Annotated in this window: 51 protein-coding genes and 1 pseudogene (1 of these 52 running past the window's edge); 29 read left to right on the top strand and 23 right to left on the bottom strand. The window is 42.0% G+C overall.

Annotated features, from left to right (window positions below):
* The 3 genes from MiAbW_RS12020 to MiAbW_RS12000 form a co-directional block, all read right to left on the bottom strand.
* Window positions 1-899: the beginning of a BRCT domain-containing protein gene (locus MiAbW_RS12020; RefSeq protein ID WP_151696309.1), read on the bottom strand. The gene continues 922 nt to the left of window position 1, outside the view; only the first 899 of its 1,821 coding nucleotides appear in the window; its start codon is at window positions 897-899; its stop codon lies off the left edge, out of view.
* Window positions 900-1,540: 641 nt separating this feature from the next.
* Window positions 1,541-3,097: a radical SAM protein gene (locus tag MiAbW_RS12010; RefSeq protein ID WP_151696308.1), complete on the bottom strand. Its 1,557-nt coding sequence runs from the start codon at window positions 3,095-3,097 to the stop codon at window positions 1,541-1,543.
* Window positions 3,098-4,086: 989 nt separating this feature from the next.
* The gene (locus MiAbW_RS12000) at window positions 4,087-4,317 is read right to left on the bottom strand and encodes a type II toxin-antitoxin system CcdA family antitoxin (RefSeq protein WP_110579524.1); all 231 of its coding nucleotides are present in this window, start codon (window positions 4,315-4,317) and stop codon (window positions 4,087-4,089) included.
* 333 nt (window positions 4,318-4,650) lie between these two features.
* On the opposite strand from MiAbW_RS12000, the gene lepA reads away from it, so the two are divergent.
* From lepA to MiAbW_RS11980, 4 genes are all read left to right on the top strand, one after another.
* Window positions 4,651-6,462 carry a translation elongation factor 4 gene (lepA, locus tag MiAbW_RS11995; RefSeq protein ID WP_002762209.1) on the top strand — a complete coding sequence of 604 codons (1,812 nt, stop codon included), beginning with the start codon at window positions 4,651-4,653 and terminating at the stop codon, window positions 6,460-6,462.
* A 516-nt stretch (window positions 6,463-6,978) separates the two neighbouring features.
* Window positions 6,979-7,794 (top strand): FkbM family methyltransferase, encoded by an 816-nt coding sequence (locus MiAbW_RS11990; RefSeq protein ID WP_151696307.1) that lies wholly within the window; start codon window positions 6,979-6,981, stop codon window positions 7,792-7,794.
* A gap of 924 nt (window positions 7,795-8,718) precedes the next feature.
* Window positions 8,719-8,940, top strand: coding sequence for a hypothetical protein (locus tag MiAbW_RS11985; RefSeq protein ID WP_238707268.1), 222 nt, complete (start codon window positions 8,719-8,721; stop codon window positions 8,938-8,940).
* A 244-nt stretch (window positions 8,941-9,184) separates the two neighbouring features.
* Complete coding sequence (locus MiAbW_RS11980; RefSeq protein ID WP_151696306.1) at window positions 9,185-10,999, top strand: ABC transporter ATP-binding protein; 1,815 nt, start codon at window positions 9,185-9,187, stop codon at window positions 10,997-10,999.
* A gap of 100 nt (window positions 11,000-11,099) precedes the next feature.
* Here MiAbW_RS11980 and MiAbW_RS11975 read toward each other — a convergent pair whose 3' ends face one another.
* Window positions 11,100-13,523: a dynamin-like GTPase family protein gene (locus MiAbW_RS11975; RefSeq protein WP_151696305.1), complete on the bottom strand. Its 2,424-nt coding sequence runs from the start codon at window positions 13,521-13,523 to the stop codon at window positions 11,100-11,102.
* 221 nt (window positions 13,524-13,744) lie between these two features.
* On the opposite strand from MiAbW_RS11975, the gene MiAbW_RS11970 reads away from it, so the two are divergent.
* Entirely contained in the window at window positions 13,745-15,385 is a 1,641-nt protein-coding gene (locus MiAbW_RS11970) for a phospholipase D-like domain-containing protein (protein WP_151696304.1), read from the top strand.
* A gap of 40 nt (window positions 15,386-15,425) precedes the next feature.
* Here MiAbW_RS11970 and MiAbW_RS11965 read toward each other — a convergent pair whose 3' ends face one another.
* From MiAbW_RS11965 to MiAbW_RS11955, 3 genes are read right to left on the bottom strand one after another with little or no spacing between them, the layout of a single operon-like run.
* Entirely contained in the window at window positions 15,426-15,737 is a 312-nt protein-coding gene (locus MiAbW_RS11965) for an MgPME-cyclase complex family protein (RefSeq protein ID WP_151696321.1), read from the bottom strand.
* A gap of 60 nt (window positions 15,738-15,797) precedes the next feature.
* On the bottom strand, window positions 15,798-16,520 hold the full coding sequence (locus MiAbW_RS11960; RefSeq protein ID WP_202981352.1) for a pyridoxine 5'-phosphate synthase: 723 nt from the start codon (window positions 16,518-16,520) through the stop codon (window positions 15,798-15,800).
* A gap of 59 nt (window positions 16,521-16,579) precedes the next feature.
* A complete protein-coding gene (locus tag MiAbW_RS11955; protein ID WP_002771847.1) occupies window positions 16,580-16,924 on the bottom strand; it encodes a YbaB/EbfC family nucleoid-associated protein in 345 nt (114 codons plus the stop codon).
* Between the two features lie 264 nt (window positions 16,925-17,188).
* Between MiAbW_RS11955 and MiAbW_RS11950 the strand changes: the two genes are divergently transcribed.
* The gene (locus MiAbW_RS11950; protein ID WP_238707267.1) at window positions 17,189-18,385 is read left to right on the top strand and encodes a DUF4377 domain-containing protein; all 1,197 of its coding nucleotides are present in this window, start codon (window positions 17,189-17,191) and stop codon (window positions 18,383-18,385) included.
* 249 nt (window positions 18,386-18,634) lie between these two features.
* On the opposite strand, the gene MiAbW_RS11945 is transcribed toward MiAbW_RS11950, so the two are convergent.
* Complete coding sequence (locus MiAbW_RS11945) at window positions 18,635-19,411, bottom strand: hypothetical protein (protein WP_151696301.1); 777 nt, start codon at window positions 19,409-19,411, stop codon at window positions 18,635-18,637.
* 421 nt (window positions 19,412-19,832) lie between these two features.
* Between MiAbW_RS11945 and MiAbW_RS11940 the strand changes: the two genes are divergently transcribed.
* From MiAbW_RS11940 to MiAbW_RS11925, 4 genes are all read left to right on the top strand, one after another.
* Window positions 19,833-22,085, top strand: a complete 2,253-nt coding sequence (locus MiAbW_RS11940; protein ID WP_151696300.1) for a ribonuclease R family protein — start codon at window positions 19,833-19,835, stop codon at window positions 22,083-22,085.
* A gap of 2 nt (window positions 22,086-22,087) precedes the next feature.
* Window positions 22,088-22,870, top strand: a complete 783-nt coding sequence (locus MiAbW_RS11935) for a DUF3153 domain-containing protein (RefSeq protein WP_151696299.1) — start codon at window positions 22,088-22,090, stop codon at window positions 22,868-22,870.
* Between the two features lie 178 nt (window positions 22,871-23,048).
* On the top strand, window positions 23,049-24,095 hold the full coding sequence (fbp, locus tag MiAbW_RS11930) for a class 1 fructose-bisphosphatase (protein WP_151696298.1): 1,047 nt from the start codon (window positions 23,049-23,051) through the stop codon (window positions 24,093-24,095).
* Between the two features lie 27 nt (window positions 24,096-24,122).
* Window positions 24,123-24,587: a hypothetical protein gene (locus MiAbW_RS11925; protein ID WP_151696297.1), complete on the top strand. Its 465-nt coding sequence runs from the start codon at window positions 24,123-24,125 to the stop codon at window positions 24,585-24,587.
* A gap of 455 nt (window positions 24,588-25,042) precedes the next feature.
* Here MiAbW_RS11925 and MiAbW_RS11915 read toward each other — a convergent pair whose 3' ends face one another.
* From MiAbW_RS11915 to queD, 3 genes are all read right to left on the bottom strand, one after another.
* Complete coding sequence (locus MiAbW_RS11915) at window positions 25,043-25,183, bottom strand: type II toxin-antitoxin system HicB family antitoxin (protein WP_151696296.1); 141 nt, start codon at window positions 25,181-25,183, stop codon at window positions 25,043-25,045.
* Between the two features lie 48 nt (window positions 25,184-25,231).
* On the bottom strand, window positions 25,232-25,675 hold the full coding sequence (locus MiAbW_RS11910) for a DUF29 domain-containing protein (RefSeq protein WP_151696295.1): 444 nt from the start codon (window positions 25,673-25,675) through the stop codon (window positions 25,232-25,234).
* A gap of 77 nt (window positions 25,676-25,752) precedes the next feature.
* Entirely contained in the window at window positions 25,753-26,127 is a 375-nt protein-coding gene (gene queD / locus MiAbW_RS11905; RefSeq protein WP_151696294.1) for a 6-carboxytetrahydropterin synthase QueD, read from the bottom strand.
* Window positions 26,128-26,378: 251 nt separating this feature from the next.
* Here queD and MiAbW_RS11900 point away from each other — a divergent pair, with 251 nt between their 5' ends.
* The 4 genes and pseudogenes from MiAbW_RS11900 to MiAbW_RS20700 form a co-directional block, all read left to right on the top strand.
* Window positions 26,379-27,065 carry an ATP-dependent Clp protease proteolytic subunit gene (locus MiAbW_RS11900; protein ID WP_002746650.1) on the top strand — a complete coding sequence of 229 codons (687 nt, stop codon included), beginning with the start codon at window positions 26,379-26,381 and terminating at the stop codon, window positions 27,063-27,065.
* A 35-nt stretch (window positions 27,066-27,100) separates the two neighbouring features.
* Window positions 27,101-27,700 (top strand): ATP-dependent Clp protease proteolytic subunit, encoded by a 600-nt coding sequence (locus MiAbW_RS11895; RefSeq protein ID WP_002734165.1) that lies wholly within the window; start codon window positions 27,101-27,103, stop codon window positions 27,698-27,700.
* 167 nt (window positions 27,701-27,867) lie between these two features.
* Window positions 27,868-28,497, top strand: coding sequence for a PEP-CTERM sorting domain-containing protein (locus tag MiAbW_RS11890; protein ID WP_151696293.1), 630 nt, complete (start codon window positions 27,868-27,870; stop codon window positions 28,495-28,497).
* A gap of 75 nt (window positions 28,498-28,572) precedes the next feature.
* Window positions 28,573-28,680, top strand: a pseudogene (locus tag MiAbW_RS20700) (IS30 family transposase); the annotation flags it as partial.
* 129 nt (window positions 28,681-28,809) lie between these two features.
* Here MiAbW_RS20700 and chlP read toward each other — a convergent pair.
* The 5 genes from chlP to phaA form a co-directional block, all read right to left on the bottom strand.
* Complete coding sequence (gene chlP, locus MiAbW_RS11885; protein WP_002735532.1) at window positions 28,810-30,027, bottom strand: geranylgeranyl reductase; 1,218 nt, start codon at window positions 30,025-30,027, stop codon at window positions 28,810-28,812.
* 248 nt (window positions 30,028-30,275) lie between these two features.
* On the bottom strand, window positions 30,276-31,370 hold the full coding sequence (locus tag MiAbW_RS11880; RefSeq protein WP_151696292.1) for a class III poly(R)-hydroxyalkanoic acid synthase subunit PhaC: 1,095 nt from the start codon (window positions 31,368-31,370) through the stop codon (window positions 30,276-30,278).
* Between the two features lie 180 nt (window positions 31,371-31,550).
* Entirely contained in the window at window positions 31,551-32,546 is a 996-nt protein-coding gene (gene phaE, locus MiAbW_RS11870) for a class III poly(R)-hydroxyalkanoic acid synthase subunit PhaE (protein ID WP_151696290.1), read from the bottom strand.
* Window positions 32,547-33,049: 503 nt separating this feature from the next.
* The gene (gene phaB, locus MiAbW_RS11865; RefSeq protein WP_151696289.1) at window positions 33,050-33,766 is read right to left on the bottom strand and encodes an acetoacetyl-CoA reductase PhaB; all 717 of its coding nucleotides are present in this window, start codon (window positions 33,764-33,766) and stop codon (window positions 33,050-33,052) included.
* Window positions 33,767-33,778: 12 nt separating this feature from the next.
* On the bottom strand, window positions 33,779-34,969 hold the full coding sequence (phaA, locus tag MiAbW_RS11860) for an acetyl-CoA acetyltransferase PhaA (RefSeq protein ID WP_151696288.1): 1,191 nt from the start codon (window positions 34,967-34,969) through the stop codon (window positions 33,779-33,781).
* A gap of 219 nt (window positions 34,970-35,188) precedes the next feature.
* Between phaA and MiAbW_RS11855 the strand changes: the two genes are divergently transcribed.
* Both MiAbW_RS11855 and psbQ read left to right on the top strand, forming a co-directional pair.
* The gene (locus tag MiAbW_RS11855) at window positions 35,189-36,322 is read left to right on the top strand and encodes an FAD-dependent oxidoreductase (RefSeq protein ID WP_151696287.1); all 1,134 of its coding nucleotides are present in this window, start codon (window positions 35,189-35,191) and stop codon (window positions 36,320-36,322) included.
* 147 nt (window positions 36,323-36,469) lie between these two features.
* Complete coding sequence (gene psbQ, locus MiAbW_RS11850) at window positions 36,470-36,910, top strand: photosystem II protein PsbQ (protein WP_002737745.1); 441 nt, start codon at window positions 36,470-36,472, stop codon at window positions 36,908-36,910.
* 69 nt (window positions 36,911-36,979) lie between these two features.
* Here psbQ and MiAbW_RS11845 read toward each other — a convergent pair whose 3' ends face one another.
* Together MiAbW_RS11845 and MiAbW_RS11840 are read right to left on the bottom strand one after the other, a co-directional pair.
* A complete protein-coding gene (locus MiAbW_RS11845) occupies window positions 36,980-37,279 on the bottom strand; it encodes a 2Fe-2S iron-sulfur cluster-binding protein (RefSeq protein WP_002790976.1) in 300 nt (99 codons plus the stop codon).
* A 43-nt stretch (window positions 37,280-37,322) separates the two neighbouring features.
* Complete coding sequence (locus MiAbW_RS11840; RefSeq protein WP_151696286.1) at window positions 37,323-38,582, bottom strand: phosphopantothenoylcysteine decarboxylase domain-containing protein; 1,260 nt, start codon at window positions 38,580-38,582, stop codon at window positions 37,323-37,325.
* 166 nt (window positions 38,583-38,748) lie between these two features.
* On the opposite strand from MiAbW_RS11840, the gene MiAbW_RS11835 reads away from it, so the two are divergent.
* Window positions 38,749-39,690, top strand: a complete 942-nt coding sequence (locus MiAbW_RS11835) for a DUF1517 domain-containing protein (RefSeq protein WP_151696285.1) — start codon at window positions 38,749-38,751, stop codon at window positions 39,688-39,690.
* A gap of 82 nt (window positions 39,691-39,772) precedes the next feature.
* Here MiAbW_RS11835 and MiAbW_RS11830 read toward each other — a convergent pair whose 3' ends face one another.
* The 3 genes from MiAbW_RS11830 to MiAbW_RS11820 form a co-directional block, all read right to left on the bottom strand.
* Window positions 39,773-40,723, bottom strand: a complete 951-nt coding sequence (locus MiAbW_RS11830) for an NAD-dependent epimerase/dehydratase family protein (RefSeq protein ID WP_151696284.1) — start codon at window positions 40,721-40,723, stop codon at window positions 39,773-39,775.
* 283 nt (window positions 40,724-41,006) lie between these two features.
* A complete protein-coding gene (locus MiAbW_RS11825; RefSeq protein WP_151696283.1) occupies window positions 41,007-42,008 on the bottom strand; it encodes a hypothetical protein in 1,002 nt (333 codons plus the stop codon).
* Between the two features lie 2 nt (window positions 42,009-42,010).
* The gene (locus MiAbW_RS11820; RefSeq protein ID WP_151696282.1) at window positions 42,011-42,610 is read right to left on the bottom strand and encodes a J domain-containing protein; all 600 of its coding nucleotides are present in this window, start codon (window positions 42,608-42,610) and stop codon (window positions 42,011-42,013) included.
* Window positions 42,611-43,011: 401 nt separating this feature from the next.
* Between MiAbW_RS11820 and hoxU the strand changes: the two genes are divergently transcribed.
* From hoxU to MiAbW_RS11800, 4 genes are read left to right on the top strand one after another with little or no spacing between them, the layout of a single operon-like run.
* Entirely contained in the window at window positions 43,012-43,728 is a 717-nt protein-coding gene (gene hoxU / locus MiAbW_RS11815; protein WP_002760545.1) for a bidirectional hydrogenase complex protein HoxU, read from the top strand.
* 6 nt (window positions 43,729-43,734) lie between these two features.
* The gene (locus tag MiAbW_RS11810) at window positions 43,735-44,133 is read left to right on the top strand and encodes a hypothetical protein (protein WP_151696281.1); all 399 of its coding nucleotides are present in this window, start codon (window positions 43,735-43,737) and stop codon (window positions 44,131-44,133) included.
* Window positions 44,134-44,137: 4 nt separating this feature from the next.
* A complete protein-coding gene (locus MiAbW_RS11805) occupies window positions 44,138-44,602 on the top strand; it encodes a hypothetical protein (RefSeq protein ID WP_228009545.1) in 465 nt (154 codons plus the stop codon).
* A 46-nt stretch (window positions 44,603-44,648) separates the two neighbouring features.
* Window positions 44,649-45,197 carry an oxidoreductase gene (locus tag MiAbW_RS11800; protein WP_002740992.1) on the top strand — a complete coding sequence of 183 codons (549 nt, stop codon included), beginning with the start codon at window positions 44,649-44,651 and terminating at the stop codon, window positions 45,195-45,197.
* Between the two features lie 141 nt (window positions 45,198-45,338).
* Here the strand turns inward: MiAbW_RS11800 and recG are convergent, their stop codons facing one another.
* Complete coding sequence (gene recG / locus MiAbW_RS11795) at window positions 45,339-47,807, bottom strand: ATP-dependent DNA helicase RecG (RefSeq protein WP_151696279.1); 2,469 nt, start codon at window positions 47,805-47,807, stop codon at window positions 45,339-45,341.
* Window positions 47,808-47,874: 67 nt separating this feature from the next.
* Window positions 47,875-48,762: a hypothetical protein gene (locus MiAbW_RS11790; protein WP_151696278.1), complete on the bottom strand. Its 888-nt coding sequence runs from the start codon at window positions 48,760-48,762 to the stop codon at window positions 47,875-47,877.
* 256 nt (window positions 48,763-49,018) lie between these two features.
* Between MiAbW_RS11790 and hypE the strand changes: the two genes are divergently transcribed.
* The 8 genes from hypE (at window position 49,019) to MiAbW_RS11750 (ending at window position 57,002) form a co-directional block, all read left to right on the top strand.
* Window positions 49,019-50,089, top strand: a complete 1,071-nt coding sequence (hypE, locus tag MiAbW_RS11785) for a hydrogenase expression/formation protein HypE (protein WP_151696277.1) — start codon at window positions 49,019-49,021, stop codon at window positions 50,087-50,089.
* A 110-nt stretch (window positions 50,090-50,199) separates the two neighbouring features.
* The gene (locus MiAbW_RS11780) at window positions 50,200-50,544 is read left to right on the top strand and encodes a hydrogenase maturation nickel metallochaperone HypA/HybF (protein ID WP_151696276.1); all 345 of its coding nucleotides are present in this window, start codon (window positions 50,200-50,202) and stop codon (window positions 50,542-50,544) included.
* Window positions 50,535-51,347: a hydrogenase nickel incorporation protein HypB gene (hypB, locus tag MiAbW_RS11775; RefSeq protein ID WP_151696275.1), complete on the top strand. Its 813-nt coding sequence runs from the start codon at window positions 50,535-50,537 to the stop codon at window positions 51,345-51,347. The genes MiAbW_RS11780 and hypB overlap by 10 nt, the downstream gene beginning before the upstream one ends.
* Before the next feature lie 46 nt (window positions 51,348-51,393).
* Window positions 51,394-51,744 carry a helix-turn-helix domain-containing protein gene (locus tag MiAbW_RS11770; protein ID WP_151696274.1) on the top strand — a complete coding sequence of 117 codons (351 nt, stop codon included), beginning with the start codon at window positions 51,394-51,396 and terminating at the stop codon, window positions 51,742-51,744.
* 99 nt (window positions 51,745-51,843) lie between these two features.
* Window positions 51,844-52,113 (top strand): DNA adenine methylase, encoded by a 270-nt coding sequence (locus MiAbW_RS20570; protein ID WP_151696320.1) that lies wholly within the window; start codon window positions 51,844-51,846, stop codon window positions 52,111-52,113.
* Between the two features lie 66 nt (window positions 52,114-52,179).
* Window positions 52,180-53,868, top strand: a complete 1,689-nt coding sequence (locus tag MiAbW_RS11760; protein WP_151696273.1) for a serine protease — start codon at window positions 52,180-52,182, stop codon at window positions 53,866-53,868.
* A 160-nt stretch (window positions 53,869-54,028) separates the two neighbouring features.
* Window positions 54,029-55,135, top strand: coding sequence for a glycine cleavage system aminomethyltransferase GcvT (gene gcvT / locus MiAbW_RS11755; RefSeq protein WP_151696272.1), 1,107 nt, complete (start codon window positions 54,029-54,031; stop codon window positions 55,133-55,135).
* A gap of 136 nt (window positions 55,136-55,271) precedes the next feature.
* Window positions 55,272-57,002, top strand: coding sequence for an Rqc2 family fibronectin-binding protein (locus tag MiAbW_RS11750; RefSeq protein ID WP_151696271.1), 1,731 nt, complete (start codon window positions 55,272-55,274; stop codon window positions 57,000-57,002).
* The last annotated feature ends 669 nt before the right edge of the window (window positions 57,003-57,671 follow it).

Genomic DNA, 57,671 nt, shown 5'->3' with positions numbered 1-57,671 from the left:
CCGAGACTGTCCTTTTCGGCGGTTATAGCTGTCACTTGAGCGACGGTTTCTTGGAGTTTTATAGTTAAATTGTCGCATTCTTGGCCTAAAGAGAGCGATCGAGTTTGACTTGCGGCTAAATCTTCGCTGAGAGACTTTTTTTCCCGCTCTAACCCGTTAATTTGACCCTGTAAGCTGGCTATTTCCTGCTGTCCTCGCTCATACTGTTCTGTTTGCTGAGCCAGATTCTGTTCTAAGGTTTGAATTTGACCTTGCAAGCTGGGAATTTGGGCGGCTAAATCGCTTAATTGTTGGTTTCTATGCTCTAAATCGGCCACTTTCGCCCTTAATTCCTCGGCTTTTTCTATATCTTGCTGTAAGAGAGTTTTATCCTGTTCTAGGGTCTGAATTTGACTATAGAGAGAGGTGGTCTGTTTTTTGGTCAAATCAAATTGACGGTTAATTTCGCCTTTTTGCTGCTCTAAAGTTTGAATCTGTGCCTCTAGGCTAGTAATTAGGGCTTTTTCTCGCTCTAATTGTTCCATCAAACCAGCTTTCTCCGCTTCTATTTCCTTAGCGCTGGTTTTCAGGTGTTCGATTTCACCCTCACCTATCTGGACAGCTTGCTGGAGGGACTGAAGAGAATTTTCTAAATCAGTAGCTTTGTGCTGTAATTGGGCGGAATGTTGTTCTATGTGAATTATTTTGGCGTGCAGCTGCTGATTTTCGTCTTTTAACTCTGATTGCGCCACGTCTAAACCCTTGACTTGAGCCAACAGATCTGAGTTACTTTGCTGTAATTGCGCTTGTGCGGCTAAAAGGGCGGTATTTTTGCTGACGAGACCAGAGCGCGACCAGAGGAATAGTCCTCCGAAAACAGCACTTAAACCTAATCCTTCATAAATTAATTCGTTGAGCATATCTACCCTCCTAGACAAGCGAAAAACAGTCACCTAACCGAACTGATGCGACAATTTTGGTTATAGACCTACATCTCTACTTATATCAGTTAGGGGGTACATTCGGGGGAAGGGCGGGGAAAAAGTCACTTCTTTCATCCTGCTGTAAAAAGGTGATTTAGCTATTCACGTTATGCTAACTTGTATCTGATCCGATTCTTGGGTGATTTCCTGGTCAATTTCTTGCTGATGATCAAAATAGTAGCCCATGGCCGCAGGAGCTTCGGTTGGCTTTAAATTAAGGGTGCTGTCGGCCTAATAGTGAAGATTACCAAAAAGCGCCAGAAAAAACCACAAAGGCACAAAAAACACAAAGATTTTCTCACCCATAACTTTCTAGCAGGAAGTCCTATTATCAAATAATTATCAATGATTTTGCCCGCTTATCGGATGGGGTGTTGGGTAACAGTCGTCAACCCAACCTACCTTCTACTCTTTTACCCTGGTCGGTTTCGGCTAAGTCAATCGCGTTACAAATCACCTTTAGGTGTTTATTGGTGTCTTGTAAAATCGCGGGACGAGGATAGTCTCAAACGGATTCTTGGCAAGGTTGTGGAGGAATAGGATTTGGTTTCATGATTAATTAAAAGACCGTATTTAGTTTAAGAATTTAATAACACAATCTTTGAGTCATCGGAGGAAGCTGTACTCACCATTGCTGAATATTCGCCATTATAGTTAGTAAATTCAGCTGGTGATCTGCGAATATTCGATAAACGAATTTGCCAATCGGAAACCTGGCTATATGTTAGGTGATGAGTGTTGGAGGTTGTTGTCCATACTCCCCATAAACAGGAATCTTCAAATTGGAGCAATCCTGCTTTCCGTAAATTAAAGGCTTGAGGAGTTCCAGGTAAGGGAATAATACTGTAACAGGAAGTTTGAAATTCTAGTTGTGGGTTAATTTCTACCAGTTCATCTACTAGGTCGGTAATTGCTTCCTCAAGACGTAGTAAGTCATCATGGTCATCATCGGGTAAACCAATAATAATGCCATAAGTAACCACAGGTACACCAGTTCTGACTACAGATTTCATCAATGTACAATGCTCTTGCCAGGGTAGCAACTTCTTGTAGGCTTCCCGTCCGAAAACAGGACGTTCAGCAGGGATATAAGCTAAAGGACAACCGACTTGACCATCCCAACCAAATAAGGCTTGAATCAGTTCTTCATCCGGTCTAAGATCAGTGTTTTCATAGTTACGCCCACTTACCAAGGTGGTTTTCCTCAGTTCCAGACCATTCGGCCACATCAGAGATACTCCGATCTCCCGCGCACCATTGGTAATTTCTATAATCTCTTCTCTCCCTTCAGGAAACAGTCCACGGGCGAGAAATTGATCGGAACCGATATTAATCGCAACCGCCCCTGCTTCTTTCTGGATCGCCAACCATTTGAGGGCTGTTTCTGGGGACATTCTGCGATAGCCAGTACCGTAGGTAGGAGTCATGCAAAAATCACAGGTGCGATCGCAACCAATATCTGCGACCAGTGAACCGACAGGGACTTTTCCTTGAACATTGGGAAGTGTCCCTAGACATTCTTTTGCGACTTTCACCGAAGGCAGGGCCCATTCCTCTGGACTTTTGGCTTTAGTTTTTCTGGGATATTGTTTACCGTCAGCAAAAATCACTCCTGTCATTTCTTCCCGTGGCGTTCTTCCCAATACATAATCAAAAAGTGCCCAATTTGCTGCTCCAGATTTATCCTGAACAACTGCTGTTGCACCTGCTTTTAAGTAGTGCTGCGGTTCCGCCAAAGCATCTGAACCACCAACGACAATAGGGCGATTTCCTTTAGCCAGATGTTCAATTACCATACAGGTAACTTGGCGATCTTGAGAGAAATTTACTGTTACACCCCAAGCATCAAAGGCTTCAGGATTAAGGGCGGAAATGTTGCCCCCCACATAAGTTTTCCGCAAGTTCATCCCTTTCCAGGACACCTCACCAAATTCTTCACTGTAATTATCATCTCTGAGGTTTACTAATTGGGCATCAAATCCTCCCGCTTGCAAGTCAGGAATCAAAACTTGTTTACTGATTAAAGAACGATGCCTGTATAAAGAAGTCCAATTTTTTCCTTCTGCATCGTATAGTCCAGTGGCGGGAACTTCAATTAGTCCGATGGTCGGAGTTGTTTCAGATTTGGTGATCATAATCATCGCTCACAGGGAGTGAATTTTTGGCGTGCATTATTACCTGACTGATTCAAAAGTACCTGATAGTGCCTAAAAAGTCAAGGTTTTTTTGATATCCGTGAGAAAACGGGTTTCTTCAAGAAAACCGTTTTCTGTTACGAAACCAGTTGCGGTAATATTTTCAAGCTTCTATCTCATTGGTGATCCAACAACCTCCTAACATCATCTGATACTAAATCTGGTTATTGAAAACTGATTATTTATTCCCCTTTGCCTTTTGCCGTTCGGCAAAAGCTCACGGCCGAAGCCTCTTGCATGAGTGCCTCTCCTCATAACTAGCCTGTACTCAACGGATTTAATATGATGTTTATCATCCAAAAAGATGGCTGAATTGTCTCCATAGAGAAAACGAGGTTTATACCCAGTTAAAGGATTTAAATTATCATTTAACCACTCCCAAACATTACCACGCATTTAAATTATAATTTTCTACTTCTTTGACCAAGCTATCCCCGTAAAGTGCGACATTGTACTCAGCTTCACTCAGTAAGCGAGGGGGGTGTCTGACAATTTTTAACATCTACCTACTTAAAGGATAATTTATTTTGCATGGCTACTTATTTTAAAATGAGAATTGCTGGATTTTTACCAGAGGTCTATTTATTTGACAAAATTGAGACACACCCCGATAAATTCATTTTGCCGATGCGATGCTTCTTCGGGGGACTGGGTAGCTTGTGCTAATTCTTGGTATGATCTGGCATGAGCGATCGCCATTTGCACTTAATCGACTAATTCTGGCACTAATTCCATCTGGCCAATACCCCAATGACGACGATGATCCCCTTGTAGTAAATAGATTAAACCGTTGCGTTGCTGTTACAGGCAATAAATACTACTATTAACCAGCTTAGTTGGGGAAAAAATCTCAATTACCATCAATGGTTGACCTAAGAAAATATTTCAGTCTCTCCGTCGGGAAATAACCTATTAGAGACTGAAAAATCTTAGTCATTCCATTCCCCTTTGGGGGGTACGGGGGGATTGCGTCGAAGATGACGGGTTAAGTCCTCATCCGGTTGTCTCTCTCCTCTTAGCCACTGTTTAATCGCTGTTTCGATAATGCGACTAGGATCGTTAGTCAGGTGTTTAATCTGGTCTAAAACTTCCGAGTCAAGGTGAATAGCGATTTCAACTTTCTCCGCCGTGCGCTGAGTCGGTGTAGCATTGTCGTTCATAAGCTCTATCAATGATTGCTATCTATCATTCTACCCGTCAGTCGAGGATTCTCATCCAAGAGTTTATCTATAGTAATGGGATTGGGACAAATCATACATCTTTACCCTAGCCATTGCCCTTTCCCTGATTTTGTCCCTATACTCAAGCCTACCATAGTTTCCTGTGGATGGCGAGAGGGGAGGCCAAGGTCAAAACCCTGACTATAATTGCAGTTTAGCTTTTTTTACCTTTTACTTTTCACTTTTGCTCCAGCCTTAGAGACTTTACCTCTACAATGAATTAAGGAATCTAAAATTTTATAAACCTCTGACTTTTGCCAGCAGTGAACCACGATGACTGACGTTCCCGTTTCTCGCATTCGCAATTTTTCCATCATCGCTCATATCGATCATGGTAAATCAACTCTCGCCGATCGCCTCCTGCAAATTACGGGAACCGTAGCCCAACGGGAGATGAAAGAACAATTTCTTGATAATATGGACTTGGAACGGGAACGAGGTATCACCATCAAGTTACAAGCGGCACGCATGGATTACACCGCTAAGGATGGTCAAAAATACGTTCTCAATCTGATTGACACCCCGGGCCATGTGGATTTTTCCTATGAGGTTTCTCGGTCTCTAGCGGCGTGCGAGGGAGCTTTATTAGTTGTGGATGCGTCCCAAGGTGTGGAGGCGCAAACTTTAGCCAATGTTTACCTAGCACTGGAAAATAACCTCGAAATTATCCCAGTTTTAAATAAAATCGACCTACCCAGTGCCGAACCGGAACGAGTCGCGGCGGAAATCGAGGAAGTGGTGGGTTTAGACTGTAGTGAGGCGATTCGGGCTTCGGCTAAGGCTGGGATCGGTATTAATGATATTCTAGAGTCGATCGTCCAATTAGTTCCCCCTCCCCAAGATACCCTTGAAGAACCCTTCCGAGCTTTAATTTTTGATAGTTATTACGACGCTTATCGAGGGGTAATTGTCTATTTCCGTGTCATGGATGGTCGGGTGAAAAAGGGCGATAAAATTCGTTTTATGGCTTCTGGTAAAGAATTTGTTATCGATGAATTGGGAATTTTATCACCGCAACAGGTACAGGTAAATGAACTTCACGCGGGAGAAGTGGGTTATCTGGCAGCCGCGATTAAAACTGTCGCTGATGCCCGGGTGGGTGATACGATTACTCTAACCGCTAAACCGGCACAAGAGCCTTTACCCGGTTATACAGAAGCAAAACCGATGGTTTTCTGCGGATTATTTCCCACGGATGCCGATCAGTACGCCGATCTCAAAGATGCGCTGGAAAAGTTAAAATTAAACGATGCAGCCCTATCCTACGAACCGGAAACTTCTAGCGCCATGGGTTTTGGTTTCCGTTGCGGTTTCTTGGGACTCCTACACATGGAAATCGTCCAGGAAAGACTAGAAAGGGAATATAACTTAGATTTAATTACCACTGCTCCCTCGGTAGTTTATCAGGTTACTACCACCGATGGGGAAATTGTCGAAGTGGATAATCCTAGTTTGTTACCTTCCCCACAAAAACGGGAAAAAATTGAGGAACCTTATATCCAAGTGGAAATGATTACTCCAGAAACCTATGTAGGCGCTTTGATGGAATTATGTCAAAGTCGTCGGGGAGTTTTCAAGGATATGCGTTATTTTACTAAAACTCGCACCGCTTTGATTTATGAGTTACCTTTAGCAGAAGTGGTGACGGACTTTTTTGATCAATTAAAATCTCGATCGCGCGGTTATGCTAGTATGGAATATCAATTAATTGGCTATCGGGAAAATGAGCTAGTTAAATTAGATATTATGGTCAATGGTGATCCCGTTGATGCTTTAGCGATGATCGTTCACCGGGATAAAGCTTATTATGTTGGTCGTGCGTTAACCGAAAAGTTAAAAGAATTGATTCCCCGGCATCAATTTAAGGTTCCCATTCAGGCCGCTATTGGTTCTAAAATTATCGCTAGTGAACATATTCCCGCTTTAAGAAAGGATGTCTTAGCTAAGTGTTATGGTGGTGATATTAGCCGCAAGAAAAAGCTGTTAGACAAGCAAGCAAAAGGGAAGAAACGGATGAAAGCGATCGGAACTGTTGATGTCCCGCAAGAGGCATTTATGGCAGTCCTAAAACTCGATCCTCAGTAAAATCTTGGGGTCAGAGAGACCCCAGCTTGGCTCTTCTCGACTTTGTGTGATAATTTTTGCTTATGAAATCGTGAAATGTTTACTGGGAAAGACTTTTAGGACTATTTTGTTAAATAAACTATCAGTATAGACCTCGTTTCCACACAGAAACCAGAAGAGCCCCAGCTTTTCAAGCTGGGGATTCCTCTCTTTCTCTACCTCATCGAGCCTAGCTTTTAGCTCTTGGTTTTCTTGATTCTGCTTTCGGTAAGCTTCCTACCAAAAACCCGCCCCCGTCTGATTCGAAGTCGGAGGCGTTGATTAAGGTGGGCAGTAGTTAGTCGTTAATTTCCATGCCATCTATAATACAGTCCCTGTCAGGGTTCTGTCCATTCTCAATTAACAGTTCTTATTGCACTGACTAATTACCCTTGACATTTTTGCTCTATTATTATAGAGTAACGTCAGTTCGGGGCAATGGGTGAAAGATTTAAATAGCACCCAGCAGCTAAATTATAGTACTGTTGGTATAAAACTATGGACTTATTGTTTAAGAGAAAAATTCAAAGTTATATTCAATTATATTTTCCTCCTATACTCAAAGAACTTATATATAACTTTTATGATTATAATTTAAAATCAAAGCCCTATCTAGAAACGGAAGTTTTAAAGTGTCTATGCCCCTACTCAAAAGTTGCATTAGACATCGGCTCTAACAATGGCCAGCTTATCCCTTTTATGATGAGAAGAGCTAGACAAATAATTGCATTTGAACCTTTACCCAACCTTGCTAAAAGGTTAAGAACTAATTTTCCGTCCCAGTCTGTTATCGTTCATCAATGTGCGTTATCTGACCGAGAAGTTATGGTGGATTTGCGGATACCATTATTAGACGGGAAAGAGCTAGTAGGACTCTCATCGATAGAAACCAGTAATACTCTTAGCGATCTTTCAACTAAAATTATAAAGGCTGAGTGTAAAACCCTTGATAGCTTTAATCTAGAGAACGTGGGGTTTATAAAAATAGATGTAGAAGGTCATGAATTAGGGGTTTTACAAGGTGCAGAAAAAACTATTGCATCATCTCAACCGAATTTCTTAATTGAAGTAGAAGAACGGCACAGAGAAGGAGCTATAGAATCTATAAAACAATTTTTCTATGTCAGAGATTATAAGGGCTTCTTTATTTGTGATAACAAGCTACTTCCTTTAGAAAGATTTAATCTTGTTGAGCATCAGAATCCTAAAAATATAGGTATAGACAAAAAATTGCCAGGAGCTATTTACATCAATGATCTCATTTTTATCCCGACTGATAAAATAGCTAAAATTTTTTCTAAGTACTTGTCATAAACATACCTATAGCAGTCCTAAATGAAATATAAACTCATCTGCTGCCTCCTGTCTATCCGCTACGAGTTAGTTCACAAAGTAGATAAGGATTGCTATAGTATCGTGGGCTTGATGGAGTAAACCTTAGAGTTTAGCAGTTGAATCGCAACATTAACAAAAAATTATGGTAAAAATAATAATAAGAGATTGTAGTGCTTAAAATAATCAGGCAGGGTTGGCATTTTTGCCGACTGGAAAAATTTATGCTAAGATTGTGGACTGAATGGGTGATATAGCAAGCTAAAGTCTAGACTGTCTAAGGGTTGCTGCTCGTATATCTCGGCGATAATTAGCACACTTATGGGGGCTTAAGTTCGTTAATGCCTGAGTTTCAACATAAAACATTTGCCAAGACTCTACCCAGGCGTTAGCTGGCACTAACATCGGATTTTAACAGGTCAAAAGCCTTATTTTAAAAGGGTTTTATCATTATTCAGCATTTAGTTAATCCTTTTTCCCACAAAATGGGGAAAGGTAATTTATTTGCTAACTCTTCTAGGTTGACCCATCGGTAGCTCTGCAGCAATTGTACTAGGATAGATAGAATTAGGTACTGCGCTTTATTGACTTGTGTGACTAGATGATTTTAGTAACTTTCTGGTGACATTTGGTTGATTTTCCTGAAGTTGCTATCATAGCAACTTCTTTTTTGGCTACATTTTGCTACACTTCTCTTATCATAAGGATTTCAGGCTTCTTTGTCATCTCGTCATACTAAATCTGGTTATTAAAGACTGATTATCTATTGCCCCTATTGCATGAGTGCCTATTGCCTGTCCTGATATGTAGCCTATACTTAACGGATTTAGTATCAGACAAACTTTACAGGGACTTTTAGCTGATTATGTTCAACCCTATGATGTTTACGAAAATGATCCCGAACTAATGGGTAGATTTAATTGCAGAAATCATGCCGATTTTCATTTTGCTTATCTAAAGTCTATTTTTGAAGCTAAAGGTTTGTCTTATTCTAAAAAATTCCCTGGGGAAGCTCAAGAACAATACTATCTTAATCAATTAAAAAAGCGTATCGATAAAACCGAACACTTAAAAACCTTTCAGAAATTTATTAATTTTTGTGATAATATTCGTCAAAATTTTAGATAAATTGATCTCTGGTGCTTCTGACGAGGATGAAATATAAGCTGATCTGGCATCGTCTCCTGACTAATAGCTGATTGAGAATACAAGACTATGACAAGGCTTTTGTCCTAGAAATTTCTAGGTCGGCAGATTTTTGTAGTATTGTAGTATAATGGTAACTCCAGAAAAACAATCCCAAAAGTGCCTTTAGTCTCTTCAGTTAGCAGTTACCAGATAGAAGTTAAAAATTGGCAATTTACTTGATGTTATGGCTTCCTTACGGGATATTATCAGTTACTATCGCAATTATCAAAAAGCCGCCTTTTTGAGCATTGCTGCCTCCAGTGTCTTTGAAATTATCGATCTGATGGTTCCCTACGCTGTCGGACAGATTCTTAATGTTCTTTCCGATCAACCTTTAGATGGATTCGTGCAATCTTTAGTTAATCGCACCATGATTTTAACTCCCTTTGCCTCGGAAAAGTGGGTTAGTTTGGCGGTATTATTAGGCTTAATTTTCCTAACCACGGTAATTAAAGCACCAATTCAGCCTTGGCTTGGTGTATGGTTTCACTGGGAAATATCCTTAAGAGCGCGACGAGATCATCTCAAACAAATTATTGCCAAAATTCTCACCTTACCCCTATCTTTTTACGATGAAAATAATCCAGGACGCATCGCTAACCGGATTGCCAAAGGGATGGAAAGTTATACTTGGACTTATCCCGAAGTGGCGGGAATGATGATCCCAAAATTGTTTAGAGTTTTTGGTATCTTTATTGTTATTTGGGTAATTCAATGGCAAATCGCCCTCGCTTTTGTTATTTCTTTTGTATTAATTCTAGTTTTTATTGTCAGAGATTTAAAAGATTTAATGCAAAAAGAAAGGATTCTTGATCGGCACATCGAAAATACCCAAAGTCGCAATTCTGAGATTATTACTAATATCAAAACCGTCAAAGCTTTTGCCACAGAAGGACAGGAATTATATCGTCAAAAACAGCGTTTAGAGAGAGAATTTACCTACGTTATCCATCGCATTCATAAGGGTTATGTGGACTTAATTACTTGGGAAAAAACTCTCGTCCAAGCTAGTTTATTTGGAGTATTTTTCTTTACTCTCCTAGCCACCGTTCAACAGAAAATCTCGATCGGGCATTTTATCACCACCTATACCCTCGCTAGTATGGCCTATGCGGAATTAGATCCCCTATCCCAAATGGCAGAAACTTTCGCTCGTCGTTATGCTTCTATGGCCCGTTTACAGGAATTTATCAACTTGCCTAGTGGCACTGATGCTGGTAGTCTTTTAGCCGATCATGCCCAAGATAATCTCTATCATTTTACAGGGAAAGTCGAATTAAGTAATCTCAGCTTTGGCTATAGTCCTGAAAGAACCATTCTCAAGGATATTAATTTGCTGATTGAACCCTATCAAACCGTGGCATTAGTGGGAAAATCGGGTTCGGGAAAATCCACTTTAGTTAAGTTACTTTTCCGCTATTTTGAACCGAATCAAGGGCAAATTCTGATGGATGGCGAGGATATTCGTCGCTTAGATGTCACTTGGTATCGGCGACGGTTAGCGATTGTTCATCAAGAAGTAGATGTGTTTAATGGTACGGTGTTAGAAAATCTCACCTATGGTAATCCTAATATTAGCTTTGAGAAGGTAGAAGAAGCCTGTCAAATTGCCCGAGTCGATGAATTTATTCAGGAATTACCTAATGGTTATTCCACTATTGTAGGGGAAAGGGGCGTGCGTCTTTCGGGGGGACAAAGACAGCGTTTAGGAATTGCTAGGGCGTTAATTGTTGATCCAGATGTGTTAGTTTTTGATGAGGCCACTTCTAGCTTAGATTATGAGTCAGAAAGAGCCATTCAACTAGCCATGAAATCCATTTTAGGCACTCGCACCACGATTATTATCGCCCACCGTCTCAGTACCGTTCGAGAAGCTGATCAAATTGTCGTCTTGGATAATGGTCGCATTGTCGAGATCGGTAGCCATGACCAATTATTAAATCAGCAGGGAATCTATCAACGTCTCCACTCTTTACAGGAAAGCGGTGAACTGGTTTAGTCTTAAAATGTACTTTGCACGGTTATAACTTGCATTGTTTACTCAAAGACAAGGCCAATTCAAGTCTGAATTGGCGCTTCATGCCGATAATTTCCCCATATTAATTGCTGGAGTGATTAACAACTTCAGGGACAATCTCTAATTCTTGTTCACCAATTACAGGTAAATGATTTTTCTGTAAACCCATAGCAGTTAAACAAGTATTGAGAGAGTTTATCGCTTGGTTATAATCCTCAATTTTTTGGTTAATTTCTTCCTGTTTGCGGGCATTATTAGCAATTTTTTCCGCCGCTTCCTGTTCTAAGGTTTGTTCTAGATAGGAACGAGCTTGATTGAACTGTTGTAGAATAGTATCGGCTTGTTTTTTCGCCATTGGTATCAATTGATTTTTTAAAGTATTATTAATGGTTTGACGGAAGTTTTTCTGAGTCGCTGATACTTTTGGCTCAAAATCTAACATAAGTAATTGACGGATAGCAGGTTCGGCAGCAAGAATACTTTCACAGTCATAACCTTGGGCAGTTTTTTGCACAGTTTGCCGAAATTGAAAGATAGAAAAAGTGCCTTCGTTGTAAAAATTATGATTTTCTCGTACATAGCGATCACACTCAGTTTTTGCTTCGGAAATCAAGGCATGAATTAACTGCAATTCTAGCTGTTTTAGCTGACTTTCTAGGTGGCCATCATTACCTAATAAGCGGTAGATTTGCCGATAATAATCACCTTGTCTTACCGCATCTAAAAGACGCTGACAAAAGCGACTAATTAAACTGGTTGACTCCTCAATTAACACATCTTCTAGCTGGTTAGACAGATAATAAAAAGCTTCCACTAATACTGCTAATAAAGGTGCTGTAGCATTGCGGGGATGGGTTAAAGTCGCTTGCGAGTAAGCATTTCTGACAGAAAAAGTATTTAATAACTCATACAATCTTGATACCATTCTCGCTTTCAGTTTCTTAAAGTCTTCCTCAAATTTTTCATCGCTATTAACCACGATAGCGTTGACATAACCATCGATATGTTTAGTTAATTTCTCTCCCACTTCCTTTAACTCTTGATTGAGGTGATTTAACTCCAGAGCTTTCATCGCCTCAATTTCTCGTGGTTGACTTTCTAAATCACTATAAATCCCTTGATAATAATTTTTGAGAGTGATGCAAAGAGATTGTAAATCATCAGCTAAAGTTGCAAACAATTGCGGACGTTTTTCCTCCGTGAGATAACGAGTAATTGCCCTGCGAAATTCTTCGATACCGCTATCAGCAATTAACTGCTCTAGTAAAGGAGTTCCCCACTCACTTAAAACTCGAAAATAATTTTTATTGGGAGTTTCATAACCGTGGATGGAAACTTTAAAGGGAGTTGCCAGTAATTTACCAGAGTTGGCACAATAGTTATTAAACTCGCTGACAAATTGCGGTGTTTCTTCTTGTCCTCCTAAATTTTTCACACTTTCGGCAAAAATAGAATCTAAACCATAACGCTGATTAATATTGGTTTGATTTTTCACCTGATACCCATAAAACCCTAAAAGTCCGCTGGTTTTGTAAATGCGGGAAGTATCACGAAATTGCGTTTGAATCAGGTTTTCTAAACGCTGTTTTAGTTGGGCTGAGTACCAGGTTTCATCAATGCGGTTAAAAACATAAAAAACTCGATCACGAATACCAGCATTAGAGCCAATTTTTTCGAGTAATTCCGTTTCTTCTGTGGCTAATTCTCCCGCAGAAGCAGCCTTTAAAACACAAACCACTGCCGAAGTATCAGGATGTTCTATTTTACGATAGGCTAAGTCGGCATCTTTTTTGACTGGGGCATCAATACCGGGCAAATCTACCAAAACGTTACCATCTTTAAGGAGAGGATGATGACAGTAATATTCTAGACGTTTTAAGACGGCACTATTACTACCACGACGGGCAAAACTGGCCGCTTCTGCTAAATTAGAAAAGTGAAATTGTTCCATGGAATAGGTGGCATTATGCAGCGTATGGATTCGCTCACGATTTTGAGTAAATCCTTCAATTAATAATTTTAAACCCTGAGCTTGTTTAGCTCGCTCGGATTTGCCTTCTCCCCCTTCCTGTTCGATAATTTTTTGACAGTATTGGTTTAATTGACTGCAGTATTCTTGGGAATTAATGTTACTAGGATTAGTTAATTGCAGATTTTGACAGACGGTATCGACTAAAGTACAAATTTCTGCTTCGCTGAGAAAGGTTAAAACCACTCTTTCCTCATCAGCTTCTGCGTACTCAATATAACATTCTGTACCTGTGGCGTGTCCTTCGGCACTATACAGCAATTCTCGCTCTAAAAGTGCATTGATTAACATCGATTTACCTGCACTAAAAGCACCGGCGAAAACGATTTCAAATTTGGGAGAAATGGCTTTTTGTAGGGCAATTTCTATCTTGCTGGTATCCTGTTGATTGCGGAGAGAGGATTCGCCTTTTAATAGTTCAATTATACTGTTAACATTACCAGCCAGATTACTGCATTGGGGTAAAAGTTCAGTCATGGTAAAACCCAGATCTAGAAGAACAGTGCTATTGTCCCCCAGATTATAACAAAATTCACTGACTAGATGTCACATCTTTGGTCAGCGATTTAAGCAATCAAGGACAAAGTTATCGTCTTCAATCTAGAATCAGGATTGATTATAATCAATTTAGTACATACCGATGTCCGAGAACCTCCTTAGGTAAAAACTCCCTCCTGAATCCTAGGATAATGATAATTATGTGGACAAAAATGGTAATAGATAAATTGAGATTAAAAAAAATTCGGACTATGGGACAGTTAGGATTTTTATTAGGAACAGTTTTTCTTTTGGGTGGCTGTCATTCTCTCAATGTTATCCAAAATCGTCCCCAACCCTTGCCCCAAGATCAATATATTCAAGTCTATTTTAATTATAATCAAGCACGGGGTTCAAATTATACCGATCCCTATCGTCAAATTAATCGTCCAGGTGATAATTTAGAACAGGTTATTATTGATAACATCAACTCGGCAAAAAGTTCGATCGATCTAGCGGTGCAAGAGTTACGTTTACCCGCCATCGCTCAAGCTTTAGTTGCTCGTCATCAGCAGGGAATTAAAGTTAGGGTTATCCTCGAAAATATTTACAATCAACCTATTAATAGTTTAGCCAAAAACCAAGAACAATTAAGCGAAGGAGAACAGGAACGTTATCAAAATCTTTTTGATTTAGTTGATCTAAATCGAGATGGTAAACTAAGTCCAGAGGAAATCGCTCAAAGAGATGCAATTACTATCCTCAAAAAAGCTGGTATTCCCCTAATTGATGATAGCTCTGATCGCTCAAAAGGTAGCGGTTTAATGCACCATAAATTCATGGTTATTGATAATTACACTACTTTAATCAGTTCAGCTAACTATACCTTAAGTGATATTCATGGAGATTTTTCTAATCCCAAAACTGTTGGGAATACCAATCACTTATTAGTGATTACTAATCCCCCACTAGCTAGAGTTTTTCAGAGAGAATTTAATCTGATGTGGGGAAGGGAAGATCGGCCTAGATTTGGGTTAGATAAACCCCACAGAAAACCGCAAACAATTACTATCGGTAATAGTAGTCTGACGGTCAAATTTTCCCCCGATTCTATCACTTATCCTTGGACAATTAGTAGCAATGGCCTGATCGGTGAAACTTTAAATAAAGCTAAAAAATCCGTGAATTTAGCCCTGTTTGTCTTTACGGAACAGCCCTTAGCTAATATTCTCGCCCAACGACATCAAAAAGGGATAGAAATTAAAGCTTTAATTGATCCTAGTTTTGCCTTCCGATACTATAGCGAAGGATTAGATTTATTAGGAGTTGCTCTCAGTAATAAATGTCGTTATGAACCAGATAATCAGCCTTGGCAAAACCCAATTAATACCCTAGGAGTTCCCCATCTAGCGGCGGGAGATAAATTACACCATAAATTCGGTTTAATCGATGATAAAATTGTGATTACTGGTTCTCATAATTGGTCAAAAGCTGCTAACCATCAAAATGATGAAGCTTTAGTTATTATCGATAATCCTACCGTTGCAGCTCATTTCGATCGAGAATTTCAATATCTTTACCGTACCGCTAAATTAGGACTGCCGGAAACTATTACAAATCGGATCGAACGGGATAGAAAGAACTGTCCCCAATCTGCAACAATTAAAAGCGATCGCTTAATTAATTTAAACACTGCCACAAAAGAGGAATTAGACACTTTACCCAGTATCAGTGGCAAATTAGCCGAAAAAATTATCGCAGCCCGGCAACAAAAACCCTTTACTTCCCTAGAAGATTTGGATCGAGTATCGGGAATCGGTCAGGGAAAAATTAACAAGCTGCAAGGCAAAGTCAGCTGGTGATGATTGCCTCGTCTGCATTTTTTGCCCCAGCCCAAAAGGGTTATTTTAACGGTTCGGGAATACTATCGGAAGGAGCCTCAAACTGTCCAGTAATAACGTATTCTAGGCGCAATTTTAGCCAAGTAATAAACTGTTGGTTGAGAGAAACAATTGCCGCTGCTGGTTGGGGAGTTTTCTTTTTGATATCGGCAAAAGCGGGGGTATCTAAAAAAGCCGGATTGGCAATTAACCAAAAATCAATTTCTTGACCTTTTTCTTGATAATTCCTGATTCTTTCCTTCAAAACTTCCTTTTCGAGTGCTTCTTCTTCTAAAAACTTTTGACTGGCTACCAAATAATAATAAGTTGTCATCATCTTTCCTTTAATTTTTCAGTGTAATTGTTCCTTGGTCGGGAGATTAGCTGATAGCCTTTACAATTGCCCACGCATAGCCAATTTCATTTCCCTAACAGCCCGTTCTAACCCGACCAAAACCGCGCGACTGATAATTGTGTGACCAATGTTCAATTCTTCCATATTGGGCAAACAGGCGACGGCATAAACATTCCAATAGGTCAAACCGTGACCAGCATTCACCCGCAAACCCAGAGAGGAAGCGTATTCACAACCTTCTTTAAGAATTGTTAATTCTGCTTGACAATCGCTCTCCTGTTGTGCTTCGGCGTATTGACCAGTATGGAGTTCGATCAATTTCGCCCCCGTATTAGCGGCCGCTTGAATTTGGGCAAAATCGGCATCAATAAACCAACTAACGGGGATATTAGCCGATTGTAGGCGATCTACAACCCGACAAAAACGGTCAAAATTGCCCAGCATATCGATCCCCCCTTCCGTGGTCACTTCCTGGCGCTTTTCGGGGACAAGGGTGACATAATCGGGTTTAATATCGAGAGCAATGGCGATCATTTCCTCCGTCGGGGCCATTTCCAGATTTAGATGAGTCCGCACCGTTTGCCGGAGAATCCGCACATCGCGATCTTGGATATGACGACGATCCTCGCGCAAGTGGACGGTAATGCCATCAGCACCGCCGATTTCCGCTAAAACTGCCGCCGCCACCGGATCTGGTTCCACGGTGCGGCGCGCTTGGCGAATTGTGGCCACATGGTCGATATTGACACCCAAAGTCAGCAAAGTTGAACCTCCTTGTTTGTTAGTCCAACTCTCTATCTTACCACTGCGGTTAAAAGCGATTACATACTGGAGATATTTAAACCCATGGTCAGTTCTTCCATTTTGCTGCGCATGGTTTCCGTGGAGGCATCATAGGCGGCTTTCATGGCTTCTAGAATAGACCCAGCCACAATCTCCAGATCTTGGGAGAGGAGAGCAGGGTCGATTTCAATACCCCGAGGTTCTTGGTTGCCACTGAGATAGACTGTCACCAAGCCATTTTCACTCTGGCCAGGAATTTCCATAGTTTCCAGTTCTTCTTGCAGAACTTTAGCCCCTTGTTGCACCTGTTGCGCTTTTTGGAAAGCGTCTTGTAATTCTTTAATCTTACCGAGACCGAATCCGAATCCTTGTCCTTGTGCCATGATGTTTTTTTTGTTTAAGGGGTCATTCAAGATTTTCATTGTACTGCTTAAGGTGAACTGGGGTCAACTTTTGGCCCTGTGAGGGCAAAAAAGTGATTAATGACAACGATGACTTTCTGACTGGGTTAAAGTTTGAGGGAACTTGTTCTCTCTTAATCCGTCACGGAATGGTCAGAAAGAGAAATCCGAAAAATTATCCTAACCACTCAGTCGATTACCTCACGCCATAATAGAATTGTTGCTTTGACGAGGAGAATAGCAATTTTGAACGCCAAAAAAACGGGAATTTTCTTGACAATTGCCCTAAGTTGTGCTTTAGCGGGAAAAACTGCGATCGCTAACACTTCCCCCTTGGAGGGAACTCGATGGAAACTAAGGGGTTGGACAGCCGGAAGTTTGGTGAAAGAAACGGAAATTACTGCCGGTTTCCAGAAAAATATCCTCAGTGGTTCGGCCGGATGCAACCAGTATAATACTGGCTATCAAGTCAATGATGGCACGCTCAAGGTTAACCAAGCGATCGCTACTACGAAAAAAGCTTGTCCGGAACCGCAGATGAAACAAGAAAATCAATATCTTGCTGCCTTGCAAGGAGTGGAACAATTCCAAGTGACAGCTAAAGGCGATTTACAATTATTTTATCGTACTCCCGAAGGTTTAGGAATCCTCACTTTTACTCCCGCACCGACCACCACGCGCACGGAAAAGACAATTTATATCAATTCGAGGAAACAACCCTGTAGCCAAGGCACAACCAAAGACTGTTTACAGATGCGAGAAAAACCAGAGGAAAACTGGAGATTGTTCCCTAATAGTATCGAGGGATTTGATTATAAACCAGGATTTTTCTATCAAATTAAAGTTAGCGTTGAAACCGTCTCCAATCCAGCTAATAATCAAAATTCCGAAACATGGAAACTATTAGAAGTTATTAGCCAAACCCCAGAAAAAGAGACTCCGCGAGCTTGGTTTGAGCGACCGTTAACTAATTGGAATAAAGCCAAGGCCCCTATACCCAAATCTCCCGTTAAAACCGTGATCGATAACCAGTGTCGTGAACAGGTTCGTCCAGCAATTACTGCCAATGATCAGGCGCTTAATAAAGCAGGATGGTTACTGTACGGGTCTGTGCAAACCTATGGGAAAACTAGCGTTATTTCGGCCATGAGTGGAGTGGATGGAATGTGCCGACCGATGGGTTATCAAGACTTTGTTTTTGTCGATGGTAAATTCGCTGGCACTCTTTCCCCGCGACCGATGGATTCCCGCACTGATGGTGCATCTCAGAGAATTGTTTTACAAAATAGCGATCGAATTATTGTGGTTTTTAATCGCTATAAAGATACGGATCCTCTCTGTTGTCCTTCCCAATTAAGTCGCGTTATTTATCAAATTGAAACAGTCAGCGGATTGCCAGTTGTTGTTCCCAAAGAAGCGGAAACAGAAGCAGTAAGAAACTAATTCAGTTATCAGTTATCAGTTATCAGTTATCAGTTATCAGTGAGATAGGGAAAAAAAGACTGGCAGCTAATATCTTCTTTATTATATCTCCCGCAAAAGTGAGTTTTTAATCGCATTTTCCGGAAAAAGATCGCTTTTCTACTGCCAGAAAATAATCTATTTCTTTCTGCTTCTCCTGACTCGGAGAATACTGGATCGGAGACTCCTCACTTAACGGAAGATTTTTAATTTATGCAGCAGGTTTAGTGATTAGGCACTGATACTAGATAAGTAGTTATAGAATTCTAATAACTCCTCATTAGTTAGTAGTAAACGGGACTTTTTGCCATAGGTAGAAATCAGGTATTCCCGACCTTTTTCTGTAGTCCAAGCTAATCGTTTCATCTCCACATCAATTTTAGTTTTAAGCACTGAATAATCGATTTCTTCGGGAATGACAACAACTGGTTCCGGTGCTGGGGGTTCTTCTGCAGTTAAACTCGCTTCTTCTGGCAATTCTGTTAATAAGGAGTAATTATCGGTTTCCATTTCTAATAATAAAGGCTCTGGTTCCGGTAAGGGAATATCCTTAACTTGGGGTAATTCTGGTTCAATTTTAGCTGGGGTAATATCCTTAACTTGGGGTAATTCTGGTTCAATTTTAGCTGGGGTAATATCCTTAACTTGGGGTAATTCCGGTTCAATTTTAGCTTCAGGACGGGGGATTTCGGTGACTTTAGCCGTTTTGGTCGATTTTTTGGCACTAGGGACGGGTTTAGGTAAATCTTCCGGTAGAGAAATATTATTGGGGCTGACTTTTTCCACAAGCTGGAGATCGGGAGTATTTTCAGTATCTAAAAGCAGTAAAGCTCGTTCTCTGGCTCGATCTTCGGCAATTTCCACTGTATCTGCTGCCGCTAAACCTGTAAAGACCGTTTTTCCCTCAATTTCCACGCTTGCTTTCACAATATACTTGCCGTGATCAATTTGAACTAACTCACTAATCAGGGCAACTTGGGGGTAACGTTGGCGTAACTTTTGTAACATGGTGACTTTTTCGAGTTCTTTTGTACTTATATGAGAATACTCTATCGTAATTATGGAAAAATTTGGCAAGTTCTTGCTAAGATTAAAGGTTAGATAAAATTTTCAGTCCTAGTACCAGCCTTGTCCACAATAACAAGATTCTACTAGGCTGAAACTTCTGCCAGAAAGACTAGCGATCGCTGAAAAGTTTGCAGGTGTTCGCTATTGGCTTATCCTAACGAAGGCTTCGATAATTCTCAGGGTAGGTTCGGGTGTTCGATGCTTGGTCAGTTTACCTTCACTGTCACCACCAGCGATCGCAATTAGCCCGATAGAGATAATCTCTGGAGTCAATGGTTTAAATCAATCTTCTCATTATTAAGTATTTAAACTTAATTATTCACGATTCCGTCAGTGTCTTGTAAGTAAGGATTATTGTTAGATGGACTTCTCGATCGCCACACTCCTCTCTCATCTTAGTGATGATAAATTAGCTACGGGTAAAATTCTCGAAAAAAAACTAGGCTGCGAAGACGATCCCGAAAGCTGCGAAAAATTGCAAGTGATTCTCGATGCTTTGGAACGTCTGGGAATGGTTGTCAAAGAACGCGGGCGTTATCGTCGTGTGATCGAGGAAAATATCGTAGAAGCAAAGCTGCGCTGTTCCAGTAAAGAATTTTGCTTTGCTATCCAAGATATCGAAGATGCTGATGACATCTACGTCTCGAAAAATCATCTCAGTAACGCTTGGAATGGCGATCGAGTTTTAGTCAAAATCATCCGTGAGGGAACCCGTCGTCGTTCCCCAGAAGGAGAGGTGAGATTAATTCTCGAACGAGCTAATCCTTCGCTTCTAGCGCAAGTAAAACAGGAAAATGAGCAGTTTGTGGCGGTTCCCCTGGATGATCGCCTGAAATTTACCCTTAATCTCCTCGAAAATGGTCAAAATCTCCAAGAAAATATCGATCACCTCGTTCATGTTTCCGTCCTCCGTTATCCCCTAGGGGAAATGCCTCCCATCGGCAAAGTTACTCGCATTCTCGGTTCCACGGCCGAGGCCGCTGCCGACACAGATATCGTCTCCTGTAAACACGATCTACCCCATAATTTTCCGCCAGAAGCCCTCGAAATTGCCGATAATTTAGCGTATTTCTTCGATAGTGGCGAAAAAGAACAACTGCGAGATTTAACCCAACTCTTCACCTTTACCATCGAAGATGACACCCCCCTGGATTATCCTCCGATCATTGAAAATGCCTTTTCTTTAGAGAAAATCAACCAAAATCGCTGGCGAGTAGCCATTCATATCAGTGATGTAGTTCGTTACATTGAACGGGGCGGATTATTGGATAAAGTTGCCAAAAAACGGGGAACAGCCGTCTATTTAGGCGAAAAAGTGCTGCCATTAGTCCCGGCTGCCGTTACCAGTCGTTGTTCCCTGTCACCGCAAGAACAGCGCCCCGCTATTTCTATCCTCGTCACCCTTGATGACAAGGGGGATTTAGTGGAGTACGAAATCACCCGCAGCCTCATCCAAGTGGATCAACATTTTACCTATCAACAGGTGCGCGATCTGCTCAGTGAAGAGGATAGCGCAGCTGCCCCCACCGATACCGTTGAAACCCTGAAAGATTTATTTTTCAGCGTTTGCCCCACCCTAAAATCCCAACGTCTGCAGCGGGGGAGTTTTGATATTCAATTAGACAAAATCTCTCCCTACAAAGACGAAGGACGGGGGGGGACTGTTCTCGCTTCTAATAATTTACCAGCCCGTTCTTTACTGACAGAAGTGGCAATTTTAGCCGGCAAAGTCGTCGCTGAACATTTACAGGCCTTAAAATTGCCCTGTATCTACTGTGGACAATCGGAACCGGATTGGGATGAATTAGAGGATTTACTCAAATTGGCCAATAATTTAGGGGCAGAATTAAATTTAACTGCCGAGGAGGAGATTAAACCCAATGACTATCAAAATCTCACCCGCACTTTTTCCGCTTCCTCATCGGTGAAAGTCCTCAATTATCTCCTGCAAGAAACTCTCAAATTAGTTAGATATAGCAGTCATCCTCTACCCCATTTCGGTTTGGCCTATCCTAGCAATTATACCCACTGTCTCTCACCCCTACAAAGATATGCCGATCTTTGGGTACAACGGGTGTTAAAACTCCTATTAACCGAGGGGAAAGATCGCCGCAGCAAAATCGTCAAAGTCGGGGTTAATTTGGGCAGTAATAGCTGTCATGGACAGATTCATTGGAATATTCTCCCAAGCCAAATTCAGGAGGAGTTAGAAGAAGAAAGCCATCTAATTGTTTCCCATCTCAATGATCGCTCAAAAATTGCTGAAGATGCGGAAAAAGACCTAGAAGGATTGAAAAAAGCCGAGAAAATGAAGGAAAGAATGGGTCAAGTTTTTCGCGGCTTAATTACCGGTGTACAATCCTATGGTTTCTTCGTGGAAATTTCCGATTTATTAGTGGAAGGGTTGGTCCATGTTTCTTCTCTCAAGGATGATTGGTATGAATATCGCGCCCGTCATAGCTGTTTGGTAGGACGGAAAAATCGCGTTGCCTATCGTCTCGGTGATGAGGTAGAAGTGGAGGTAAAAGATGTAGACTATTATCGTCAGCAAATTGATCTAGTTACGGTTAGCGGTGGCAGTTCAGCAAGTTATGACGACTTAGAAGAAGATTAATTATGAATCAACCAACCACCGAAAAAATCCAGAAAAACCGCTTTATTCTGCCCTTTTTATGCGGTATTTTTCTCTTTTTAACTGGCTGTGTCCGTTACGATGTGGGCATTAATTTTCCCCACCAACACCACGGGGAAATTATTCAACATATCACCCTCGGACAACGTTTAACCAGTCTCAGTCAAACCGAAGCCACTAAATGGTTAAATAGTATCGAACAGAGGGCAAAATTACTTAAGGGGAAAACCGATCATATTTCCGAACGAGAAATAATTGTCACTATTCCCTTTAGTAATAGTCAGGAATTGGAGGAAAAATTCAATCAATTTTTTGATCCTAGTTCTTCCTTTAAAATCAAAAATTCCCCTAATACCGATGATATAAAGTTACTGCAACTAGATTCAAAACTGGCAGTTACAGAACGAGATTGGTTCTTTTTGACCCAGAAAAACTTAAAATTAACTGTTGATTTGCGGGCTTTAGGTGTGCTTTCCGAACAGGGAAATATTATCGTTAGCCCTGGTTCTTTAGTCGATATCGACTTCGCTTTAAAGACTCCCTTCCCTGGTCAAAATATTGAAGATGACTCAGGATTAAATCCCCCGGTAGAAAAAGTTGACAATCAGTTAATTTGGCATTTAAAACCGGGAGAAATTAACACGATTGCGGCGGATTTTTGGGTTCCTAACTATCTAGGTATAGGCACAATAATTATTGTTTTTATAACAGTTTTTGCCTATTACTTGAAATATAAACGCTTGCCCGGTGTATCCCCATCGACTTAAATTGAGAGAACAACTATTGACCGAGATTTAATGATCAATGAGGGGAAAATTAGCCAACTCTAAAACTGATCTAAAAATTGGCCAGCAATAGGGAAAATTTTGGCTAGGATCAAATCATAGTCATAATTGAGACTAGACGAGTTTCCCTTTTTTTACTTTATTACGGGCAATTACAGTTATGGTTAGCAATATTCCCTTTTCTATCCCCGAATATAGCCTCGATCGAGATTGTACCACCCTCTCCCGTCACGTCCTGCAACAACTACAAAGTTTTTCCCCCGACGCGCAGGATTTAAGCGCAATTATGAGTCGGATTGCCCTAGCGGGGAAATTAATTGCCCGTCGTCTCAGTAAAGCGGGATTAATGGCGGATGTACTAGGTTTTACTGGAGAAACCAACGTCCAAGGGGAATCGGTCAAGAAAATGGACGTTTTTGCCAATGAGGTATTTATCTCGGTTTTTAAGCAAAGTGGTTTAGTTTGCCGTCTTGCTTCCGAGGAAATGGATAAACCCTATTATATTCCAGAAAACTGTCCCATCGGTCGCTATACCCTACTCTACGACCCGATCGATGGTTCTTCCAATGTGGATATTAACCTAAATGTGGGTTCGATTTTTGCCATCCGTCAACAGGAAGACAATGATTTAGACGGAGAGGCGCGGGATTTACTGCAAAATGGTCGTAAACAAATCGCCGCCGGCTATATTCTCTATGGACCATCGACTATTTTAGTTTACTCGATCGGTCGCGGTGTTCATGCCTTTGTTCTTGACCCCAGTTTAGGGGAATTTATCCTCGCCCAAGAGAATATTATTATCCCCGACCATGGCCCGATTTATAGTACCAATGAGGGCAATTTTTGGCAGTGGGATGAGGCAATTCGCGACTATACTCGTTATGTTCACCGTCATGATGGTTACACAGCCCGTTACAGTGGGGCATTAGTGGGAGATATCCATCGAATTTTAATGCAGGGCGGTGTTTTTCTCTATCCGGGTACTGTTAAAAATCCCCAGGGAAAATTGCGCTTAATTTATGAAACTGCCCCCCTTGCTTTTTTAATTGAACAGGCAGGAGGTAAAGCTAGTGATGGGGTGACAAATCTTTTAGATATCATTCCCGATAAATTACACACCCGCACACCTTTAGTGATCGGTAGTGTCGAAGATGTTAAATTGGTAGAGTCTTTTATCGCTGATCGCCGTCATCGCGATCGAGTTTAACTTATAGTTTTATTTAGAGATATTGACATGGATTTACAAGCTCTGAAGTGGACTAAAAATGTAAGGCGACACGATGGTACATGGGCATATCGGGAATATAAGGTTTCTGATTCCTTCAAACTGGCATGGAAAGACGATGAAGTCAATGCCAATAAACCCGAAAAAGGTAGTTTGATACTACTCAGGCAGCAAGGGTATGTTACCCATTTAGTAAAAGTTCTCGACTGCAAAGCCGAACGTGAAATTGGCAAGGATGATTATGACATCTATCGAATTGTTGAGGTGCTTTGGGCTATTGATTTTGATAATCCACCTGTATCAGCCAAAGCAGATGCGATGTTTGATTATCCAGAAGTTCTCGACTATCAAGGTGGTAAGGTGATGGAATTGGAGAAGTTACCAACTTTCAGACAGCGTTGGGATGACGATGGCGGTTTGGGGGGATTCCAAACTTACATTCGGAATTTATTGGGGCTGTCAAGGAATGACTAAGATCCTTGTTAAGCTTGTGTTATATAGCAAAGATCGGGGTGGTTAGGACAATCAATCGCTGAAACCCTTGACCGATAAGAGTTTGAAAATTGAAAGCGTCCTAAATAACCCATTTTTTGCTATATCATTGACAATTTTGAGGGAACTTACGGAACAACTGAGGTGGAAAGTTTTCCTGAACCAGCTTCTACATTAGGCATTCTTGCTCTGGGAGTTCTAGCGGCAGGTTCTTGTTCTAAGCAGAAACTATCTCAAGAAAAGAAGTCAAAACAGGACAATTGAGTTGAGAACTGCGCGATTTCTTTCAACAATTAATCCCCCCTTAATAAAGGGAGGATCTGACAGTTTTTAACACCTACCTACTTATAGAAAAATAGGGGTTGGGTTGAGCAATAGCAAAGCCTAACCTGCTATTTTATAATTGTCAAAGGTAGGTCTTTTTCCTTTCTAACTTCTCAAGATAAGTCAATCGCCTTTTTGATATTTTGTAGAGCTTCTTCTTGAGTCTCACCTTGACTCAGGCAGCCCAGAATAATGGGACATTCCACAATGTACCATCCTTCTTCATCTTGGTAGAGCGTGACGGGGAATTTCATACACTTTAACCAGTAGTTTTGATGTTAACCAGTGATTAAATATTAGTATTAATCTGGTAGATATTCAGGATTGAAAATATCAGTTTTGGCAAAAGGACAGATTTCAGGAAAAGTTTTTTTATCTAACCCTATTTCTCTAGCTGCAAGTAGGCAAGCATTTTGATAACACTGATCAAAAACTTCCTCAAAATATACCTTGAGACTGGGGCTATCTTCAAAAACGTCTAACAATCTCAAACAGGGTTCGGTGATAAAATACTGCCAACTATGAGAAGGTTTAGAGGGTTGATACTTCCATTTAAGGAGATGAAGCAATAGCTTTTCTAAATTACTTTTCAAAGCCTTTTTATCACTCCTACCCATTGCCTCAATTTCCTCAATCAGATTTTCTAAATCGAGGTACTCCCACTTACCTTCTTTAAGTAGGTTAGCAGTTTCTTCTACCCACAGATTAAAGTCTGTGTCATAAAGTTTCTTGGCAGTAGATAGCATATCAGATTTCTCCTACCTCCTTCATCTGATTCGTGGGATAGGTTTGCCATCCATCCTAGCTAATAATAGCTTGCCGATTAGGGATAATAGGTACATCCAGAGGTACAGGTTTCGCGGATTTCGACGGCATAAAGGTTGGGTAAACCAGCTTTTGCCAATTTTTCATAGATCCAGCGCGATAATTCTTCACTGGTGGGATTTTCTAAACCAGTGGTTTCATTGAGATAATGATGGTCGAGAAAATTATCGAGTAGCGGCTGTAAATATTGTTTAATTTCGCCAAAATCCATCACCATTCCCTGTTGTGAGCCTTGGGACTGTAAATAATAACTTTTCACATAGACGCGTCCTAGCCAACTATGACCGTGGAGACGGCGACATTTACCTTCGTAGTGGGGTAAACGATGGGCTGCTTCAAAGCGGAATTCTTTGTAAATAATCCATTCTGCCATGGTTAATCGGTCGATACTATCGGTTACATCTGGTTTATTTATTTTGCCACCGATAGTTATCCATTCTAGTCAAAAGCTTAGTATTCTTATACCATTTTTTCTGCCGCCACTTTTTAAACATGGTATGAGATGCGCGGGCATCCGACGAGGGATTCTTGGGGAAGAACCTAGCTAAAAATACCCCCAGGCAATCGGTCAACCCGATTACGTTAAAATCAAAAGCAGGATACTGTGTATGACGGAAAAACTCGATGAACTCAGTGATTAAAGCGGTACAAACTGCCTATTATGGGGATGCAGCCTATCGGACACCACCACCAGACTTAGAATCTCTCCTGCTCAAAGAGAGGATTGTCTATCTGGGGTTGCCTTTATTTTCCTCCGATGATGTCAAGCGCAATGTCGGGGTGGACGTGACGGAATTAATTATCGCTCAACTGCTCTACCTGCAATTTGACGATCCCGAAAAACCGATTTTCTTCTATATCAACTCTACCGGCACATCCTGGTACACCGGCGACGCGATCGGCTACGAAACCGAAGCTTTCGCCATCTGTGACACCCTCAACTACATTAAACCTCCCGTTCATACTATCTGTATCGGACAGGCCATGGGAACTGCAGCGATGATTCTTTCCGCAGGAACCAAGGGTTTTCGCGCCTCCTTACCCCACGCTACCATTGTTCTCAACCAAAATCGCACCGGGGCCCAAGGACAAGCCACCGATATCCAGATTCGCGCCAAGGAGGTAATCGCCAACAAACAGACGATGTTAGAGATTTTCTCGAAAAATACGGGTCAAACCACTGAAAAACTGGCGAAAGATATGGATCGCACCTTCTATCTCACCCCACAACAGGCGAAAGACTACGGATTAATCGATCGCGTTCTCGAAAGTCGCAAGGAACTACCGAAACCCCTCGCCCAAGTTAGTTAAGATTTATTACAAATTAGCAGGAGTTGTTACCAATTATGCCTATCGGTGTGCCAAAAGTTCCCTACCGTCTGCCTGGTAGCCAATACGAACAGTGGATTAGCATTTACAGCCGTCTTTCGGTGGAACGCATTCTTTTTCTGGGGCAGGAAGTCACCGACGGGTTAGCCAATGCCCTTGTGGCCCAAATGCTTTATCTCGACTCAGAAGATCCCACTAAACCCATCTATCTCTATATCAACTCGCCGGGGGGTTCCGTTACCGCCGGTATGGCCATCTACGACACCATGCAGTACATTAAAGCGGAAGTGGTGACTATCTGTGTGGGATTAGCGGCCTCTATGGGGGCATTTTTACTGGCTTCCGGTAGTCCGGGTAAGCGTCTCGCTCTTCCCCACGCGCGGATTATGATTCACCAACCCATGGGCGGAACCGGGCGCCGGCAAGCGACGGATATCGACATTGAAGCTAAGGAAATCCTGCGTATTCGCCAGCAATTAAACGAAATTATGGCTAATCGCACCGGACAAACCATCGAACGCATCGAAAAAGACACCGACCGCGATTATTTCCTCTCCGCCGAGGAAGCCGTCGCCTACGGTTTAATCGATAAGGTGGTCGAGGGAAGACCGGCTTAAGTCAGTCAGAGGTTAGAACAGGCGAGAAACCTGTTCTAACCTTTTTTTGTGATAATAAACCTGGCTTCTTTACCATAAAAAATGGGAAAAAACTGTATCAAAATTAGCAGAAATGGGCAAAAAAGAAAATAAACTTATTTCCGTTAATTATTGAAGGAAATTTGCCGATGAAACTCGCCATTAAGCCCCTTGTTTTATCCACTGCCAGTTTAGGGTTAATATTTGGGGTGGCACAAAACGCCCAAGCCGCTCTGATTACAGGAGTTACTGTTTCCACCGATATGGGTAGTAATGGTACTAATATAATCAATACCGTCAATGGGGTAGGGTTGCCCGGTAATACACCAAGTCTGACGGGGAATCATGCTCTGGCTGCTTTTAATGCTTGGGCGGGAAGCCAGTCCACCGGTAATATCACTTTTAATCTCAATGGCAGCTATAGCCTCGCTGGTTTTAGCTTCTGGAACTTGAACAATCCTGGTAATACTGCCGGAATTAAGGACGTGACTGTTCAATCCTCCACCGATGGTACGACTTGGACTACTATAACTGGCGCTCCTGTTCAGTTTGCTATCGCAGCTAACGCTCCTATACCTCCGGCTGTGTACAGCTTTTCTCCAGTTACTGCGTCCTTTGTCCGATTTGTTGTTGCTAGTAACTGGGGATGGACCGGTCCTAATACTGGCTTCTCTGAGGTTCAATTTAATGGAACTCCCACTCCCGTCCCTGAACCTTCTTCCTTGCTTGCTTTATTAACCTTTGGTTTAGCAGGTGTTGGTTTAAGAAAAAGAATGTAATCTTGAGATGGTAGGTTGGTTTATAGGATTCGTGGCAAGAGACCAACCTTGCATTATCCTTCTTATAGTACACAAAATGGACTATTAAGACAATTTTTGGACAAAAGAACGAATTTGAACATCCTTAAGCCAGAGGAGGTATTCTATGAGTGTAGATCAGACAGTGATGCAATTCAAACTTGAATTGGCCAGTCTTTAATAACTGGATTTAGTGTTATTTTTGTTTCAATTGGAGAAGACAGGAAGGGACAACCCAAAAGAAAACCCAACCACCGCCATGGGAAGATTGGGTTTTCTGGTTATCAATTGATTTTAAGGGGCTAAAGCGTTACCTCGCAGGAGAGAACCGATGGTTTTAGCAGTAATCTTCATCTGTACGAGAGGATTAGCGGGAACAACGGTTTTATAGAGATAACTGTCAAAAGTCATCTTCTGTACGTCCTTATCGGAACACATTTCCACAAAAGCTTCCCGGGTGGCATCGGTACGATAGAAAACCCGTTGCAGAATATCTAATACCAGATAGGTCATACCGTATTTCTTATCCCAACGCTTGAGGTAGAGTTTTAACTCGTCCTCTGTGGGAATACGTTGGCCGCCGTTGGTGACTTCGACAATGGTTTCGGCACACATCCGCGCTGATTTAGCGGCGAAATAGATGCCTTCTCCCGAAGACTTCGTAACTGTTCCCGCAGCATCGCCTACGAGGGCCACACGACCGACTACACGGCGAGGACGGGGATGTTCAGGGATGGGGTGAGCTTCCACGCGGATGATTTCGCCCCCTTCCAGACGACGGGCCGCGCGAGCGCGAATACCAGCCTGTAGGTCTTTAATCATAGCTTTATTGACCTTCATTGTGCCAGTACCGACGGCAACGTGATCGTATTTCGGGAATACCCAAGCGTAGAAGTCGGGGGATACGTCTTTTCCTACATACATTTCCGCCAGATCTTCGTAGTAGGCCATTTTATCTTGGGGGAGACGGATGCGTTCTTGGAAAGCGATCGCATAGTTGTAATCCCCAGCATCAATAGCTTTGGCAATGCGGGAATTAGCACCGTCCGCACCGATAACCACATCCACCTTCAGAGATTTCATTTCCCCTTGGGAATTGCCGTGGGAGTGATCGGCGTAGTGTAGGGTATAGGGATCGGTGCTATTCGTGGGAATGTCGAGACCGTAAACCGTTCCGTTGATTAAATGCGCTCCTAATTTATGGGCGCGCTCTCTCATAAAACCGTCGAGGACTTCCCGACGACACATACCGATATATTCGTCTTGATTATCGAGATTAATATCGACTTCGACGTTCGAGGGGGAGATCATTTTCATTTTTCTCACCCGGCGATCGATAATTTCAGGAGGTAGGTCAAATTCGCTCACCATACAGAGAGGAATCGCTCCACCACAGGGTTTAGCATTATCTAATTTGCGTTCAAATAAATAGGTTTCAATGCCTGCTTTAGCTAATGTTTCTGCCGCCGAAGAACCGGCCGGCCCTGAACCCACAACAGCGACTCTTAACACTCAGGTTTTCTCCTACATACTTACGAGCGAGTACGCTTTGCAGTTTACCACAGGGGTTTAGCCGAAAGGAACGAGATTCTCCGATTCTGCCCGATCTTGCAACAGTGCTTAACATCCTCTGTTACAAAAGTTTATTTTACTGCCTGTAGATGTTTTTTATCGATGTGTTGTATTGTGTTACACAGATAGAGAAGAAAAGTGCTAAACCCCTCTCCCAAACCGGGAAAAGGGGATAGGTGCGAGGATTGTTAACCTCTTGCTTTCAACCAATCGCTAATAGCGGGGGGTAAATCCCGTTGCACTTTGCCACTAACATACATTCCGATATGTCCCACGGGGAAAGCACAAGCGGTATAGTCAGAAGTACCGATATAATTCCCTAAAGCGAGGGAAGAAGCAGGAGGAACAAGGTGATCTTTGTCTGCATAAAGATTGAGAATTGGCATGGTCAGATTATGTAAATCTACCCGTTTATCTCCTAAGATCACTTCCCCTTTAATCAGTTTATTTTGCTGATAGAAATCCTTGAGAAACTGTCGATAGGATTCCCCCGCTTGGTCAGGACTATCAAAAATCCATCTTTCCATACGCAGAAAATTAACTAATTTTGATTCGTCTTCCATGATGTCAGGAAAATCGAGGTATTTCTGATAACCTAACTGTAAAGGTTTCAATTCTAGAAACTCTAAGTTGAGAAAATCTCCCGGGATATTACCCATAGCATCTACCATTAAATCGATGTCTAATGCTTCGGAACCCAAGGAACACCCCCCGCGCATATTTAAGAGGGTCTCGGTTTGATAAAAGTCCACTGGTGTCACCATTGTCACCAGATTTTTTACCTTATCGGGATAGAGGGAACTATAGCATAAACTAAAGGTTCCCCCCTGACAGATTCCTAACAGATTAATCTTGTCGAGATGGTGACTTTGACGAATAAAATCGACGCAATTATCCACATAACCATTGATATAATCATCAAGGGTTAACCAGCGATCGCTTCTGGTGGGATATCCCCAATCAATTAAGTAGATATCTAAGCCTAATTTCAGCAGATTGGCCACTAAAGAACGCCCTTCCTGTAAATCTACCATGTAGGGACGATTGACCAAAGCATAAACCATCAGCAAGGGTATCTCGAAGGGTTTTTCGACCACAGGTTTAAAGTGGTAGAGAATGATTTTATCTTCCCGATAAACTGCTTCTTTTTCCGATACTCCACACTGAATATCTTCTTCTTTAACTCGTTTGAGATTGTCCAAACCTTTGAGATTTTTCTGAGTTAATTCTAGATAATCTTGGGTAAAGTCTTCCAGTTTCACTTGCGTCAAAAATGGCCACATAATTTAATTCTCCTAGAAAAGTGGGGAAGTGGGGATTTTTCAGTGAGCAGTGAACAGTAAACAGTAATCAGTGAAAAGAAAGTTCCGAAGTTTTCACCTAACACTATATACTGAAAACTGCAATCCGATAACTGATAACTGATAACTGATAACTGATAACTGATTGTCAAGCACAATTAACTAATTGTTACTTTCTACTGCTGGTTTTTCTCCTAAAGCTTTTTTGAGACTTTTTACCTCTTTGCGTAATTCATAGATAGTCCGATGAATTTCATCGACTTCGCTGCGGGTAGGCAGATTCATTGAGCGCAGGTAAATTTCCATTAAATCCTGCTGTTTGAGGCGATAATCATTGAGGGAATTAATAAATTTCCCCCTTACTTTTAGGTTTTCTGGTTGACAAAAAGCCTTTTCAAAAATATCATCAGCGACGACACTCCACACATCTTGAAATTCTCGCCAATCCTTGACAGGTTGACCTTTTTCTGCTAGGAAAACTAATTTTTTAGTTAAAGCTTCAAAGGATTTAACTTGAATATCAGCCAGCACAATTTGATAGTTAATACTAGCTTGATAAAGAACGCGCCAAGTTTCAAAACTATCGAGTAATTTGCGGTTAAATTCTCGCGGCAATCCCAATAAAGGCATCTGTAACCATTGGCCAAAAGTCTCATCATAAAACTTCTGCCAATAGATATTATTGAGTTCGATCAAGGAAGAAGTATTACCTAACCAAGCTTTGGTTATTGTGTCATTTGACAGGACGAAAGGATCGAACCATAAATGATTAAGACTTTGCAATTGTTGCAGGTAAATTGTCCATAGTTGACTGACATCTTGACTACTTTGGGAAGTGGTAGTAGTAAAACTATTCAGTTGACCGCGCATCTGTTGAGCATAATTATCTAAAATTGTTTGCCAGTTTTCTCCTGTTTGCATTTTCGGAAAGATACTTTCCCAAGCTTCCACTGATAATTTTAGGAATTTGATCAATAAATCCCGATTATCGAAATAGCGCTGAGTTGCCTCTTGCAATTCTGGTTTAATATTGCCCATAGGAGTCGGTATCGCTCCCATCATATCAAACCAACTTGACCACATTTTTGCCCCAGTTTCTGTCCAAAGATTGACGTAATCTGCGGCCATCTCACTCCAAGCTTGTGTCGGTTTATCCATTATTTTTGCCCTTTTCCTTTAACTCTAATTTCGCTAGTTTACTAACCCACCCTACACCCGATAACGGATAACTGATAAGTCATATTTCTCCAGACTTGGCAATTTTTGCCAGTAATCTTAACGCTTCATTGACTGAGGCTGAATCTTGAAAATAAGCTTCATAATATTTGCCACGAATACCACTGGAAAAGTCATATTCAGACCTCATCTCGTCACTAACCGTTTCTTCAGACTCCTGATTTATAATTTTTTCTCTCCTGTTTACTAGCTAAACGGGCACTAAATAACGGAGGCAGGGGGCAGGCTTCGACGGTGAGCTCAGCCGAACCGCCGAACGGAGGCCGTTTTTGTAACGGGGATTTATGCCCTGCTCCGAAAAATTTTCGCATTAAAACGCGAGGTTTTAGACCCGATTTTTTCGATAACAAACACATTTTCCATCTTTGAATTAGATGACTGATAACTTACCCAGTGATAACTGATAACTGATAACTGATAACTGATTAAGTGTGATGGGCCCCATTAACTCTGAGGACTTCTCCAGAGACATAACTGCTGGCCACAGGAGAGAGTAAATAAGCAGTTGCCCAGGCGATATCTGCGGGTTCACCGAAGCGACGACAGGGAATTTCGGCGGTGATTTTATCGCGAACTTTATCGGGAATCGCTAAAGTCATTTCCGTGTTAATAAACCCTGGCGCGATCGCATTGGCGCGAATATTATAACGGGCAGCTTCTCGCGCTAAAGATTTGACTAAACCGATAACTGCCGCTTTTGTGGCCGCGTAATTAGTTTGGCCAGCATTACCACGATCACCAGAAATAGAACTAATACAAACGATCGATCCCGCTTGTCGTTCATACATTCCCTCAATAAACGGTTTAATCGTGTGATTAACCCCTTTTAAGTTGACATTAATCACTAAATCCCAATCTAGCGGCGTTAATTTAGGGAAAAAGTTATCTCTGGTAATCCCCGCGTTAGCGACGATACCGTAAACCGGTCCCAATTCCGCTTCAATTTGTTTAGCTGCCGCTTCCATCGATTCCAACTTAGTCACGTCGGCCACAATGCCTAAACCCTGGGGATTATCGGCGACTAAATCCGTGTAAGCCACCTTGGCCCCCAAATCTATCAAAAGAGAGACAATAGCCGCCCCAATGCCTCGATTTCCGCCGGTAACGACGATAACTTTCTCCTCTAGTCCCAGAGATACCATAGCTTTTTCCTCCTAAACTCTTTCAATTGCGATCGCTGTTCCGCCACCGGTCCCATGACAGATGGCCCCCATACCGAGGGTTTTATCCTGTACTTTCAACGCATTAATTAACGTCACCAGAATCCGCGCACCGGAAGCGCCGATGGGATGACCTAATGCGATCGCTCCCCCGTGAACGTTTTGTTTTTCCCTCGCTAACCCCAGATCCATCTCAAAAAGCAGATTATTTAAGGCAAAAGCTTCGTTATTTTCCACTAAATCGAAATCTTCGATCGTTTTATCTAGGGATGCCAGTAATTTTTTCACCGCTAGGACGGGGAATTCTGGGAAGCGATCGGTTTTGCCAGCACCCACAGCGCCGCCAAGGATTTTGGCAATTGGTTTTAAACCGTACTGATCCACAGCTTTTTGACTGGCTAAAAGGATAGCGGCGGCCCCATCGGAAATCTGACTACTATTGCCTGCGGTTAAAACTCCCGACGGATTAAAAGCCGGCCGCAGTTTTCCTAAACCTTCTGGGGTACTATCGGAACGAATACCCTCATCTTGAGCGATAATTGTAGAACCTTTCTTAGATTTAAGCTCAATTGGCACGATTTCGCCGTTAAACCAGCCTTTTTCTGTGGCTGTGGCCGCTCTTTGGTGGGATAAGGCGGCAATTTCGTCTAATGCTTGCCGAGAAACCCCGCGATCGAGACAGAGGCGATCCACTTGGGAACCCATGCCCTCAGTCGTGGTAGCATCGGTTAAGCCATCGTGGAGTAATAGGTCGGTTAATTGTTCTGGCGCCCCCATGAGGAATTTATAACCCCACCGGGCCCGATGGGAGAGAAAAAAGCCGGTTTGGGACATGGATTCGATGCCCCCGGCGAGGACGATATCTGCTTCGCCAGCGCGAATTGAGGTGGCAGCGTTACTAACGGCAATCATTCCCGAAGAACAAACCATATCCACCCGATATCCGTCCACGCTTACGGGAATTCCCGCTTTAATCGCCGCTTGCCGGGGAATTAACTGACCATGACCCGATCCCAAAACATTGCCGAAAATGTACAAATCTAGGGCTTCTGGTGGCAAATTAGCGATTTCTAGGGCGGATTTCATCACTGTTGCCCCTAAATCCGCCGGGGATAATCCCATTAATCCCCCACCAAAACGACCAATTGGAGTCCGGACAGCGGCCACGATATAAACTTCTTGCATAGACTTCTCTCTATTGGGAAGCGAAGATACTAGATAAAATTTACTTAAGAATATCGAGTCCGAAAAAAGCAAAATCCCAATTGACTGTCATTGGTTAAAAGTTCTTGGCCTCGATGTCTTGAGTTTTTGTCTATCTACTCTCGATCTTGCAACAGAATTTCTGTGCCAGAAGATATATTCATTAGAATTTAACTTTTCCGGCAGCAATCCCCTTTTTTTATGGATTTAGTCAAGCGCCTAGTTTTTATCGGTGGTGGTCACAGTCATGCGATCGCCCTTCGTCTTTGGGGGCAATCACCCCTAAAAAACGTTCAATTAACTTTAATTAGCGATGTCACCCATACCCCCTATTCGGGAATGTTACCCGGCCACATCGCCGGTTTTTATGATTTTGCTGAGACTCATATCGATTTACCTTCTCTAGCTAGGTATTCTCAAGCGCAATTCTGTTTGGCTAAAGCTAATTTCATAGATACGGAAAAATGTCAAGTAATTTGTGATAATTCTTTACAGATTCCCTTTGATTATCTCTCGATCGATATCGGCAGCATCCCAGAGGTAGATAATGTTATCGGTGCTAAAGAGTACGCTATTCCCGCCAAACCAGTGCCGATTTTTCGGGAAGGATGGCAAGAAATCCTCAAAAAAGCGGTTAAAAACCCTAATAATACTCTAAATATCGTCATTGTTGGTGGTGGTGCAGGCGGAGTTGAATTAGCTTTAAATATGCAGTCCCGTTTGGCCAAAACTCTCAACTCTAGCAGTAATTTGAATTTGTCTCTAATTCATCGAGGAAAAAAACTCCTACCGAACCATAATAATTGGGTCAGTCAACGTTTAGAGAATATTTTTAAACAAAGGGGAATTAGATTATATTTATCAACGGATGTGACGGCAGTGCAAGCAGATCGGATTATCTGTTCATCGGGGCTAGTTTTCCCCATGGATTATACAATTTGGGTAACGGCTGCCTCGGCCCCTAGTTGGATTAAAGCGTCAGGATTACTGACAGATGAAAAAGGGTTTATTTTAGTGAATAATTATCTGCAATCTCTTTCCCATCCCCATATTTTTGCCGTGGGAGATATTGCCACGATTCCAGATTATCCCCGTCCGAAAGCGGGAGTTTTTGCCGTCCGACAAGGAAAACCTCTGTTCGATAATTTAGGAAGAATTCTGCAAAATCAGCCACTAAAACCCTATTTTCCCCAGAAAAATTATCTGAGTTTAATCGGGACAGGAGACCAACAAGCGATCGCATCTTGGGGCGGTTTCGCATGGCAATCACCGTTACTATGGTTATGGAAAGATCGGATTGATCGAGCTTTTATGAAACAGTTTGATCACCTCTAGTCAATAACACCGAGTTACTGTCAAGGTCGTTGGGAGTGAAATCTGATTTGGGAATCCCACAACCTGATAAAGTAAAAATCGTCCCGATAGCTTGACTGGTTATCGGGAGAGAACGTCAATAGTTTGTTAAATAGTACATATAAACCAATGCCACGTCTTCGCTCGATTATTTCCCTAGTTTTAGTCCTAGTTACTACCCTGCTGGTTAGTTGCAGTGGTCCCCAAGCAACTATCCCCACCGTTTACAGTCCGCAAAAAATCGAACAGTTACAGGTTTATATCCAACCCATAGAAGGATTTCGCCAAAAAATGAGCGTTTTGCAAGACCTCATCGCTGACAAAAATTGGGTAGATACTCGCACCTATATCCACGGTCCGTTGGGGCAATTGCGTCAGGAAATGGTAGGATTATCCCGTAATTTACTGCCCAAAGACCAAGAAAAAGCCAAGCAGTTAGCGAAAAATCTTTTCGTTCACTTTGAACGTATCGATGCGGCAGCCAAAGAAAAAGATGCTAGTCTTGCTGCTAATCAGTTCCAAGAAGCATTAAAAGACTTCGATGCTTTCTTAAATATTGTTCCTAGTTAGTTTGTATCAGTGATCGGTGATCGCCAATCACTGATCACTGACCAGGCCGCAGCCAAAAACCGCTAAATGCTATTTTGGTTTAGTTTGGACGCTAATAGGGCCATTAACCATGGTTTGACAGGCTAAACGATAATTTTCGGGTTTTTTCTTCAGACAGCGCTGCTCAAAGTCGGTTTTAGCTGAGAGATTTTCCATCCCCTCGACAATTGCCACTATACAAGTACCACACTGCCCGTAACCGCCACAATTCATCAATTTACCGCCAAAAGTGTAGATATCAACGCCATTCTGGATTGCTTTCTCTCGTAAATTCGCTCCATCTGCCGCTACCACGATCTTATTCTCTTTGACGAAGTTGATGTTACCCATGACTGTCTTACCCTAAATTTTTGCAAATTAATATTAAAAAATATTAAATTTTTTCGATTGTAACATTTTTGGCTCGCTGTTCTAAATATTCGGCGATGCCAATAGCGATCGCTTTTTTCCCGATAAATTTTCCCAGTGCCGCTTTTGTGACCAAATAAGCCACCTGTTCCCCTTGACTGCCCTTTTCCTCACCCCGATTAGCAATGACGGCTTGATAGCCCTTTTCTAGGGGTTTGCGGGCGATTTCCAGTAACTCCTCCTGACTGACTCCCTCCTGATACTTGAAAGTCACCATCTCTAAATCGGGAAAATTTTCTCTCACCTTGTCAATCACCTTTTCCGTCGGCACAAAATTAAGATTTAACTGCCCTCCACTGGGAATCTTACCAGAAAAAGGGTTTTCTAAGCGATAATCTGCCACTGCCGCCGAGAAAATCCCAAATTGATAATCTTTACTCTCTAATTCTCCCATCACCTTCCCTAGATACTCGTCATAGGTTTCAATAATTTCGTGGGGTAAATAAGCGGGGGGTGTATAGCTGCCGCGTCCGTGGATTAACTGCACCTTTGCCCCGCGCAGGTATAATTCTTCTGCAATAGCGACTCCTAACTGTCCAGTAAAACGATTAGTTAAACGACGGATATTATCGATAATCACGGGTGTGGGTCCACCAGTGACTAAAATCGGCCTATTTTTCAGCACAGAATTACTGAGAATCCCACAGGCTGCCACGGTAATCTCTTTTTCTCCGGGGAGATTGTGCTTACCGTAATCATCCCGGGGTGGCATAATCTCGACTCCCCAGCGATCGAGAGTTTGCAAAGATTCGCTCAGAATAGCATTATGTAAACTGCCGTGCATGGTGGGGACAAGCAGAATTTTAGTTTTTCCCTTTTCCTGTCGTCCCAAGGCCGAGGCCAAGCATGAAGTGATCACTCCGTCAGCGATTCCGTAACGAAACTTATTAATCGTGTTATAGGTAGCGGGGGCGACTAAATAAAGATCAAAGGGAGATTGATCGCTTAAATGTTCTGCTTTTGCCGTTAATTGACTAACTACGGGATTAACCGTACTCCATTCCAAAGCTTCCCTAGTGACGTATCTTAAAGCTTCTTCCGAGACAAAAGCCACGACTGTAGCCCCGAATTTCCGCAAAGATCGGGCAATTAGCGGCGCTTTCATGGCCGCAATCCCTCCCGTTACCAGTAAAGCAATCCTTTTACCCCAGAGATGATGACTCTCTAAGGGGACTTCGCGATCGCCTAAAGGTGAATCCGTGGGAGGGGAGAAATTCCAAGTCATAAATTTTCAGTGATCAGTAAACAGTAAACAGTAATCAGTGAACCGAAAACTCAAATCTGATAACTGATAACTGATCACTGATAACTGATAACTGATTTCAAGATTTGTCTATCTCTGAGGGAGAAACTGGTTATCCTAGTAAATAAAGGGTTGCTTCGGTGTTCTTATGATTGACAAAATTTTAACTAAAGTTCGATCGCTTGCCAAGCCGCTATTAGTTCTAGGATTAGTGACAACGCTGATTTTCGGTTCTATTCCCAGTGCTTTAGCGGCATCGGGGGGTAGAATGGGGGGCGGTAGTTTTCGCGCCCCTAGTCGCAGTATTAGCCCTTCTAGAGGTGGTGGTTACAGTTCACCGGGTTACGGTGGAGGTATTGGTTTTCCCTTCCTTTTACCCTTCTTTTGGGGTGGTGGTGGCGGTGGCTTAATTTCTCTGTTAATCTTTTTTGCTATTGCCAATTTCCTCGTTAATGCTTTCCGCAGTGGTGGAGGCAGTGATGAGAATGGTATGGCTGTTGAACCGGGATATGAAACCGTCTCCGTGGCTAAAGTACAGGTGGGTTTGTTGGCTAATGCCCGTTATCTGCAACAAGAATTAAATCAAATCGCCCTAACAGTCGATACTAGCACCTCCGAGGGACGAGTCGAAGTCTTACAAGAATCGGCCCTCGCCCTGTTACGTCATCCGGAATACTGGGTTTATGGTAACGTCGATTCCCAACAAACCAGCCTGAGCAGTGCGGAAGCGAAGTTTAATCAGTGGTCTCTCAACGAACGCGGTAAACTAACGGCGGAAACCTTAACTAATTACAATAATCAACTGCGTCAAGGTTCTACAGACAATATTTTACCCCAATCGGCTGGGGAATTATCTAAAACCGCACCAGAAGGCTATATTTTGGTGACTATTTTAGCCGGCATTGTTGGTAGATTTTCCCTACCTAAAATTAATGATTCCCAAGACTTGAAACAAGCCCTGCAACAAATTGGTAGTATGGGAGGCGATCGACTTTTAGCCGTAGAAGTGATTTGGACTCCCCAAAGCGAGGGTGATATTCTCAGTCAAGATGACATTCTCGCCAATTATCCCGATCTGAAATTAGTGTAGTTTGTCGGGGGATAACCCTAGACATTGCCCAAAATCTCCCTGTAAAAGGGAGATTTTTTGATTATTAAGGATATTGCCCCCGTTAACAATATAATTCCTGAATCCACTGCCATTCTTGGGCTAATCCTTCGGCTAAAGAGACTTGGGGATTATAACCTAGAATAGTACGGGCTTTGGTGACATCGGCGGCGGTGTGACGGGCATCTCCTCGGGCCAAGCCTTGATGCGATCGCTCGATTGGTTTACCGATAACTTTTTCCATCGTATCCAAGACATCCAGCAAAACCACGCGACTACCCCCACCAATATTAAACACCTCCCCCACCGCTTCCGGGACTACGGCAGCGGCTAAATTAGCGGCCACAGCATCGCTAATAAAGGTAAAGTCGCGGGTTTGTTTGCCATCCCCGTAGATACCAATGGCTTTACCTGCGATAGCTGCTTGAAAAAACTTATGAAAAGCCATATCGGGACGTTGCCGCGGTCCATAAACGGTGAAATAACGCAGGGCAGTGACGGGAACGTTAAAATTCTGGTGATATAGCCAACAGAGTCTTTCTGCCGCTAATTTGGTGATACCGTAGGGTGAAACCGGTTGGGGACAAAGGGTTTCGGGAGTCGGCATCGTTTCCGCATTGCCATACACCGAGGAAGTGGAAGCAAAAACCATCCGTTGTAAAGAAGGGGTTTCCTTAGCGGCCTCAAGAATGATTTGAGTAGCATTTATATTCCTTTCGGTATATTGACGAAATCCATCACCCCAGCTTGCTCTGACTCCTGCTTGGGCTGCCTGATGGAATAATACTTCTACTCCTTGCAACAGTTGTCTCCAGTCAAGGGCTTGTATATCCGCTTCAATTAACTTAAATTCGGGATATTTTGCTAGTATATCAGCATTTTTGCGCTTTAAACTGGGGTCGTAATAATCGTTAAATTGATCGATGCCGATCACCTGATCTCCTTGTTCTAAAAGCTTTTCTGCCAAGTTAGAACCGATAAAACCCGCGACACCAGTAACAATATGAGTAGCCATTTAATCCTAGTCGTTGATATTTTGGATCGATTGTAATCATTTTTGCGCTTTTTGCTGCAATCAATCTCCGCCATCCGCCGTCAGCTTTTAGGGGTCAAAATCAAGAGATTTATTGAAAATAGGCGAATTTTACCGGTTTTATCCCGATCATGGCTCTCGATCGATTCCCTTTTCCCCTCCACCATCAGCCCTCTATTTCCCATCTGAGGGGCTATAATTGGCTAACAAAGCAAAGCATTAAGCGTTCATCGCTACTAGCGAATCACCCCCGCTAATTACCTGATTATTTAGCTAATTTTTCCAGTTTTTTCTTAGTTTTCTGAAGTTTTAAGGCTAAATTACCTTCATGTTCAGGATAGTAAATGTGCAAGAATTCGATAAAATCCTCGATGGTACAAGGTTGATGAAATCCCCCTAAATTACCGTGGAATTCTTGGTGAATTTCTTCTTTAATAGTCACCAAATTCAGATCTAATGTCGCTAGATGGGGATATTTCTGGACAGAGTAAAGATGATGGACAGCGAGATTAAATTTTACATCTTTATCAGGTTTCTGACCTGTCACCTGACAAGTGTTTTTATCTCTAGTTTTGGCTCGTTTTTTAGCCTTTTCAATCTCGATTTTTTGTTTGGTATCGTCATCTAGATGTTCCTGAATTTCTTTAAAGGCACGAGGAAACTCCATTGCAATCATTTTACACATTTCTTGGCGTGATTTATTCGTCAAAGTTTCACTCATGGATTTAGAAATCATCACTATTCCACTTTCAGAGAACCAAAACTCTCTTTTTTCATCTTCGTAAAAATCTACTCCTAATTCTAGAGGTTTATCAGTTCTTTGCTGAAGATGATTCACGGTTTTATTTAGCTTGCTGCCATTAGTTTCTAAAATTCGCCGTAAACTCTGTTTATGAATCATAGCCAGTCCTTGATAAACTTGAATTTCGCCAGCTTCAGTGAGTTCAGCAAAAATTAATTTTCGTGCCAAAGAGCGACGAATTTTTTGATCGTGCTTAGTAAAAAATTCTTTAAATTTGTAGAAAATTCCTCGCTTTTCATTCTTCTCGATATAGGAAGCAATTTTAAAAGCACCTTTAGGGGAAAAGTTACGGAGTTTCTTCTCCTTATTGACAAATTGATAATCGACACCTTCAACTAAATCCCAATCATCATTAGGATCGGCATCAAAAAAGCTAACGATTTCATCCAATCTCTTATGAGAAATGGAAAGCCATTGAATTAGTTCAGCTTCTCTGATAGTAAAAATTTCTTTTTTGCGAGGCATGATTATTTTATCTCCGTGGTGATAGACTTATACATCACAGTTAAACGATCAAAGATGTGAGAGTTTCCTGTTTCTTGGTTATCAGGGTGATAGATCTTAGAAAGACGATAATAGGCATTTTTAATGTCTTCCTTGCTGGCAGTGTTTGGATCAAGCTCGAAAACACGATAGGGACGAAAATATTTAAAAATATTGATACCGTTGATACAATCTTTCCCCTGTTCGTAATCTTCTTCGGGAAGAATACCGATATATTTCCTGTAGATAACCTCCCAACTTTCTCGCTGAGATAAATTGATATTATCAAAGGCTCTAGTAGCCATTTGAAACATACTCGATTTTTTTAATTCTGTGGTATTGCTAACCTCAAAATAGGCATAAACTGCCTGTTTAAGTTGCGTTAGAGTTAAAGGTTTAACTTTTTGGACTGTGGTGGTGGGTTTAGCTTTTGATTTAGTTAACGATGGTTTGGGAGACTTTTTACGGTGGTTTTGGATGACAAAATCAGCAAAATCCTCGAGGACACGACTTTCGATCGAGTATTGCTCACAGAGATGACTAATCTGCCCTAAAATGAGCGAGTTAAGAGGATTAGTGGCCATAATTTCCCTAAGCAGCTGCAAAAAATATAGCCTTTCTTATCAAGATGAAGTGTAGGCTAATTTGGTATTGACGACTGACTCCCGAAAACTTCCTATACCAAATTAATGCCACTGATGTAGCCACTTTGTCAAGTGGTTAATAATCAAAAAATTTGCTTCTCTTATTCTTTGTATGATAAGTTTAACTTATATAGTAGCGATAAATCTTGGTGTCCTTTCTGTCTTCGTGGTTCGTTGCACTCGCTCTAGAATACATTTTACCCAGCAAACCCAAGAGAGCCAAAATTGCTGGCATATTATAGATTTAAGTCATTAAAACTTTCTGTAAAAATCCTACCCTTGGCCACAAACTGTGGCTTATGGAAAGAAGAGGGATATTATCCTCAAGGAGAATAATTTTTATGTCCGTAATCACTTTAAGCATTGATGGCAAAGATGTAGCGATCGAAGCAGGTTCGCGAGTTCTGGCGGCAGCTAGTCAGGTAGGAATAAAAATTCCCGCCCTCTGTCATCTCGATGGGGTTTCCGAAGTGGCCGCCTGTCGCTTATGTTTGGTCGAAATTGAAGGTATTAATAAATTATTACCCGCCTGTGTAACGGAAGTGGCGGAAGGAATGGTGGTTCATACCGATACCCCAAAACTGAAAGAATATCGCCGAATGACGGTGGAATTATTATTCGCGGAAGGCAATCACGTCTGTGCGGTTTGTGTGGCTAATGGTAACTGTGAATTGCAAGATTTAGCCATCGAAGTGGGTATGGATCATAGTCGTTTTCCCTACCGTTTTCCCAAGCGAGAAGTGGATATTTCCCATCCTCTTTTCGGTATCGATCATAATCGTTGTGTTCTCTGTACCCGTTGTGTGCGAGTCTGTGATGAAATTGAAGGGGCCCACGTTTGGGATCTGGCTTATCGCGGCGAAAAAGATAAAATTATTGCGGGAATGGATCAGCCTTGGGGCAGCGTTTCTGCCTGTACTTCCTGCGGCAAATGTGTTGCCGCTTGTCCAACGGGAGCCATATTCCGCAAGGGTTCCGCCGTTTCTGAAAAAGAGGAAGATCGCTCGAAGTTGGAATTTTTAGTTAACGCCAGGACTCAACACCAATGGACGCGTTAGCGAAAAATGGTAGATTCTCAAAACGCTCGTTGGGGACATCTAGGGGTTTATGGCAAGTATCTGCGGGCGGAAATGGCTCTGTATGACGAGATTATGGAGATGAATGAAGATATTCGCTTGATTTCCGATTACTGCGGTATTTCTGATCGGGAAACTCAACGAGCAAAGGACTACGCTTTCGGTAGCGGTGTCAGTCAGTATGAATTTTGGCCTAGTATTGATATGGCAAAGGCGTGGTTGAGGATGGCGCGAGGACAGGGAACGGTGATTGATCGTGTCTTTTTAGAACACGAAATCTTAGAATCGGATTTAGTGATTAATCAGGGTATGAATCAGCCTTCTGCTCACGAAATCGCTCAAGCTCAATATGGTTGGTCCACCCTACTGCGTCAAGCGAATCAATAATGTTATGAATGATACAAATCTCGAACAGATCTTTCTGCAAGCCTTGGATCGCTGTCTATCCCTGCTGGATTATCAATCTCAACCAACCAATTTAGCTTGGTCCGCGATCGAACTTTTCGCCGAAGTTGGGCGATTTCCCCAGATGCTTCGCCAATTCTGTGATCAATACCGAGAGCGTGTGGCGGCCGCAGATCGGGCGATCGAGGATTACGCCAGTAGTGTGGATAATTGGACAGTCAAGGGGACTATTTTCGGGGCGCAGGATCAATGTAATATCTTGCATTTTTTTCTCAATGTCCACACGAAAAATTTTAAGTTTTTTAGAGGTGAAAATTGGACACCACAGCTAATCTGTGAATTTTTGCAAGAATGGAAGGGGATCGATCTTTTTTCTTTAATTGCAGATAATCAGGAACTTGTCGAGACAGGCAAAAACCCGCCCCTCGGTAAACAGCCGCTTTTCTATTAGCTAGTAATCACTATTGCCCAAACCTAACAAACAAGGAATTAAAATTATGTCTAAAATTCGCTTCGCTACTGTCTGGTTAGCCGGTTGTTCGGGGTGCCATATGTCCTTCCTCGATTTGGACGAATGGCTGTTAGAATTAGCCGAAAAAGTTGACGTGGTGTATAGTCCCGTCGGCTGCGATCTGAAAACCTATCCCGAAAATGTCGATGTCTGTTTAGTGGAGGGAGCGATCGCTAATCAGGATAATTTAGAACTAATTCATCTAGTCCGTCAAAATACCAAAACCGTCGTTTCTTTTGGTGATTGCGCTGTGACTGCTAATGTTCCCGCTATGCGGAATATGTTAGGAACTGCCGATCCCGTGCTAAAAAGGGCTTATTTAGAGTTAGGAGATAACACACCTCAACTACCAGAAGAACCCGGTATCGTTCCCGAATTATTAGATCAAGTGCTGCCCGTCCATCAAGTCATTCCCATCGATATTTTTATGCCGGGTTGTCCCCCCGATGCGGACAGAATTCGCGAGACATTGATTCCGATTTTAAAAGGGGAATTACCCGTGATGGCAGGGCGAGAAATGATTAAATTTGGTTAATTGAATCAGTTATCAGTCGTCAGTTATCAGATTTAAGTTTTAAGTTTTAAGTTTTGAGTTTTGAGTGAGCAGTATGTGTTAAGTGAGCCTCATCAAATGGTAGTTTTCTGCTGTCTTTTCACTGATCACTGAACATCTAAATCAGGTTAAAATATCCGATCCTAACATCCGTTGATATTTAGCGTCTAAAGCTTGTTTCAAATTGGGCAAAGTGATTAAATGGGGATCATCTAACATAATTTTTTCGGCGGCATCTCTTGCCAAAACTAACACATCTTGATCCTCGACTAAACTAGCGAGAGCAAAATCTGGTAAACCCGATTGTCGTTGTCCTAAAACTTCCCCTGGTCCGCGAAATCTCATATCCATTTCCGAGATAAAAAAGCCGTCTTGGGATTGTTCCAAAACCGTCAATCTTTGACGGGAATTAGCACTATTACTGCCACTTAAAAGTAAACAATAGGATTGATGGGAACCTCTGCCCACGCGCCCCCGTAATTGATGCAATTGTGAAAGGCCAAAACGTTCGGCATTTTCAATTAACATCACCGTGGCATTGGGAACATCCACCCCCACTTCGATAACCGTAGTTGAGACAATAATTTGTAGAATATTATCGCGAAAAGCTGTTAAGATTTCCTCTTTTTCTGCGGAACTCATGCGACCATGGAGTAAACCGATATTAAAATCAGGAAAAATCTTTTCTGATAAATTTTGATATTCTTCCACCGCAGCCCGAACATCTAATTTTTCCGATTCTTCAATTAAGGGAAAAATCACATAAGCTTGTCTGCCTTGGGCAATTTCACGGCGAATTAAATCATAGGCAGCCCTTCTTTGATTGCCATTTAAAGCGGAGGTTTGAATCGGCTGCCGTCCGGGGGGTAATTCGTCAATTTGACTCACATCTAAATCCCCATGTAGGGTTAAAGCTAAAGTACGGGGAATCGGTGTTGCTGTCATGGTTAAAACGTGGGGAGACTCTCCTTTGCTTAATAATCTTGCCCTTTGTTGTACCCCAAAGCGATGCTGTTCATCAATAACAACTAACCCCAATTTGCGGAAATTAACTGCATCTTGAATTAGGGCATGAGTTCCTACTAAAAGTGGTAATTCTCCTGTCTCTAATTGGGCGTGAATTTCTCGCCGTTTAGAGGTTTTTGTGGAACCAGTTAATAATTCCACGGGTAAATGTAAGAGATTAAACCAGCTAACTAATTTACGATAATGTTGTTCTGCTAAAACTTCCGTGGGAGCCATTAATGCCGCTTGATAACCAGATTGTAGGGCTGCTAAAATAGCATAAACTCCGACAATTGTTTTGCCAGAACCCACATCCCCCTGCACAAGACGATTCATCGGGGTGCTAGAATCTAAATCCTCTAAAATTTCCTCAATAACTCGTTTTTGAGCATTGGTTAATTGAAAGGGAATTATCTGATTAAATTGATCAATTAGTTGACCCTTAGCACTAAAAATAGCACTTTCCTGTGTCTGACGATACTGTTGCCGCCGCCGCAGAAACCCCAATTGTAAAAAGAAGAATTCATCAAAGACTAATCGCCGTCGCGCTTGACTGAGAATCTCGGAATTATTGGGAAAATGAATGTTAGTAATTGCTGTTTTTAAATCGATTAATCCGTATTGTTTTCTGAGACCGAAAGGTAGGGGGTCTTTTATCGCCTCTACTGCCCCAAAAGCGGCGACTACAGCCTTTCTAATTAGGTCGGCGGGTACTCCATCGGTGAGGGGATAAACCGGCAGGATACGCCCGATTTTTAAGGACTCAATACTTGCCCCAGAACTGTCTAATAATTCAAATTCAGGATTTTCTAAAGTTAACCCATATTTTCCCGCTTTGACTAAACCACTAACCGCCACCACCGAACCGACGGGATAGAGTTTTTTTTGTCCTTCCTGCCAAGCACGATTAGTATAGCGAGTTCCCGCATAAAAACGGTTTAATTTTATCTGTCCACTGCGATCCTGTAAGAGCAATTCAAAGATAGCTAACTTGGTATTTTTGGGGCTATTAAAACAATTACATCGCTTGACATTCCCCACTAAAGTTACCGTTTCCCCCTCGGTTAAATTAGCGATATTGACTTGACGACTGTAATCCACATGATCCCGGGGATAATAATATAATAAATCTTCAACTTTGTGGAGGTTTAATCTTTCTAAAAGACTGGCTTTTCTCTCTCCCACTTCCGCTAGATATTTCAAGGGTTGTTCGAGGGTGACTTGTCGTGGAGAATTAGCCTTTGCAGTGATAGGAATAGTGTTAATAATTTTCGCCGCTGCTGGTTCTTTTGGGGTGGGGGTTGCTTCTAAAGTTTGCCGTAATTGTTGCAAAAAATTGCGAGTTTCGGCGACTAATTGTTGTCTTTGTCTGGGATTAAATTGAGAATATTTGGCAAATTTTTGGGCTAATTCTCGCCAGCGATTTCTCTCACTGGTGGCAATTCCCACGGGAGGATTATCCCCGAAACTAAGACAGAAAAACTCGCTAAAACGGTATTGATTTCCCTGGAGATCGGGATAACCTTTTTCCGCTTCTACAGATAAGGCTTTTTGTAATCTCACCCAGTCGGGTATTTCCCCTTTCATAATTGCCTCTTGATTCCAAATTTCCCAGTATTATGTTTCCCTAATACCTCTGTTTGATCATAACTGATTAATCATACCAACTACTGCGCCACGCCGCTTCCGCTTGAGCGATAGTATATTCTTTGCGAATACGATGATATTGTTCCCCTAGACGATTTAATTGTTCCCAAAGGGAGCGAATTTGATTTCTTTCGACACTTAAGCGCGTGTCGGCAAATTCAAGTTCAGCTATTCGTAGATGAATCGCCGTTACTTTAGTGACTTTGCCACTTGAAAAATCATGATCATCCCCATCATCTTCCTCTTTTTCTTCCTCTGGTTCAGGGTTTTTAGCTTCTACTAAAATGTTTAACATATTATTTCCTCCACCTAGGGATTGTCCCTCTTCTCCCGCTTGAATTGCCATATCGATAATTTGACTAGGTAGATGAGGTGGAAGAATATAAGCTTTTTGTAGTTGCTGATTAATTTGTCTAGAGAGATGATTGAGAATCTCGATACAGTTTTTTTCCAGCACTCGACAACAATAAAGTAAAATATCGGGGTTATTAATCTCTCCAGTTGCGGCTAGGTTTTCCGGTTTGTCTAGAACAAGTTTCAGGAAATCTGGGGTGTTAACTGTCTCTGCTGGACTTTTAGAGAATCCTACCCCTGAAAATGTCCCCTGATCGAAGCTCTGCTCACCCAATTGCTGTAAACTGGCTTTAGCCTCTTGTCCTAGAGTTTTGATATCCTCTTGCAGTTTCTGACGATTGCTGTGGGAAAGGGCCAGAAATTCCCCCCCATAGTAACGGGTACAGATATAATACACTGCCCCGATCGCCTGTTTATAGAGAGATTCACCAAGTAAATCAAGATAAATTCGGTATTTTTCTCGCATTTTTTCGGCTAAATTTGCCACTTCCGTTTCTATGTTCTTTAAATCTTGTTGTAGCTTGTTCAGTCTGCCAGTCATAGAAATTTTACTGAGGGAGAAGTTAGCGATCAGCAAATTCTATTATAGCGACTCACTGTCAGCTATAACGCCCTGACATGGGGGAGATGTTCAGACGAAAAGAAGGTAAACTGGAATCTGTGCCGCGTTGATCGTCTTTAAATTTCACTAGCGTTTCTCATCAAGATCAAGTCTAACCTAATTTGGTATCGACCACCGACTCGACAAAACGAAAACTTTCTACCTCACCATCAAGATAACTGCTGTACTCAAATTTATGACTAGCACTCCTTCAGCTTCTTTAAGATTAAAAAAAAACAAAATTACCGACACAAATATCACTCTCTCCCATGGCAGTGGTGGCAGAGCAATGCGGGATTTAATTAACGAGATATTCGTTAATAATTTCGATAATAACTTACTGGCACCCCTTGAAGATCAAGCCCGATTTGAGATTAAAGATTTAGCTAATATCGGCGATCGCTTGGCATTTACCACCGATTCCTATGTGGTTTCTCCCCTATTCTTTCCGGGGGGTGATATTGGCAGTTTAGCAGTCAATGGAACCGTTAATGATTTGGCTGTCGGTGGGGCAATTCCTCTCTATCTCAGTTGTAGTTTTATCCTCGAAGAAGGTTTATCTATCGACACACTAAAAACCATCGTTACTAGCATGAAAATAGCCGCAGAAAAAGCAGCAGTAAAAATCGTCACTGGGGATACAAAAGTCGTTCCCAACGGACAAGGGGATCAAGTATTTATTAATACCTCTGGAGTGGGAGTAATTCCAGCCGGAATCAATTCCAGGGCGAATAATTTACAAATTGGCGATCGCATTCTGCTTAACGGTTTTCTGGGGGATCACGGCGCCGCCATTCTGATTGCCAGGGGCGAATTAGACCTACAATGCACAATTGAAAGTGATTGTCAAGCCCTGAATTCTTTAATTTCTGCAATTCTGGCAGTTTGCCCGCAAGTTAAAGCGATGCGGGATGCCACTAGAGGCGGATTAGCCACAGTTTTAAACGAATTTGCCCAAAGTTCAGGGGTGGGAATACAGGTTCAGGAAACGGCGATCCCCATCCGGGAAGAAGTGCGAGGAATGTGCGAATTGTTGGGTTTAGAACCGCTTTATCTAGCAAATGAGGGCAAATTAGTCCTTGTCGTGCCTCCGGAGGCAGAAAATCGCGTTTTAGCAGTGATGCGTTCCCATCCTGACGGTAAAAATGCCGCTTGTATCGGGGAAGTCGTTGCTTCTCCCCCCAATTTAGTTTACTTAAAAACCCCTTTCGGCACTAACAGAATTCTCGATATGTTAGTCGGTGAACAATTACCGAGAATATGTTAATTAGACAGGAGACAGTTTTAAAGGAAAAAGTGAAAAGTAAAAAAACAGATAGTTGGGGTTTTGGGGTTTTAGTTGAAATTTCCCTGATCACTGATAACTGATAACTGAAAATGCACGAACTAGGAATCACCCAAAATATTATCGAACTTGCTTTAGAACATTCCCGAGGAATGAAAGTTAAGCGCGTGGTGTTAGAGATTGGTAAACTAACGGCAATTATGCCAGAATCGATCGCTTTTTGTTTTGATAGCTGTTGTCAAGGTACTAATATAGAGGGGGCAATGTTAGAGATTCTGCAAATTTCTGGTTTAGGACAGTGCCAAGATTGTGGAAATGAGCTAGAACTAGAATATCCCTACGGAATCTGCGATCAATGTGGTAGTCGCAATATAGTCATTTTACAGGGTCAAGAATTAAATCTCAAATCGTTGGAGACAGAATCCTTATGTGTGTAACCTGTGGTTGTTCTGATAACTCGGAAGTAACATTAACTAATCCGCAAACGGGAACCCATGAACATATTTTAGCCGATGGTACTGTTATTAGTCATAGCCATCACGATCACGAGCATGAGCATCCCCATCATCCTGCGGAAATTCACGCTCAAATTCATGGTAACATTCTCCAAGTTGAGCAAAATCTGCTGGCAAAAAATAATCTGTTAGCCGCACAAAATCGCGGTTGGTTGAAGGGGAGAAAAACTGTTGCCCTTAATCTGGTTTCCTCTCCCGGTTCGGGAAAAACTACCCTGTTAACTCGTACAATTGCCGATTTAAAAAGCGCTATTCCTATCAGTGTCATTGAGGGAGATCAAGCAACAGCTAATGATGCCCAAAAAATTAGTGAAACCGGTTGTCAGGTTATCCAAATTAACACTGGAACAGGTTGTCATTTAGAAGCATCAATGGTAGAGAGAGGATTAATCGAACTCGATCCACCGATGAATTCTTTAGTCATGATCGAAAATGTCGGTAATCTAGTTTGTCCTGCTTTATTTGATTTGGGAGAAAATGCCAAAGTCGTCATTCTTTCCGTCACCGAAGGAGAAGATAAACCGATTAAATATCCCTATATGTTCCACGCTTCTCAAGTCATGATCTTGACAAAAATAGACCTACTACCCTACGTTAATTTTAACCTCGATCGCTGTTTAGATTACGCCTATCAAGTTAATCCCAATCTGAAAGTTTTTCAAGTTTCCGCTACCACAGGAGAAGGTTTAGATGCTTGGTACAGTTGGTTAAAATCACTGGTTTAAATTCAGTAGTAACACACCCAAAAATTTCAGTCTAACCGAAAGAAAAATGACCCTAGCAATTAATCAAAATATTTATAATCAACTGTTGACTAAATTTCAACTCAAGATTATTGAAAACGACGAAGAATATGAGCAAGCGCATCATCTTCTCCTTAATCTAATTAGTAAACAGGATCGACTACCAGAAGAAACTGCGATGGTTAAATTAATGGCGACAATTATTAAGAATTTTGATGCCAAACAACCTCAACCTGAACCAGCTTCACCGCAGGAAGTATTATTACACTTAAGGTCAGCTAACAACATGAAACAAGCTGATTTAGAGCGATTGATTAGTAAAACTCAAGCTAAAATTTTAGGAGAAATGTTTAAAGTGTCTCCCAGTTTATTCATTTAAGTTGATATTAACTGCCAATGAATACAGTCCTCGCTGTTCCCCCGATTAAATGTCAAGGTATCAAAACTAAACTGGTATCATCAATTAAAAGTTTAGCAGATCATCAAAGCTTTTATCACTGGATATAATCTGGGTTTTAACTTACAACCAAACTGTAAAAAAGACCAAAGATTTGCCCAGTCCTATATCACCAAAATTGTCAATCAAGTCACTGCTGTTGCCAAAATTATCTACAATTCCGATTGGACTTTTGCCGTCGCTGACTTTCGTGATACTATCTCTTTAAATCAAAAAAATGATTTAATTTATCTCGATCCTCCCTATAGTGGTAGGCATCACAACTTTAACTATTGCCCTCATCCCCTATAAGTACATACACCAAATTAATTACACCTATCGAACCACCTCTGTCCTGTTGTTTATCCTAACCAAGAGATGAAAAGAAAAGAGCTTAAAATCGGTCGCCGCTATTCTAGCAAACCCCTGCAAATATTTTTAATTATTGCCTTCATCGCCGCCGCTCCCTTTGCTATTTTTTATCTGATTGCCTTGGCTTATCTTTGGCAAGGCGATCGACTTTTGGCGGAGGGGGAGAAGGAATCGGCTCTGTCTGCCTACCGAACAGTTTTATCTTTTGACGAAAATTCTAGCCAAGCCCATATAAAAATCGCTCAGGTCTTACAAAGTCAAAAACGCTATTCTGAAGCCTTACAAGCCTATAATCGTGCCTTTATCGTTAATAATAAACCACCGATCAAACCCTTCCAAAGTAATCATTTAGTGGCTTTGGGAGACATCTTCGCCCAAGAGGAAAAATGGTCAGAGGCGATCGATGCTTACCAAAAAGCAATTATCATTAAACCAACTTTTAAAGCGCAATTTCAGCTAGGAAAAGCTTTCTATAGTTTACAACGTTGGGATGAGGCTGCGAAAGCTCTGCAAGCAGCGGTTTTTCTCGATCCTAGTCAGGGAAAAGCCTATTTTTATCTGGGAAAGGCCTACAGTGAACAGCAACTCTGGCCAGAGGCCAGTTATGCCTATCAGCAAGCTCTAGAATTGATACCTAATCAGGGTGAAACCTACAAAAAATTAGGAGAAGCCCTAGGAAAACAGGGAAAATGGGAGCAAGCAGAGCAAATATATCGACAGGCTTTAATTTACGCCCCTAAAGATGGGGATATTTATAATTATTTAGGCAAAGCTTTAGCGGAACAGGGAAAACTAGGGGCAGCGATGGCAGTTTTTCAACAGGCGCGCCAAATTAGTCCCAAAAATGCCAAGATTTACGAAAATCTCTGTTATACTTATATCAATAGGGGTCAGATCGATGAGGGTCTAAATTGGTGTCGGCAGGCCGTAGAAATCGATCCCAATTTATCAGAAGCTAGATTTATTTTACAGGAAATCCAACGGGGGCGATTAATTCACGATCATCCCGAATTATTGAAAATGCCAGAGATAATTCCCAGTGTTAAGAGTGATCCTCTGGTGAATTTAAAACGCTCAATTGTTAAAATTGTCCTGCGCAGTCAAAATAAAAATGGTATCGGCACTGGTTGGCTATTAAAACGAGATCAAGACACAGCTTGGATCGTGACTAATCGCCATGTGGTCACGAATTACCGTCAAGAAATTGATGCAGAGGCGCGCATTTTTGTCGAGTATTATAGCCAACCACCGAAGGGAAAAATTCGCAAGCGTTCAAAAGCTAAAATTCTCCACATTACCCCCCCCAACGACTGGCTCGATTTGGCAGTATTAGAGGTAAAAAATCCCCCCCCAGATTTAAAACCTTTAGTTTTAGCACCCCTACCAATTGCCGCTAATCAACCAGTAATCTCGATCGGTAATCCTTTTAATCAAAAAGATTGGACTATTAGCAAAGGCACTGTTAATGATCATAACCAAAAATCCTTAAGTTTGTCCATGTTTGTCGTTTCTGGACAGTCGGGAAGTCCAGTTTTAAACGATAAAAATCAAGTGGTGGGAGTGATTTCCCAAGCGAGTTTATTTTGTGATAATCCCTCCACTCCCAAACCCCTAGAATATGCCGTTAGATTGGGCTGCGGTTTCGCAATTCCCATTGACAGAGTGCGAGAAAGGTTAAGGGAGTGGCAATTATGAATTGGGAAGTGGGGAAGTGGGGAAGTGGGGAAGTGGGGAAGTGGGGAGAATAAATAAAAATAATCTCCTATCTCCTATCTCCTATCTCCTGCCGACCGCCTCCTGATAACTGTTTACTGCTATGCTACTCTAGGCAGAAAACCATTCGATCGAGAACACCGTGGCTAACCAAGAAGCAACTTCCCCCGCTATTCGTACCCCCTTATACGACCTAATTGCCCAACAAACCAGCAAATTTACCCCTTTTGCGGGTTGGGAGATGCCGATACAGTTTAGCGGCCTAAAAACCGAACATAATGCTGTCCGCAATGATGTCGGAATGTTTGACATTTCCCACATGGGCAAATTTATCTTAACTGGAGATAATCTGGTTCAATCTCTCCAAACCCTAGTTCCCTCTAATTTAGCCCGTTTAAGGGCAGGAAAAGCACAATATAGCGTTTTACTTAACTCAGACGGTGGCATAATCGATGATATTATCTTTTACTACCAAAGCGAAAGCCAAGGCGTGTTAATTGTTAATGCCTCAACCACCGATAAAGATCGAGAATGGATTTTAGGCAATTTAGAGGGATCGGGGGTCAAATTAGAGGATTTATCCCGAGAAAGGGTCTTAATTGCCCTGCAAGGACCCAAGGCAGCCACGATTTTACAGCCCTTGATCGAGGAAAAATTAAGCGATTTTGGCCTATTTAATCACTGGGAAAGCCAGCTTTTTGGGGAAAAAGTTTTTATCGCTAGGACCGGTTACACGGGAGAAGATGGCTTTGAAATTATGGCCCCTCCTGAAATCGGACAGCAACTTTGGACAGAATTCTTAAATTTAGGGGTGACTCCCTGCGGTTTAGGGGCCCGGGATACCCTGCGTTTAGAGGCAGCTTTAGCCCTTTATGGACAGGATATCGACGATAGCACGAGTCCTCTGGAGGCTGGCCTGAATTGGTTGGTTCATCTGCCAGAAAAAGGCGATTTTATCGGTCGCGATGTCCTCGAAGATCAAAAACTTAATGGTGTGAATCGGCGCTTGGTGGGATTGCAGATGTCCGGCAAACATATCGCCCGTCACGATTATCCGGTAGTATTTGCCGGGGAAGCGGTGGGTAAAGTCACCAGTGGCACTTTATCACCAACTTTAAACACAGCGATCGCTTTAGCCTATCTTCCCACACCTTTCGCTGCGATCGGACAAGCGATCGAAGTGGAAATCCGCGGCAGCACCTACCCCGCTACCGTCGTTAAAAAACCCTTTTATAAAAGTAAAAAGTAAAAAGGTGATCGAGGTTAGGTGGCTTTTCAGTGAACAGTAATCAGTAATCAGTGAAGAGAAAACGGCAACTGCTAGATAACACTGTCCACTTAAAACTCAAATCTGATAACTGATAACTGATAACTGATAACTGAAAATGCAATCCGTAGATTTTACCACCCTCAGCGCCACTTGTGCCGAAATTGCCGCCACTTGGCTACCAGCTAGACTAGAACAAGTGTATCAAATTGATCGCCAAACGATCGCCCTCCATTTACGAACCTTCGATCGCAAGGGATGGTTAATTATTTCTTGGCATCCCCAAGGATCGCGGCTGCATATTGGTGATCCACCGCCAAAAGTCCCTGATACCTTCACTTTCAGCGATCAATTGCGTCATCAACTCAATGGTTTTGCGCTAACAAAATTAGCATTTGTTGCCCCGTGGGAAAGAGTCATCGATCTGCAATTTGCCAAACGTCCCGATGATCCGGCGGTGTGGCATTTGTACATAGAAATTATGGGCAAATATAGCAATGTGATTTTAACTGCTGCCGATCAGCAAATTGTGACCGTTGCCCATCAAGTCAATGCCACCCAGTCCAGTGTTCGCACCGTACAAACGGGACAAATCTATCAACTACCCCCCGTTTTATTGGCAACAGATCCCAGTTTAGAAGAATCCTTGAGCAGTTGGCAAGCTAGGGTTAGTTTAATCCCTAAAACTATCGAAAAACAGTTAGTTAGTACCTATCGTGGGGTTAGTCCCGTCATCGCTCGATCGCTATTACAAAAAGCCAAGATTAACCCGAAATTAAACACCGATCAGTTAGATAATACTGACTGGAAAAAGCTCTTTTTAGCTTGGCAAGAATGGTTAACAATCCTTGAAAATAAAACCTTTCAACCCGGATGGACAAGGGAAGGTTATACAGTGATCGGTGGGGAGATGCTGGCAACGGCTAAAAATGTCCAAGAATTATTAAACCGTTATTATAGCGATCAAATTAATCAAGAAAGCTTTCGACAACTACAGCAAAAGTTAAATCAAAAAGTCATCTCTTTACTGACTAAACTGCAAACTAAAGCGGCGGGATTTCAAACAAGACTAGCAGAATCCGCTCATGCTGATCGCTATAAAGAGCAAGGGGATTTATTAATGGCCAATCTCCAGCAAATACAGCAGGGAATGACTAGCATTACTTTGGCGGATTTCCAGACAGGAAAACCTGTAATTATTCCTCTCGATCCCGAAAGAAATCCCGTACAGAATGCCCAATATTTTTATAAACAACATCAGAAATTAAAAAGGGCGCGGTTAGCGGTGGAACCTTTATTAGAGGAAGTGGTCAGTGAAATTAATTATCTCGAACAGGTGCGATCGAGTTTAAGTCAACTAGAGAATTATAACAGCAGCGAAGATTTACAGGCTCTAGACGAGATACAAGAAGAATTAATTCAACAAAAGTATCTAGAAAGCAATTACCAGCGTAATCGGACGAATAATAAAGAATCCGAACCCATGCGCTTTACTACTCCCTCTGGAATAGAATTATGGATTGGCAGAAATAACCGTCAAAATGATCGGCTAACTTTTCGTAGCGCCAGCGATTACGATATCTGGTTTCATAGTCAAGAAATCGCTGGTAGTCACGTTTTACTCCGTTTAACCCCCGGTACAGTTCCAGACGCCACCGATCTGCAATTTGCCGCCGATTACGCCGCTTATTATAGCCGCGCTCGCCATAGTGAACAGGTTCCCGTCGTCTATACCCGTCCCAAATACGTCTATAAACCCAAGGGCGCCAAGCCAGGTATGGTGGTTTACAAACAGGAAACAGTAATCTGGGGCTGTCCTCAGAGGGTTGAAGATTACCGCAAAAAATAATTTTTTACCAAATTGTTTACTTTTTTTTACACAAACTGGGTATTGTCTGTTACAATTGTTACTATAGAGACAAATGCAGTTCAGGCGCTTGGGAACGCAAGAACTATATTTCCTCAGATTACAACAACAAACAACAGCAAACCAGTGGTAGCAGCCGATAGTTTCGGGAAAGACACCAAAAACCGACTATTCAGGTGATATTAAAGCGACCACTGGTATTTTATCCTCACCTAACCGGTTCTGTCACTTTCCTTAACTTTCTTTTGGGTTTCCGAGACTTATTGCCCAGATGAATGAGTTTGATTGTTGAGAATATTGGCTCTATCTTTGGGATGAAAGAGGGATAGTTGGCATCCAGCTTTTTGTAAAGAAATTTAAACTGCACCCATAGTTAAGCCTCTTCGGCCTAAATAAACGACTAGAAACAGTTTTTTCGGGAGGCCGGGTTTATGGATAGCCCATTAGGGACGATGAACTTTCAACAGACAGAGCTATACAAAAGAATTCAGGCATTTGCCTTGGATCGGCCAGATAGTCAATTAGGGAGCAAGTCAAAGCTGAAGAACAAATAAACTACTTGACAAAAGCATCAATTGGGTATGGGATAGAGAAAAGAGTAGGGAAAAGACAAAAATGACTCCAGAGCAACAACAAGAACTTAACCAACAT

Source organism: Microcystis aeruginosa NIES-4325 (assembly GCF_008974145.1).
Taxonomy (GTDB): domain Bacteria; phylum Cyanobacteriota; class Cyanobacteriia; order Cyanobacteriales; family Microcystaceae; genus Microcystis; species Microcystis aeruginosa_G.
The sequence above is the reverse complement of the archived record's forward strand: the minus strand, read 5'-3'. Positions and strand labels throughout refer to the sequence as shown.

What these genes read in the sequence shown, in the direction of transcription:
- fbp (WP_151696298.1), top strand. Translation starts at nt 23,049, where the DNA reads ATGGTTAGCAATATTCCCTTTTCTATCCCCGAATATAGCCTCGATCGA.
- MiAbW_RS11790 (WP_151696278.1), bottom strand. Translation starts at nt 48,762, where the DNA reads ATGACTGGCAGACTGAACAAGCTACAACAAGATTTAAAGAACATAGAA.
- MiAbW_RS11750 (WP_151696271.1), top strand. Translation starts at nt 55,272, where the DNA reads ATGCAATCCGTAGATTTTACCACCCTCAGCGCCACTTGTGCCGAAATT.
- MiAbW_RS11835 (WP_151696285.1), top strand. Translation starts at nt 38,749, where the DNA reads ATGATTGACAAAATTTTAACTAAAGTTCGATCGCTTGCCAAGCCGCTA.
- MiAbW_RS11910 (WP_151696295.1), bottom strand. Translation starts at nt 25,675, where the DNA reads ATGCTATCTACTGCCAAGAAACTTTATGACACAGACTTTAATCTGTGG.
- MiAbW_RS11855 (WP_151696287.1), top strand. Translation starts at nt 35,189, where the DNA reads ATGGATTTAGTCAAGCGCCTAGTTTTTATCGGTGGTGGTCACAGTCAT.
- MiAbW_RS11975 (WP_151696305.1), bottom strand. Translation starts at nt 13,523, where the DNA reads ATGACTGAACTTTTACCCCAATGCAGTAATCTGGCTGGTAATGTTAAC.
- MiAbW_RS12000 (WP_110579524.1), bottom strand. Translation starts at nt 4,317, where the DNA reads ATGAACGACAATGCTACACCGACTCAGCGCACGGCGGAGAAAGTTGAA.
- MiAbW_RS11825 (WP_151696283.1), bottom strand. Translation starts at nt 42,008, where the DNA reads ATGCCTCGCAAAAAAGAAATTTTTACTATCAGAGAAGCTGAACTAATT.
- MiAbW_RS11820 (WP_151696282.1), bottom strand. Translation starts at nt 42,610, where the DNA reads ATGGCCACTAATCCTCTTAACTCGCTCATTTTAGGGCAGATTAGTCAT.
- MiAbW_RS11965 (WP_151696321.1), bottom strand. Translation starts at nt 15,737, where the DNA reads ATGACAACTTATTATTATTTGGTAGCCAGTCAAAAGTTTTTAGAAGAA.
- MiAbW_RS11980 (WP_151696306.1), top strand. Translation starts at nt 9,185, where the DNA reads ATGGCTTCCTTACGGGATATTATCAGTTACTATCGCAATTATCAAAAA.
- psbQ (WP_002737745.1), top strand. Translation starts at nt 36,470, where the DNA reads ATGCCACGTCTTCGCTCGATTATTTCCCTAGTTTTAGTCCTAGTTACT.
- MiAbW_RS11900 (WP_002746650.1), top strand. Translation starts at nt 26,379, where the DNA reads ATGAACTCAGTGATTAAAGCGGTACAAACTGCCTATTATGGGGATGCA.
- MiAbW_RS11800 (WP_002740992.1), top strand. Translation starts at nt 44,649, where the DNA reads ATGTCTAAAATTCGCTTCGCTACTGTCTGGTTAGCCGGTTGTTCGGGG.
- MiAbW_RS11945 (WP_151696301.1), bottom strand. Translation starts at nt 19,411, where the DNA reads ATGTTACAAAAGTTACGCCAACGTTACCCCCAAGTTGCCCTGATTAGT.
- MiAbW_RS11770 (WP_151696274.1), top strand. Translation starts at nt 51,394, where the DNA reads ATGACCCTAGCAATTAATCAAAATATTTATAATCAACTGTTGACTAAA.
- hypE (WP_151696277.1), top strand. Translation starts at nt 49,019, where the DNA reads ATGACTAGCACTCCTTCAGCTTCTTTAAGATTAAAAAAAAACAAAATT.
- phaB (WP_151696289.1), bottom strand. Translation starts at nt 33,766, where the DNA reads ATGGTATCTCTGGGACTAGAGGAGAAAGTTATCGTCGTTACCGGCGGA.
- MiAbW_RS11780 (WP_151696276.1), top strand. Translation starts at nt 50,200, where the DNA reads ATGCACGAACTAGGAATCACCCAAAATATTATCGAACTTGCTTTAGAA.
- MiAbW_RS11990 (WP_151696307.1), top strand. Translation starts at nt 6,979, where the DNA reads ATGGACTTATTGTTTAAGAGAAAAATTCAAAGTTATATTCAATTATAT.
- MiAbW_RS11985 (WP_238707268.1), top strand. Translation starts at nt 8,719, where the DNA reads ATGGGTAGATTTAATTGCAGAAATCATGCCGATTTTCATTTTGCTTAT.
- MiAbW_RS11880 (WP_151696292.1), bottom strand. Translation starts at nt 31,370, where the DNA reads ATGTGGCCATTTTTGACGCAAGTGAAACTGGAAGACTTTACCCAAGAT.
- MiAbW_RS11845 (WP_002790976.1), bottom strand. Translation starts at nt 37,279, where the DNA reads ATGGGTAACATCAACTTCGTCAAAGAGAATAAGATCGTGGTAGCGGCA.
- queD (WP_151696294.1), bottom strand. Translation starts at nt 26,127, where the DNA reads ATGGCAGAATGGATTATTTACAAAGAATTCCGCTTTGAAGCAGCCCAT.
- MiAbW_RS11940 (WP_151696300.1), top strand. Translation starts at nt 19,833, where the DNA reads ATGGACTTCTCGATCGCCACACTCCTCTCTCATCTTAGTGATGATAAA.
- MiAbW_RS12010 (WP_151696308.1), bottom strand. Translation starts at nt 3,097, where the DNA reads ATGATCACCAAATCTGAAACAACTCCGACCATCGGACTAATTGAAGTT.
- MiAbW_RS11970 (WP_151696304.1), top strand. Translation starts at nt 13,745, where the DNA reads ATGTGGACAAAAATGGTAATAGATAAATTGAGATTAAAAAAAATTCGG.
- lepA (WP_002762209.1), top strand. Translation starts at nt 4,651, where the DNA reads ATGACTGACGTTCCCGTTTCTCGCATTCGCAATTTTTCCATCATCGCT.
- MiAbW_RS11935 (WP_151696299.1), top strand. Translation starts at nt 22,088, where the DNA reads ATGAATCAACCAACCACCGAAAAAATCCAGAAAAACCGCTTTATTCTG.
- MiAbW_RS11810 (WP_151696281.1), top strand. Translation starts at nt 43,735, where the DNA reads ATGGTAGATTCTCAAAACGCTCGTTGGGGACATCTAGGGGTTTATGGC.
- phaA (WP_151696288.1), bottom strand. Translation starts at nt 34,969, where the DNA reads ATGCAAGAAGTTTATATCGTGGCCGCTGTCCGGACTCCAATTGGTCGT.
- MiAbW_RS11915 (WP_151696296.1), bottom strand. Translation starts at nt 25,183, where the DNA reads ATGAAATTCCCCGTCACGCTCTACCAAGATGAAGAAGGATGGTACATT.
- hoxU (WP_002760545.1), top strand. Translation starts at nt 43,012, where the DNA reads ATGTCCGTAATCACTTTAAGCATTGATGGCAAAGATGTAGCGATCGAA.
- MiAbW_RS11830 (WP_151696284.1), bottom strand. Translation starts at nt 40,723, where the DNA reads ATGGCTACTCATATTGTTACTGGTGTCGCGGGTTTTATCGGTTCTAAC.
- MiAbW_RS11955 (WP_002771847.1), bottom strand. Translation starts at nt 16,924, where the DNA reads ATGGCACAAGGACAAGGATTCGGATTCGGTCTCGGTAAGATTAAAGAA.
- MiAbW_RS11840 (WP_151696286.1), bottom strand. Translation starts at nt 38,582, where the DNA reads ATGACTTGGAATTTCTCCCCTCCCACGGATTCACCTTTAGGCGATCGC.
- MiAbW_RS11895 (WP_002734165.1), top strand. Translation starts at nt 27,101, where the DNA reads ATGCCTATCGGTGTGCCAAAAGTTCCCTACCGTCTGCCTGGTAGCCAA.
- MiAbW_RS11890 (WP_151696293.1), top strand. Translation starts at nt 27,868, where the DNA reads ATGAAACTCGCCATTAAGCCCCTTGTTTTATCCACTGCCAGTTTAGGG.
- MiAbW_RS11805 (WP_228009545.1), top strand. Translation starts at nt 44,138, where the DNA reads ATGAATGATACAAATCTCGAACAGATCTTTCTGCAAGCCTTGGATCGC.
- MiAbW_RS11760 (WP_151696273.1), top strand. Translation starts at nt 52,180, where the DNA reads ATGAAAAGAAAAGAGCTTAAAATCGGTCGCCGCTATTCTAGCAAACCC.
- MiAbW_RS11925 (WP_151696297.1), top strand. Translation starts at nt 24,123, where the DNA reads ATGGATTTACAAGCTCTGAAGTGGACTAAAAATGTAAGGCGACACGAT.
- hypB (WP_151696275.1), top strand. Translation starts at nt 50,535, where the DNA reads ATGTGTGTAACCTGTGGTTGTTCTGATAACTCGGAAGTAACATTAACT.
- phaE (WP_151696290.1), bottom strand. Translation starts at nt 32,546, where the DNA reads ATGGATAAACCGACACAAGCTTGGAGTGAGATGGCCGCAGATTACGTC.
- recG (WP_151696279.1), bottom strand. Translation starts at nt 47,807, where the DNA reads ATGAAAGGGGAAATACCCGACTGGGTGAGATTACAAAAAGCCTTATCT.